The organism is Hymenobacter metallilatus (assembly GCF_003944705.1).
GTDB lineage: Bacteria > Bacteroidota > Bacteroidia > Cytophagales > Hymenobacteraceae > Hymenobacter > Hymenobacter metallilatus.
Genome location: NZ_RWIS01000016.1, coordinates 1 through 54,427 on the forward strand (window position 1 = coordinate 1; position 54,427 = coordinate 54,427).

Sequence of the window (54,427 nt, forward strand, 5' to 3'; positions counted from 1 at the left end):
GCAACGCGGGTCTGGAAGCGTGGCAAAGGAAGCAAGAAGTTGATTGAGCATGAAGAACTTAACGATGTCTAACGAGACAAAGGGCAGCCCTCACTACAGCGTCTTGATTTTGATGCGTAAGCCCTGAGGTATTCCTGACTACAGTACTGGATGCCGCGGTCACTGTGGTGAATCAAATTCCGTCCTACCCGTTTGCTGATCTGCCGTAGGGCCATCTGCAAGGCGCGACACGCATGTACCGTGGCCAGCGTCTCGGCCACAGCAAAGCCCATGATGCGGCGCGAATAGGCATCGGTCAGCAGCGAGATGTACAGGCAGCCGGCCTGGGTGAACCAATAGGTGATATCGGCTACCCAGACTTGATTAGGCCGCAGCGGGGTCAGCTCCCGGATCAGGTTTGGGTACTTGCGGAAGCGATGGCGGGAAAAGGTTGTCAACGCCTTACGGCGGCGCTTTCTAATCAGCAAGTTATGCGCTGCCAGCAGCGAGAACAGCGCATCCCGGCCCATTTTAATCCCTTGCTGGCGTAAGTTCTGCTCCAGCAGATGGTAGAGCTTACGGCCCCCCATACGGCCGTGCTCCTGGCGCAGCTGCGCGACCTGCTCCAACACATAGTGCTCGCGCTCTTCGCTGCTCCACTGCCGCGTGTGGTGCTGGTAATACGCCTGCCGGCTAAACCCAAGTACGCCACTGATCCGCCGCAGGCAAAAGTGCGGACAGCTTACTCGCAAGAGTTGGACTACTTGGTAACGGACTTTTTTTCGATGCTCAGGCCCAGCTCCTGCTCGGCCACCCGGATCACGTTTTTATAATAGAGTACCTGCAACTCGGCTTGCTCGAGCTGCTTCTGTAATTGCTTAACCTGCCCGGTGAGCGCATCGGCATGCTGCACGACGTGCTCGACGAGCGTGGTGGGTGGCTTTTTTCGGTTGTCTTCCATGGCGTGGATACGGGCCTGCTCTTCCTGGCGGACACGTTCCAGCCACTTGGTCACGGTCGAGCGGGTGAACACTTGGTACTTGCTCATCGCTGACTCAATCGTGTGGCGGCCGCAGGTGATTTCCTCGACCATCTGGCGCATTTTCAGCTCATGCGCCTGCTTGCGAAACAAAAACAAGTGTTCCATCTGACTGAGAGTAATGGTCAACCTATTTTAGGACGAGACAAAACCTTTAACCATTAATCCAAACCCCATGCACGCTCAAAACCAAAGCCTCCTCGACGCCCTCAACGCCTGCATCGCCTCCTGCGAGCATTGCGCCTCCGCTTGCCTACAAGAAGACGATGTAAAAATGATGGCCCGCTGTATCAGCTTAGACCGAGACTGCGCCGACATCTGTGCCCTGACCGCCCGCCTGCTGGCCCGCGGCTCCGAGCACGCCCAGCACCTGCTGCGCGAGTGCGCCGAAATCTGCAAGGCCTGCGGCGACGAATGCGCCAAGCACGGGGCCCATTCGCAGCACTGTCAGGAGTGTGCCGATGCCTGCCGCCGCTGCGAAGAAGCTTGCCGCGCCGGCCTCCAGGGCTAATTTACCCGCCGCCTGAACACAACTGCCGTCAGCAGGAGCCTCCCCTTGGGTCGGCGGCCCTACTGACGGCATTTATGTTTCCGGCTCAAACCGGACACCCCTAGCTAGCGGCCGGTGCCGGGCTCGCGGCTGCGCTTGAGCAACCAGTTCACCATGGTCATGCCGTGGCTGGCATCAAAAGCCGTCATGTCGGATTCCTGCTTGCACTGCGCGTCGAGCAGCTCCTGAAACTTTCGGTTGCCGGGGAAGGCATTTTTTACGTTCTGCAGGGTGAGCGGCAGAACGGGCGCTTCGGCGGAGGCGCTGAAATAGCGGCGCACGTAGCCGGGATTTTTGCCCACGGCCGCTTGCTCAACCTTGTAGAGCAGGATTTCCTCCTGCGGGTTCAGGATGGGGTAGTACTGCTTACCCGCGGTGAAGCGAAACTCGCGGCCGTCGCAGTCCCGAAAGCCGAACAGGGTGTCTTTGGCCACCCGGTACTCCTGCCCGTGGTGCACCACCGTAAGGTAAGGACGGGAAAGAAACTCGTGCAGGCGCAGCCGGTGACCATCGGTTTTGCAATTTCCAGGCAAGGTGAGGCGACGCTGGCGGAAGTCTGCGGCCGTTCGGTAGAGGCCGCTGTTGCCCTGTGAGGTTTGCGCGTGGGCAGCGCCAACCTGCAGCAGGCACCCGAGCAGGATGATTAAAAAGGTTTTCATGAGGTAGCGTAAGTCCTAGCAAGGTGTGTGAGCACTGCGCCAACACTGCGCCGGGCCTGATTCCGCCAGCATGTACTTATCTGCGGGGCCAGTGTTTTGCCTAATTTCCCTGCCGGGCTTACAAGATTCCGGGACTTAAATCAAGTCATCGAGGCTGCGGCGGCCGGCGCTGCCCGGACCTAAGCGCTGAAATTCTGTGGGGGACAGGCCCGTCACCTGCTTGAACTGGTTGGTCAGGTAGGCGGCGCTGCTGTAACCCAACTGCTGAGCCACGGCGGCCACCGTGGCGTCCTGGTAGCTGAGCAGTTCTTTGGCGCACTCTACTTTCTGGCGGATGATGTACTTCTCCAGCGTGAGCCCTTCGTGAGCAGAAAACAGCTGCGACAGGTAGTGATAGTCCCGCTGCAGGCGCTGGCTGAGGTAGTAGGAAAAGTTATGGGTCAGCTCTGTAGGGGCCGTGTAGCGCACCAGTTCCAGCACCAGGGTCTTGGTTTGCTCCACCAGCTGGCGGGCCGGGTCCTCCACCAAAGCAAAGCCCGCCTCCTCCAGCGCCGCGCGCACCGCTGCCAGCGGCAGTTCCCCACCCGGCGGCGTGAGGACATCGGCCGTGCCAAGGGTCACCAGCTGCACCTGCAGGCCAAGCTCTTCCAGCCGGCGCTGTACCACGCGGCTACACTGCGGGCACACCATGTTGCCAATGAAGAGGCGGGACGTGTCGGGAGCAGAAGGAGGGAGGCCGGCGGAGAGGGTCATGGCATAAAGAAATGATTACTTAATAACGAGGCGAGCGCGCAACACGTGCATGCCGCAGGTAAACTTAAACTGGCCGGCCTGCTGGGCCTGCAGCTCCATGGCCGTCGTGCGGAAAGCCAGCAAGTCGCGCCGAATCTGAAGGTCGGGCAGCAGCTCTTCCGAGCAGCTGCTGCCCGACCTTCACGGTGATGTCCACCAGCTGCACGACAGTGCTGGAAGAAACCGCGCTAGCCACCCGGCGGGGCGTAAAGAAAAACACCAGACGACCAGGCCAATCAGGCTCGCGACGACAATGGTAACCACGATTTGAATACTATCCATGAGCAGAGTTCAAAAAAAGGGTCGGCCTAGCGTGGGCCCGCCGTGAAGCCGTGCAGGCGCAGCGAGTTAGCGAGCTCCGGGTCGGTGCCCGACAAAGCGTGCATAATTCCCACGGCCCGCTTGTAAGATTTAGGCGGCAGTAGCTATGGGAGCGGCGAAGTTGACATGCCCGCAATAGACTTAACCAGCGTTAAAACAGGCTATTGGCAAACAAAAAGGAGAAAAAAAACAATATACCTCTGGTTTCAAGCCGGTTGTTTGGTCGCCTCACCATTCAACATCCAGGCTGGTAACCGCGTTGGGGAGGGCGTACAGTCCTGGCCTTCGCGCCCGGGCATTCTTCAACCAGCCGGCCAACGGGCGGACGTAGTGCCGGCATTCACCGCTTAGTGTTTCCCCTATGAAAAGCATTCTTTCTTTCGCAGCAGTCCTGGCTAGCGTATCAATTCTGGCTTCTGGCTGCTCCGACAACGCCAACAAAGGCGGCACGACGGACGCTACCACGACCACCACCGCTCCTGCTGCCAATTCAGACACAACGGCTGCTTCAGCGGCGGGGTCGGCTACCGAAGCAAAAGTCGGCCAGTACACCTGCCCGATGCACCCGGAGGTGGTATCCGACCAGCCGGGCAAGTGCCCCAAGTGCGGCATGACGCTGGTTAAAAAAAGTTAGCTGCTCATTCTCGTTGAGCCCGGATGCTGGCATGAAGCTGGTGTCCGGGTTCCCGGGCGGCAGGCTGGGGGCTGGGACCACCGCCTAATCTTACAAGGTTGGCGTGGGAATTTTATCACACCTTACCCGCCTGGTTCTCGTATTTTTGTGCGTCTAATTGTCCGGCCCCTGGGCCTCTGGTGTGAAACGACTCGTCAGTTTCTTTCTGCTCTTTGCGTACCTGCTCTCCAGCCCCGGGCTGGTGTACAGCATGCATTTCTGCGGCCAGAGTCTAACGGCGGTTTCCCTGCAGGCCGGCGGCAAGCGCAACTGCTGCTGCGAGACCATGCGCAGCCCCGGCTGCGGGTGCTGCCACGACCAGCTGCTAACCAGCTCGGTTAAGGATGTAAAGCTTACCACCACGCAAGTGCTGGTGGCCGCGCCCGCTACGGTGGCCACGCCCGCCCTGCTGCCGCTGGTATGGCATTTGAGCACCGCCGCTTTCCCGCTCGACGAGCCGGAATCGAAGCTCGCCGCGCACGCGGCACCCCCGCCCGAATGCCCCGCCTACGTGCGCGGGCATGCCTTTTTAATTTAGGGTAAAGTCCCCATTCCGACCCCGGCGCTGCACAGGCTCCGGGGCTTTCAGCAATGGGCTAGGTATGCGTATGCGCGTACCTGGACGCCTTTTAAGACGTCCGAATAAATGGCCCCAACGCCTCCGGTCGGTCTTTGTCCCTTTCAGGGCATCTGCTTGGCCGGGGCCGGCTCAAGCACTGCCACCGTTGGTGGCTCCCCCAATTCCTGTTCGTGTTTTTCAAGCCATCCCCTGCCGGGGTGGCCGCATGCGCCTGGCTACTGCCTCCGCTCTGGCCTCTCCAACTGGAGCGAGCCGGCCTGAGGCTACCAGGAATGCGGCGCGACAGGCTCCCTTACCTGAACTTATTTTCCGCCCTCCCGGGCAATCGGGCAAAGCCCTGGGCATGACCCTGGGGTATGCCCTCCTCTCCATCTCCCATTATGAATAAGACCCTTGCCCTGCTGGCCCTCCTCGCCGGCTTCCCACTCTTTTCCAACGCTCAGGTCCTTCAAGGTAACTCTCCGGCCCCCAAGTATCAGGCCGCCGGGGAAACCCATGCCCACCCCTCGCCCCACGGGGGCGTGGTGCACTCTGCCGGCGCCTATCACGTGGAGGCCGTGCAGCAAAACCGACTGCTGACCCTGTACCTGTATGACAATAAAATGCAGCCCCTGCCTACGAAGCAGGTGAGCGGCGCGGTGCTCGTGGAGCAGCAGGGCGGCCCGGCCTCTCTGACACTGACGCCGGCCGGCAACGACCGGCTGCAGGCGCAGCTGCCCACGGGCGGTGCCCCGGCCGGGGTAACGGTGCAGTTAAGCCGCAACGGCCAGCCCTTCGCGGCGCGCTTCGAGTCGCTCGCCCTCAGCCCGGCTCCGGCCGCTCCCGCTGCCTATGCCTGCCCCATGCACCCTTCGGAAACCAGTGCTGCTCCGGGCTCCTGCCCCAAGTGCCACATGGCCCTGAAAAAGCGCAGCTAAGCCCCGGCAGCCGGGCCCAACCGGGCCGGGGCTGCCGCTCTCTTTACTCTAATCTGGCTTTCCCATGGCGGAAACTGGTTCCACCGTCTTTTACGTCAAGCACATGGTATGCCCTCGTGGCCTGCTGCTGATGCGCGAACTCCTGCTCAGGCTGGGGCTGACGCCCCGGCGCGTGGAGCTTGGGGAGGTGGAAGTCATCGAAACGGGGCCGGCCATCAACTGGATGGCCCTGCGGACGGCTTTGGAGGCCGAAGGGTTCGAGCTGCTGGAACGGCAGCTGCCGCAGCAGCGGCTGGTGCAGGCCATCAAGCAGACCGTGGCTGAGGTGCTGGCCACCAGCCCGCAGGAGTTGCGCTGCGGCCGGAGTGCGCCCCTGCTCAGCCAGCGCCTGGGCCGCAAGTTTTCCTATCTGAGCAATGCCTTTTCCACGACGGAGGGACAGAGTCTGGAGCGCTACATCATCGGCCAGCGCATTGCCGCGGCCGAAAGGCTGTTGCGCAACTCGACCCTCGGAGTAGGGCGCATTGCGCTGTCGCTGGGCTACAGCAGCCTGGGACACTTATCCCGGCAATTCCGGCTCGTCAAGGGCATCTCCCCAACCGACTACCGCCGGCAGCTATCCGCTTCCCCGGCTCCGAATCTTACAGGCTTACCGCCGGAATTGTACGAACCCCACCAGTTGCCCAACGAGTAACCAGAGTGGGAAACTGTTTCCCTTAACTCATTCTCTTTTACCCTTTTCAATTTCCAACCATGAAAAATTTCGCATATCTCCTCGCCGTGCTGCTCGTCACCGGGCTCTCCACCACTGCCGCCACCGCTCAAACCGCGCCCAAAGCGAAGTCTGCCAAGTCCATGGGCAAGATGTCTAAGGACTGTTGCATGATGAAGGACGGCAAGATGATGGTGATGAAGGGCGGCAAAATGATGCCCATGACCGAAAACATGACCATGAGCGACGGCTCGATGTGCATGACGGACGGCACCTGCATGAAAAAGGACGGCAGCAAGATGACCATGAAGGAAGGTCAGTGCATGATGATGGATGGCAAGATGACCACCATGGGCGAGATGAAAAAAGGCAGCAAAATGAAGTCGGGCAGCATGGGCAACATGAAAATGTAAGCTCCCCGCTGGCCGTGTGCCGGCCGCAACTGCTTGCCCCTGGCAAAGCAGCGGCCTGTGCACCTGGCTTCCCCTAACCGATTGGCTTGCTTCAGCCCGGGCGTCTTGATGCTCAGAACCAATCATCTCACCTCTGTTTTTCCTAAACCATTTGCCTCATCCGTCATGAAAAAGCTTGCTTTCATTTTCCCTGTGCTCTTCGCCGGGCTGCTTCTCGCCTCCTGCGGCCATTGCAAAAGCGAAGACCCGCGTCCGACCCGGACGCTTACTACCAGCGAGGGACAAACGGCTACTGCGGCGGCCACCGCCTACACCTCCAGCAGTTGCCCGATGAAGAGCGGCATGTAGCGGTTTCACTTTCGAGCTCCTTACGACCCGTCTGCTATGCTGTTTTCCGCTGACTCAACCCCTGACCACGAGTTCGACGCTTTCCTGCTCCGGGCGCTCAGCCAGTGCCCGCAGCCGGCCGATGCCGCGCGGGGCTGGCAGCTCTTGCTGCCGCGCCTGGCGTTGCTAACCAAGCCGGAACCCCTGTCCCGGGCCCAAGCCGAGCACTGGCTGCTGGACCGGCCCGGGCCGCCCCTGGTGGCGGGCGCGTAGCTGCCCGGGCCCGCAAATCTTACAAGCCCGCGGCTGAATTGTGTGAGAAAGCCGGGTGTAGCGCCCGGTACCTTTGTTATCTAAAGTTCTGACGGTCTTGCACCAAGCAGACCCAACCCATTTCGTGAGACGCCCCCTTAGCTTTTTGCTGCTGCTTGTGTACCTGCTCTCCAGCCCCGGGCTGGGGTACAGCATGCACTTCTGTGGCCGCGTGCTAACGGGCGTTTCCGTGTTGGCGGAATCCCCCAAGACCTGCTGCCCGCCCCAGCGGGCGCCCTGCGGCAGCTGCCACGACAAGCACGTAAGCAGCCCGGCCGACGACGCCACCCTGCTGGCCGCGGCTTCGCTGGCCGCGCTCGTGCCCGCGCTGGTGCCGGCCCCCCTGGCTTGGGCTGCCGCCGCGCGGCCGAAGCCCTGGCCCACGGAGCCGGAGCGGAAGCGCCCGCCGGTCGAGGTGCGGGCGGCGGCTTCGCCGCCCTGGCCCGCCTATGTGCGCGGCCACGCGTTCCGCCTGTAAAGGCAAGGTGAGAGGCGCCCCGTCCCCGACCCCTAAGGCCGGGCGGCCCCATTTGGGCGCCTTTAAGGCCGGCCCTGCGTATGCACAAGCAACGCCGACCGCCCGGGAACCGCGGTTCCCCTTTCCTTTTCACTTCCTGCTAATTCAAGTGCTAATCACCTATGATTGAGCAACTCATTTCCTTTTCCCTTCGCAACCGCTACCTGGTGCTGATGGTGGCCTTCGGCTTGTTTGCCTGGGGCGCCTACTCGGTGCGGTCGAGCAAAGTCGACGCCATCCCCGACCTGTCCGAAAACCAGGTCATCGTGTTCACCGAGTGGATGGGCCGAAGCCCCCAAATCATGGAGGACCAGGTCACGTATCCGCTGGTGACCAACATGCAGGGCCTGCCCAAGGTCAAGTCCGTGCGCGGCGCCTCTATGTTCGGCATGAGCTTCGTGTTCATGATTTTTGAGGACGACGCCGACATCTACTGGGCCCGGGAGCGGGTGCTGGAGCGCCTCAACTACGCGCAGCGCCTGCTGCCCACCGGCGTCACCCCCACGCTGGGCCCCGACGGCACCGGCGTGGGCCACGTGCTCTGGTACACCTTAAAAGCGCCCGGTCTGGACCTGGGCGAGCAGCGCGCCCTGCAGGACTGGTATGTGAAGTTCGGGCTGCAAAACGTGCCTGGCGTGAGCGAGGTGGCCAGCTTTGGCGGCTTCCAGAAAGAGTACCAGGTGACGGTGGACCCCACCAAGATGACCTACTACGGCATCACGCTGCCGCAGGTGCTCGCCGCCGTGCGCAGCAACAACAACGAGGCCGGCGGGCGCAAGTTCGAGCAGACGGGCATCGGCTACATCATCAAAACGTCGGGTTACATCAAGGACATGGCCACGTTGGAGAACGTGCCGCTGCTGTCGAAAGGCTCGGTACCCATCCGCATCAAGGACATCGGCACGGTGCAGATGACGGGCGAAAGCCGCCTGGGCATCATGGACCTGAACGGCGAGGGCGAGGCTGTGGGCGGCATCGTGGTGATGCGCTACGGCGAGAATGCCGACGCCATGATTAAGCGGGTGAAGGCCAAGATGGAGCAAATTCGCACCGGCTTGCCCAAGGGCGTGTCGTTTCAGCTGGTCTACGACCGCAGCGGCCTGATTGAGGACGCCGTGGGCTCCATCAAGCACACGCTGATTGAGGAGATGATTACCGTGTCCCTCGTGGTGCTGCTGTTCCTGTTTCACTGGCGCAGCGCGCTGAGCATCCTGCTGCAGATTCCTATCACCATCGCCACGAGCTTCATTCTGCTCAACGCCTTCGGCATCTCTTCCAACATCATGTCGCTCACGGGCATTGCCCTGGCCATCGGCGTCATCGTCGACAACGGCATCGTGATGACCGAAAACGCCTACCGCAACCTGGCCCTGCACCAGGCCGAGGAAGAAGCGGGCGGCCCTCCGGGCGCTGGTTCGCCCCCGCCCGCGGGCACCACGGGCGCATCGGGCAGCACTCCCACCACTACCCTAACTCCCGCCTACCATGAATAATACGAAACGGCTCGAAATCATCGAGTCCTCCAGCAAGCAGGTGTCGCGGGGTATCTTCTTCTCGACCATCATCATCGTTACTTCCTTCTTTCCGGTGTTTCTGCTCACCGGTCAGGAAGGCAAGCTCTTCCACCCGCTGGCCTACACCAAGAGCTTCATCCTCATTATTGACGCCATCCTGGCCGTTACGCTGGCCCCCGTGCTGATATCCTTCTTCATGAAGGGCAAGTTCAAAACCGAGGAGCAAAACCCGCTGAATCGGTTTCTGGAGCGGGTGTACTCGCCCATGCTGCACTGGGTGATGCGCTGGCGCAAAACCACCATCGCCATCAACCTGGGCTTGCTGCTCATCAGCATCCCGCTGGTCATGAGTCTGGGCACTGAGTTCATGCCCCCGCTCAACGAGGGCTCCATCCTGTTTATGCCGGTGGCCCGGCCCGACGTGTCGAACACGGAGATGAAGCGCATCCTGCAGGTGCAGGACAAAATCATCAAGCAGGTGCCCGAGGTGCTCAGCGTGCTGGGCAAGGCCGGGCGGGCCAGCACGGCCACCGACAACTCGCCCATTAACATGATTGAGACCATCATCCTGCTCAAGCCCCGCGACCAGTGGCGCGACGGCATGACCAAGGCCAAGCTGATTGAGGAGATGAACGGCAAGCTGCAGATTCCCGGCGTGGTCAATGGCTGGACGCAGCCCATCATCAACCGCATCAACATGCTCTCGACGGGCATCCGCACCGACGTGGGCGTAAAGGTGTACGGGCAGAACCTGAACGTCATCAACGACATCGGCAACCAGGTGAACGCGGCCCTCAAAGGCGTGCCCGGCGTGGCCGACCTCTACGTGGAGCCCGTGACGGGCGGCAAGTACCTGGAGATTGACGTGAACCGCCCCGAACTGGCCCGCTACGGCCTGACGGTCGACCAAATCAACCAGGTGGTGGAATCGGCCATTGGCGGCGCGCCCGTGGCCAACACCGTGGAAGGCCGGCGCCGCTTTGCCATCAACGTGCGCTTAGCGCAGGACTACCGCAACAGCCTGGCCGACCTCAAGCGCATCCCCATTCAAACGGCCAGCTACGGCCCGGTGCCGCTCTCGGCCGTCACCACCATCCGCTACACCGAAGGCCCGCCGATGATAAACTCGGAAAACGCGCAGCTGCGCGGGGCCGTCCTTTTCAACGTGCGGGGCCGCGATTTGGGTAGCACCGTGGACGCGGCCATGCAGAAGCTGCAGAGCCTGGAAAAGAAGCTCCCGCAGGGCTACTACCTGGAGTGGAGCGGCCAGTACGAGAACCTGATTAGCTCACAGCGTACGCTCAAGCTCATCCTGCCCTTGGTGCTCCTCGTCATTTTCGGCGCCCTCTACTTCGCCTTCCACTCCATCCGGGAAGCGTTTATGAGCCTCATCACCATTCCGTTTGCGCTGATTGGCGGGGCCTACATGATTTACTTCTACGGCGTGAACCTCTCCGTAGCGGTGGCCGTGGGCTTCATCGCCCTGTTTGGGCTGGCCGTGGAAACGGGTGTCATCATGGTCATCTACCTCAACGACGCCATGCAGAAGCTGGTGGCCGAAAAGGGCAACTCGGCCGAGACCATTACCCGCGAGGATTTGCAGGAGGCCGTGTTTCACGGCGCGGCCAAGCGCTTGCGCCCCAAGCTGATGACCGTGTCGGTGTCACTCTTCGGCCTGGTGCCGGTGCTCTGGGCCACGGGCACGGGCTCGGACGTGATGCTGCCCATCGTGCTGCCCATGATTGGCGGGGTATTTACCTCGGCCACTCACATCCTACTCGTCACGCCGCTCATCTTCTTGTACACCAAGGAGTACGAGCTGCGCAAATTTGGAAAAATCGATGTCCTCGCCGTCAAACACTAATCGTCGGACGGGGCCAGCGCCCCGCTCCCCCCGGCCCATGAAAAGCTGGCTTGTCTTCCTGCAGCTGCTGGCAACGCTCTCCGCTGGTTCCTTCGCGGCCCGGGCCCAATCCATGTCCATGGCTCCGCGGGGCAGCAAGGCACCCCTGCTGCCGCTGGACTCGGTGCTGCAAATCGTGGAGCGCCGCAACCCGGCCTTGCCGCAGTACACCTACCGCGCGCAGGCCAAAGAGGCCGCCGTGGCCGGCTACAACAGCTGGGAAGCGCCCCGCGTGGCCGCCGGCCTGTGGATGACGCCCTATAACCAGGGCAAGGCCAAAGAGCTGGTGGGCCCCGGTGCCCGCGCGCAGGGTCAAGCCATCGTGTCGGTGCAGCAGGCCATTCCCAACCCCGCCAAGCAGCGGGCCAAGCGCCAGTACCTGAGCAGTCAGGGGGTCATCGTGCTGGCCGACCGCCAGGTGAGAGTAGTGCAGCTGCGCGCCCAAGCCAAAACCCTGTATTACGAGCAGGCCATCCTCACCAAAAAGCTGCGGGTGTTGGACGAAAACGAGGAGCTGCTGCGCTTTCTCATCAAGCTTTCGGAAGCGCGCTACCCCTACAATCAGAGTACCCTGCCAAGCATCTATGACGCCAAGGCCCGGCTGGAGATGCACCTGAACGAGCACCGGCAAGCCGTGGCGCAGGCCGACCAGAACACCATTGCCCTCAACACCCTGATGAACCGGCCCCGCAACGAAGCCTTTCAGGTGGACACCGCGGTGCTGTCGGCACCCTTTCAGGCCTTGGCCGTGGTGGACACGGCGTCGCTCGCTACCCGGCGCAGCGACGTGCGCAGCCTGGACCGCTCGCTGACGTCGGTGCGGCTGAGCCAGCGCCTGGAACAGAGCCGGCGCCTGCCCGACTTTGGGGTGCAGTTCGACCACATGCCGTTTCTGGGTACGGGTGCCGCGCAGTTCACCCTGATGGGTTCCATCGGCCTGCCGCTGGTGCCCTGGGCCTCGCGCGAATACAAAGCCAACGTGGCCGCCCTGAGCCTGGAAAGCCAGGCGCTGACCAAGCAGCGGGAAGAAGTGCTCAACGAAGCCGCTGGCCGCCTGGCAGGCCTGCGCCGGGACCTGGACCTGCGCCGCGAGCAGCTGCAGGCCTACAACCGCAGCCTGCTGCCGGCCCTGCGCCGCAGCTACCAGGCCACGCTGCTGGCTTACGAGCAGAATACTGGGCAGCTGTTTCAGGTGCTCGAAGCCTGGACCACCCTAAAAAAGACCCGGCTGGAATACCTGGACAGCCTCCAACAACAACTCACTCAGCAAATCGCATATGAAAAAGAGCTGGAACAATAGCCCCTGGCGGGCCCGGCTCGTGCTCGTGGCCCTGCCCTTGTTGCTACTCGTGGGCGCCTGCCAAAAGGCAGAAAAGACGGCGGATACTACCGGCTCGACCACTCCAGCCGCGGAAACTGCGGGGGACCTGTACACCTGCCCCATGCACCCGCAGATTATCCGCGACAAGCCCGGCAAGTGCCCCATCTGCGGCATGGACCTGGTGAAGAAGCCCAAAGCCAACACGGCGGCGCAGGCTCCGGCGGGCGAGCCGCTGCAAAACCTGCTGCAATCGCCCGACGCCACAGTGGTCGCCAATCAGGCCACGGTACAGCCGGAAGCCAACGCCCCGCAGCTGTCGCTGACCCTGCCGGGCCGGGTCGAGTACGACGTGCGCCGCAACGAATCCATCGCCGCCCGATTCGGCGGCCGGGTGGACAAGCTCTACATCCGCTACAACTACCAGCCCGTGACCAAGGGCCAGAAGCTGCTGGAGGTCTACAGCCCCGAGCTGGTCACGGCCCAACAGGAGCTGCTGTTCATCCTGACCAACGACGCCGAAAACCGCACCCTGCTGCAGGGAGCCCGGCAGAAGCTGCGCCTGCTGGGGTTGACCAACGGCCAAATCAGCCAGGTCATCCGTACCCACAAGCCGCAGTACCAGGTGGCCATCTACAGCCCTTACACCGGCTACGTAGTGGAGCAGCCGGCCCTGGCTGCGGCCGGCATGAGAGCCCTGACCCCACCTCCCGCGCCCGCCGATGGCGGCATGGGGGGAGGCAGTGAGATGGGAGGCGGAACCTCGGCCGCCGCGCCCGCTCAGAACGCTGCCGTGCCCGCCTCGGCGCTGGAGTTGAAGGAAGGCAGCTACGTCACGGCAGGCCAATCCCTGTTCCGGGTGGTGAACACCGACCAGGTGTGGGGCGTGTTCGAGCCCCGGCCGGACGAGCTGGCCGGGCTGCGCGTAGGCCAAGCCATTCGCGTGGTTCCCGAAGGAAGCGCGGGCAAACCCATTACTGCGCGCATCGACCTGGTGGAGCCCTTCTTTCGCGAAGGGCAGAGCACCGGGGCCATACGGGTGCACCTGCCCAACCCCGGCGGGCGCCTGCGGAGCGGCATTCTCCTGACCGGCTCTGTGCAGGTAGCACCGGCCGGGGGCCTGTGGCTGCCCCGCACCGCGGTGGTGGACCTGGGCAACCGGCAGGTGGCCTTCGTGCGCTCGGGCGGAGCCTTTCGCTCCGTGGTCGTGCAAACCGGCCTGCGCAGCGGTGACCGGGTGCAGGTGCTGCAGGGCGTAACGGCTCAGGACCAGGTGGCCGCCAATGCCCAATTCTTAGTGGACAGCGAAGGCTTCGTCCAAACGTCAAAAACCGACTATCATGATTAATTTTCTTTCCCTGCGCCGGGCGCGGGGTCGCCGGTATTTGCTGTTGATGCTCGTGGGGCTGCTTGGCCTCGTGGCGACGGCCTGCCAGAAAGCCAAGCCCGGTGCGAAAACCGGAGACAACGCCGCGGTCAGCAGCTACTACACCTGTCCCATGCACCCGCAGGTGCACGAAGACGGCCCTGGTAAATGTCCTATCTGCAGCATGGACCTGGTCAAAGCCACCAAGCACGCCGCGCCGGCGGTGGCGGCTAGCCAGCGTACCGGCGGGCCGGCCCCGGCCCCCGAAGTCATGCTCACCAACCAGCAGATTCAGCTGGCCAACATCCGGGTGGAAGCCCTGGGGACGGGTACGGAACAGTCGCGCACCGTGCTCACGGGTGCCCTGGCCGCCGACGCCACGCAGACCAGCACGGTCAGCAGCCGCGTGAGCGGGCGCGTCGAGCACTTGTTTGTGCGGCAAACGGGCGAGCCCATCCGCCGGGGGGCGCCGCTCGTGTCCATTTACAGCGAGCAGCTGCAAGCCTTGCAGCAGGAGTACCTCCTCAGCCTAGCGCAGCAGCGGGCAGTGGGGGAAAACGTGAACCAGTACGGGCGCTTGGTAGAGGCGGCGCGTCAGAAGCTGCGCCTGTTGGGTATGTCGGCCGGACAGCTGCGCGCGCTGGCGGCTACTGGCCGGCCCACGCCGGCGCTCACCTTCTACAGCCCACAGGCCGGCCTGGTCCAGGAAGTGGGGGTAACCGAAGGCCAGTACGTGGGCGAAGGCACCCTACTCGTTTCGCTCACCAACCTCTCGTCGCTGTGGGTGGAAGCCCAACTCTACCCCGAGGAGGTGGCCGGTATCCGGGTGGGGCAGTCCGTGCAGGTGCAGGTGGCGGGCTTTGCCAATTCCTACACCGGGAAGGTGATTTTCTTGAGTCCCGAACTGCAGGCCAACAGCAAGGTGACCCTGCTGCGGGTGCAGCTGTCCAATCCCGACGGGCGGCTACAGCCCGGCATGCAAGCCAACGTGAACCTGGCCGGGCCCCGCAGCACGGCCCTGGCCTTGCCCCAAGGCGCGGTCCTGCGCGACAGCCAGGGCAGCTACGTGTGGCAGCAGCTGAACGCGAACAATTTTCGCCGCCTCAAAGTCACCACCGGCCCCGAAACCGACCAGACCGTGGCCATCACCAGCGGCCTGGACGCCGGAGTGAAGGTGGTCGTGAGTGGCGCCTACCTGCTGGAAAGCGAATACGCGCTCTATCAGGGTGCCGACCCGATGGGCGGCATGGACCCCAACATGCCGGGCATGGACATAAAAAAGCCAGCAGCGGATAAGAAAGCCCCGGCCATGGACCCCAACATGAAGATGTAGTAATCCTCCGGCGTATTCCCTCACTCTCTCTTCTGCAACTTTCATGACTGCCTTATCCCTTCCTGCACCGGCGCCGCTGGCGCGCAAGCTGTACTCCAGCCGTACCAACCTTTACGATTTGATGATTCGGCTGCTGGGCTATCCGCAGGGACTTACCCGCTTTTTCGAGGAAGCCGATTTTTTACAACCGGGGATGAATGTGCTGGACGCGGGTTGTGGTAGCGGAGCGGCCACCCTCGCGCTGCACGCCGCTTTGAACAGGCGAAACCTGCTGCCGGCTCGCTTCAATGCCTTTGATTTGACGCCAATGATGCTGAGTCGTTTCTGGAAAGCGCTGGACAAGCACCCGGTGGCCGGCATACAACTCGTGGTCGCCGACGTGCTGATAACGCGGACTTTGCCGACGACCTGGCGCAACTACGACCTGATTGTGTCCTCGGCTATGCTGGAGTATGTGCCCAAGCCCGATTTACCCCTCGCGCTACGGGGCCTGTGGGTTCGTCTGCACTGGCAGGGCAGACTCGTCGTCTTCATTTCCCGTCAAAACCCGGTTATGGTTCCCTTCATCCAGAAATGGTGGAAGGCCAACCTTTACAGCAAAAGTGAGTTGCGCACGGCCTTTCAAGAAGCTGGTTTTGCGCACGTGGACTTTACTGCTTTCCCTGGCCCGTCGGGCTACCTCAACGCCTGGGGCCACATCGTGGTGGCCAGGCCCTAACGGTTTAGTTCTCCCGCTTCCAGCCATGATGCACGCGCAAGTACAATCCATCCGCCTGACCGACTTCAACTATAACCCGGACTACGTGCCCACCGAAGAGGTTCCTATTACTTACCAACTGCAGGCGCTCAACCGGGTGCCCGAGGATGGGGAAACGTTGGAAATCACCGTGGGCATTCGCTACCTGGAGCCGGACAGCGCCAACTTCTTGCTGAGCGCCACTTGCCGGACCGTGTACAAGATGATGGGCATGACCCGGCTGAAACATCCGGAAACCGGCCGGCCCGTGGTGGACGTGGCAGAAGTGTTGCTGCAGCAGCTGAGCGTGGAAGCCGTGGCCCACGCCCGGGCGCTGGTGGCCGCGCATACGGCCGGCACCTGGTTTGAGCAGTACCACGTGAGCCTTGGGGGAGCACTGGAAAGTTTAATTAAGGTCCCTCCGCTTGAGGCAGAGGCGCCAAACAAGCACCCGGAAACGGAGTAGCCGCCCAGTTGCAAGGCCCCCGACGCAACCTACAAAACAACCTACCTGACTATCCCATCCTGAAGTGGGGACTGGGCAGGTAAACCAACGCTTGACCTCGGGAACCCTAAAGCTGCTTCAGATTTGCGCTTGAGGGGTTACGCTACCTAAAATTTTACGGGCGGCGCTGGTTTTCACTCGTGTTGGGTTCTAAGGCAGTAAGGGTACCTTACGTTGTTCCACGCGTCCTGCTCCATGACCTTCAAACTTGCCGCCGCTTGAGTTCTTCCCCGTCCGATGCCGAATTGGTCGCGCAGTTGCAGGGCGGCCAGGCGGCAGCCTTTCGCACGCTGGTCGAGCGCTACCAGGGGCGGGTCTACCGCACGGCGCTGAGTTTGCTCCGTTCCCGCGAAGAAGCCGAAGACGTTACGCAGGAAGTATTTATGGCAGTACATCAGTCCATCGGTCGATTTCGGGGGGATGCCGCCCTCAGCACCTGGCTCTACCGCCTCGCCACGGAGCGGGCGTTAAAGCACCGCCGGCAGGCCCGTACCAAAAAACGGTTCGCTTTCCTGACCAGTCTGCTGAGCGACACCAACGAGGTGCTGCACCACCCACCCGACTACCGCCACCCGCTGGCCTTGCTGGAGGGCCAGCAGCAACTGCATGAACTACTCGCGGCCATTGCGCGCTTGCCCGATGCGCAGCAAGTGGCCTTTACCCTGCGCCACGAGCAGGAGCTGAGCTACGAGGAAATCGCGGCCGTGCTCGACACCAGCGTGCCGGCGGTCGAATCGCTGCTCTACCGGGCCCGGCAAACCCTGCGCACGTTTTTTCATCCCCGCCTTAACCGCTAGCCCATGGCACCTTTCGATAATTTACCTCCCCCCGACGACGCTTGGACCGACCTGCTGCGGCCCTTGCGCGAACCGGAGCTGCCGGAGCCCCGGCCGTATTTCTACGCCCGGCTGGAAGCCCGGATGGCGGCCGAACAGCCACCGCCGGTGGCCCTGCCCTGGTGGTTACGCCGACCGGCGTATGCGGCCACGCTCGGGACCCTGGTGCTGGCCCTAAACGCCGGGGCCGCGGTGTATTACGCCCGACACGAAAAGCCGCGCCCCCCTGCCCCGGACGGCTACGCCGCGTTTGCCGCCGATTACCAATTGGACCCTTTTCAACACCCCCATGACTAGCCCGGACCTCTTGCTTGCCAACCGTCCCAACCGCCTGCTGGGGCGGCTGGTGGGCGGGCTGCTGGTGCTCAACCTGGCCCTCGTGGGCTGGTTGTGGCTGGCGCCAGCCCTGGCCGCCCGGCCGCAGCCCGCTTCTCCAGCCAGCGGGGCCGCTTTTTTGGCCGATACGCTGCAATTCTCCGCGTCCCAGCGCGTGCGCTACGACTCCTTGCGCGTTCGCTACTTCCGGCAGGTAACGCCGTTGGCGCAGCAGTGCCGCCAGTCCTGCCAGCAGTACTTTTCCCTAGTCGACTCCACCCTCACCGATGCCCAGCTGGCCCAGCGCTCCCGCGCGGCCCTGGACAGCAAAGTGACCGTGGACGTGCTCACGGTGCGGCACTTGCAGCAGGTCGCGGCCCTGTGCACGCCGGCGCAGCGTATTTTGCTGCAGCGTTTGGTCAGCCAAGCGCCCGGCGACGGGTGCGCGGCCCCCGGTGCCAATGCCGAGTGCCTGATGCCGCTGAGCCAGTAGCCAAAAATTAAACAGCGAGGTCGCTGGTTTTTTCTCTGGTTGGGCTCTAACCCCTTGAACGTTCACTTCTGCTTTTTTTTAACCTCCTAACCTCACTCCCCATGACCAAGCTTCTGCTGGCTGGCCTGCTGACCATCTCGTCCCTGTCGTTCGCGACCGTGGGCACCCCCAAAGAGAAAAAGGCGACCAAAGCCAAAGCCAAAACGACGGCCACCTGCGCCCCGACGGCCACGTGCAAGCCCACCGCGACCTGCAAGCCCGGCTGCCCCCCAACCCCGAGCTGCCCGCAGCCCTGCAAGTAAGGGCAGTGTTTCGCCGCAATCAGTTTCAATGCCCGGTTCTCAGAGCCGGGCATTTTTGTTTAGAACTGTAGCCGTGACAACATGTAGCTAACGCGTGTCGATAACCAAGGCAGTAACCGGTACTCGACGGTCATAACCCTTCGGCGTAATCAGGAGGAAGGCCAAATCGTATTCTTTTTTCTTGACGGACACCCCCAACGCCTTTGTAATTGCTAAAAATAAGCTTTTATGCTCCCCAAAGACCTCACCCGCGACCTGAAAAGCCGCCTGAACATGCTCGCCGGTCAGCTGCAGGGCATCGGCAAGATGCTGGACGCGGAGAACATGGAGCCCGACCATGTGCTCGTGCAGTTCAAAGCCGTGACCAACGGGCTGAGCAGCGCCGAGCACCTGCTGCTGGACGAAGTGTTTCGCAAAGGCTTGGCCCTGCAAATCGTGGACGTGGTGGGGGCCTGCCCCGGCGACTGCCAAGACGCGGGGCGCATCGAGGAGCTGCGCCAGCAGTTTCCGAACCTAAGCGAAAGCGAGCTGACGCAAAAGATGCAGGAGCTGCGCGAGATTGGTGGGCGGCTGGAGCAGCACAATGCCGCTCAGGGGAAAAAAGATGAAAATAAGTCTTGACGGACACCCGGGGGGTGAGGGGAGCTTTGTCTTACTGTTTTCGCTAACCCCTTGCCCATGAAACGCATCATCGAAGTTTTCACCGCCGGCTGCCCCTTGTGTAACCCTGTGGTGGAACTGGTCAAAAGCACCGCCTGCAGCAGCTGCGACATCATCACCCACAACCTGGCCGGCACCGAAGCGGGCAACCCCGCCCTGCGCCGGGCCCGCCTGCTGGGCGTGCAAACCCTGCCCGCCGTGGCCGTGAACGGTGCCCTGCTGCCCTGTTGCCAGGGCGACGGCATCACCAAAGAAGCCCTGGAAGCCGCCGGCATCGGCAAGGCCATGCCCGCCACCGAGCCCGCTTAATCATTCCCCATTGCTGCCTACCCCCGGTCTGTCCGCGCGGTTTCCGCGTCGGCACCCGGTCCATCCCGGACGCCGGCCCCTGTACGGGGTGGGCGCCCCTAAGCTTTTGAATTATGGCCACTGAAATGGTGCAAATGAAAGTCTCGGGGCTCATGTGCTCGTTCTGCACGATGAGCGTCGAGTCGGCCCTGAAGCGCAACCCCGGCGTGAACAGCGTCATGGTGAACCTCGTGCACGGCATCGTGCTGGTCGAGGCTGACACGGCGCAGATGAGCCGGGAGGAACTGGCCGTGGCCGTGGAAAAGCTGGGCTACACCGTCTCGGCGACTGAAACGCAGCAGTACAAAAACGACGAGGACCTGTTCGAGGTCATCAAGCAGCGCGGCACCATCGGCATGGTGCTCTCCGCCATCGACCTGCTGGTGGACCCGCTCAACCTGTTCGGCCTGCCGGCGCAGACCCGGGGCTATTTCAGCCTGACCGTGGCCCTGGTGGTGCTGTTCTGGGTGGGCTACCCCATCCTGCGCAAAACCCTGATGGCCCTGAGCCAGCGGGTCATCAACGCCAACGTGCTGCTCTCGGCTGGGGCCTGGGGCTCGTTCATCATCGGCAGCCTCTCGCTGACGGATGCGCGCTGGCCCAACTTCCTGCCCGTGGCCGCCTGGCTGATGTCGCTGCACCTGTTCTTCGCCTATTTCAAGCTCGACACCCGCAAAAAGGCCTCCGAGGCCGTGCGCAAGCTGCTGAGCCTACAGCCGCCGCGGGCCCGGGTGCTGCGCGGCGACCAGGCCGTGGAAGTGCTCACCAGCGACGTGGCCGTGGGCGAAATCGTGGAGGTGCGCCCCGGCGAGCGGCTGCCGTTGGACGGCGAAGTCGTGTCGGGCCAGGCCAGCGTGGACGAGTCAAGCTTTACCGGTGAGTCGGTGCCGGCCACCAAGGAAGCGGGGTCCAAAGTCATCGGCGGCACCCTGAACCTGGATGGGGCGCTGCAGGTGCGCGTGACCAAGGTGGGGCTGGATTCCTTCCTCAACCAGGTCGTGCGGCTCATGAGCCAGATTGCCGAGCGCAAACCCCCGGTGGAGCTGCTGGCCGACAAGCTCATGAACTACTACGGTCCGGTGGTCTTTATCGTGGCGGGCCTGGCCTTCGCGGCCTGGGCGCTGCTAACCGGCGACTACAACAAGGCGACGCTGGCCCTGGTCACGACCATCATCATGGGCTACCCCTGCGCCCTGGGCATCACCACGCCCATGCTCGCGGCCATTGCCGGCGGCAAGGGCATTTCCATCGGCCTGCTGGTGAAAGCCAGCGAGGTGTTCTACGGCCTTTCCATTGTCGATACGCTGGTGTTCGACAAAACCGGCACGCTCACCTACGGCCGGCCCACGGTCACCGACGTGGAAGTGATTAAGGGCGAGCGCCTGGACGCGCTGGCGCTGCTAGCCGCCGTGGAACGGCAGAGCGAGCACCCGTTGGGGCAGGCCATCGGCTTCTTTGCCAAAAAGGAAGGGGCGCCGGAGCTGGCCACCGAGCAGTTCCGCGCCACGCCGGGCAAAGGCGTTTCGGCGCTGGTCAGCGGCACGGAAGTACTGGCCGGCAAGCCCGGCTTTATTCAGGAGCGCGGCGTAATGTTTAGCGCCGCCGTGCAAAGCCGCATCGCGGCGCTGGACGCGGCGGGCAAAACGGTGGTGGTGCTGGCCCGGGCCGGCGAAGTGCTGGCCCTGGTGGCGCTGCAGGACACGCCCCGCCGGGGCGCCGAGCACGTCATGGCCCGCCTGGCCCAGAAGAACATCCGCACCGTCATGCTCACCGGCGACGCCACCGGCGCGGCGCAGGCCATCGGCCGGGCGCTGGGCATCGACGAGATTCACGCCCAATTGCTGCCGGCTGATAAAGTGGCCATCATCGAAAAGCTGCAGGGGCAGGGCCGCAAAGTGGCCATGGTGGGCGACGGCATCAACGACGCCCCCGCCCTGGCGCAGGCCGAGGTGGGCATTGCCATCGGGGCGGGCACCGACGTGGCCATCGAGTCGGCCGGCGTCATCCTCATCGGCGACCGGCTGGACGACGTGGTCAACGCCCTCGTGCTGGGCAAGGCCAGTTACCGGACCATGACCGGCAACGTGCTCGTGGCCGTGCTCTTCAACGTGGTGGGCATGAGCCTGGCGGCGCTGGGCTACATTACCCCCGTGCTGGCCATTGCGGTGATGATAGTCAGCATCTTCACTATCCTGCTCAACACGCTGCGCATCCGCACCATTAAGCTGGACCGAGGCCAGGAAACTCCCCCCGAGGCCAGCACGCTGGCCCAAGTGGAATTCAGCGTGCCCAACATGGTCTGCGAGGGCTGCGCGGGGGCCATCAGTGCCAAGCTCACCAAGCTGCCCGGTGTGCAGGAAGTGAAACCGAAGGTGGCGCAGAAGCAGGTGTACGTGCAGTACCAGCCAGGGCAAGTCAAGCAGCAGCAGCTAGTGGAAGCGCTGGCCGAATCCGGCTTTACCGCCGTGGAAGTATGAAGCCCGTAGCAGCGACACCCCTTCCCACAACGGCCGCCGCGGTGGCTTCGTCGCCGCGGTTGCTGTGGGCCCTGGCAGCGGCCACGTTCGTGGTCTTTTTCCAGGCCTACATGGTGGCGCCTCTGATTCCGCGCCTGGCCACGCTCTTCGGGGTGGAGGCACAGGCGGTGGGGCTGGCGGTGCCCGCCTACCTAATTCCTTACGGCGTGGCTACGCTGTTTTACGGCCTGCTGGCCGACCGGCTGGGGCCGCCGCGCATCCTGCTCGGCAGTTTGCTGGCTTTCGTAGCACTGACGGCGTTGACGGCCACGGCGTCCTCGGCCAGCGCCCTAGTGGGCTGGCGGCTGGTCACCGGCCTGGGCGCAAGCGGCGTGGTGCCCATGGCGCTGGTGCTCGTGAGCAAGCGCTTTGCCTACGGCGAGCGCGGCCGGGCGCTGGGCTGGCTGTTCGGGGCCATGGCTGGCGGCAGCGCGTTTGGTTCTACGCTGGGCGTGCTGCTGGAACCCTACGTGGGCTGGCGGGCCCTGTTTCTGGGCGTGGCCGCCGCGGGCCTGCTCGTCTGGTTCGTTGTTCGGCGGAGCCTGGTGCCTCCGACCACCCCGGCTCCGCCGCCCGCCGCGCCGTCCCCCTGGCGGGCCGTGGTGGCGGGCTACGGGCAGCTGCTGGGCAGCGGGCGCGGGGCACGTACCTACGTCTACGTACTGTTGAACAGCATTTTCCACGGCGGCGTGTTTACCTGGTTAGCGCTGTATTTCCAGCAACGCTTTGGGCTGGGTGAAATCGGCATCGGGCTGGCGCTGGTGGGCTACGGCCTGCCGGGCTTTCTGCTGGGGCCGTTCATCGGGCGACTAGCCGACCGCTGGGGCCGGCGCTGGCTAATTCCGGCCGGCCTGGCCCTCAGTGCCCTGGCCACGTTGCTGCTGCGGGCTGACCTGCCACTGGCAGTTGCCGTGCTGGCCGTGACGGTGCTTTCCCTGGGCTACGATTTGACGCAGCCGCTGCTGGCCGCCATTGTTACCGACGTGGGCAAGGAGCGGCCCGGGCAAGCCATGGGCCTGAACGTGTTCGCCCTGTTTGTGGGCTTTGGGCTTGGCAGCTGGCTGTTCGGCGAAGCCTTGCGAGCTGGCTTGCCCGCCGCACTGCTCGCTTTCACCGTGTTTGAAGCGGGGCTGGCTCTGGCTGCTACCCACTTGTTTAAATCCGAAACCCGGGCTCCGGCTTAACCGGAGCGCCAACCAGTCTTCTCCGTTTCACTACTTCAACATTCCCTCCCCATGTTCGCATTCAATGCTTCCAAATCCGTCCTGCTGGGCGCCCTGTTTACCCTGAGCCTGGCCACGACGGCCTGCGGGCAGCAAACGCCTTCGCAGGCAGCGCCGGCGGCTAAAACACCCGCCCAGCTCGTGGGCTACACCACCGCCACGCTGCCCATCGAAGGCATGTCCTGCGGCTCGTGCGTATCCAACGTCAAGCAAACCCTCAAGGGCCTCGATGGCATCTCAACGGTCGCCGTGAGCCTGGAGCAGCGCACGGCCACGGTGGCCTACGACCCCCAAAAGGTGAAGCCGGAGCAGATTCAGGCCGCTGTCAACGCCAAGGGCTACAAGGCCGGCGCGCTGACCACCGTCACCGGCAAATGAGCTTAGAAGATTTCCTGCACCAATCGGCCGCTTCGTTGGCCGGGGGCCCGGGTGTCTCCGCGCTGCTGGCCGTAATGGCCGGCGTGGTGGCCTGCAGCGTGTGCCCGTGCTCGCTGCCCGTGGGCCTGGGGCTGGCGGGCCTGGTGAGCACGAACTCCGAAACGGCCAGCAAGCGCAGTGGGCTGCCCGTGGCGGTGGCTTTCTTCCTGGGCATCGTGATGAGTTTGACGGTGCTCGGGGCCGTGGCCGGCCGGCTGGGGGTCATCCTGACCGAGTCCTTCGGGCGGTACTGGGCCCTGGCCATGGCGGGCATTTCGCTGCTGGCCGCGGTCGTGGCGTTTTACGGGCCCTACCTGAAGCCCCACCAGCTGCAAACCCTGCGCAAGCCGGGGCTGAGCGGCACGTTCGTGTACGGCTTCATCTTCAGCCTGGGCACCTCGGCCGCGCCGCTGCTGCTGCTGCTGGCCGTGGCGGCGGGGCAGGCCAGCGTGGGGCGGGGGCTGCTGCTAGCCCTGGCCTTTGGCATCGGGCGGGGCCTGCCGTTCCTGCTGGCCGGCGTGTTTGCCAAGTCGCTGACGGCGCTGGCGCAGTCGACCCGCTGGCGGCGGGGCATTCAGCTGGTGAGCGGCATCGCCCTGCTGTTTGTGAGCGGCTACTACGTGCGGGTGTTCATCAATCTGCTCGACGGCTAAGACACTGCCCTACTATGCAGGGGCGGTGGGGAAGCGAAATCCTGCAACTCCATCGCTCAATTCTGCACTATTTGCGCGCACTCCCCCATCATGCGTGCTGTTATCTATTTGAAGCGGCCACTGCTGGCCCCACCTTCCTTTCTCCCATGAATACGCTTCGCTTTACCACCAACATCAACTGCGCCAACTGCGTCCGCGCGGTAACACCCACTCTGAACGGGGAGCCTGCCATTGCCTCCTGGCAAGTGGACACGGAGAACCCTAGCAAGGTGCTAACCGTGACCACCGACCTAAGCGAGGCGCAGGTCCTGGCGCTTGTGGCCGACGCCGGGTTCCAGGCCGAGAAAGCCTAACCGACGCAACGCTTTTACTTAACGGCGCCCGGTCCGTTCTCCCGCTAACATCATCCGCTGGGCCGGGCTGTTGCGTTTTAACCACCCAGCCAGGAAAGGCAAAGCGTTGATGTTCAGTGCTGCGGTGCTGCTCTCTGGCGGTGTCCTGTTCGGCTTTACCAGCCCGACCGCTGCCGACTGCCCCCTGAAAGGCACCCCCGAGTGCCCCTTGGTGAAAAACTGCCCGGACAAGGGCACGGCCTGCACGTTGGCAGGTGTGCCCGCTTGCTGCACCAAAAAATAGGTAGCTAGTCATTCGCTTGAAATAGGCTTGAGCCGTGTCGTCCATGCAGTTGCGCGGCGCCGGCTCAGGCTTTTTTTTGGCCTTGTGAAAAATATTTTCCTTATGTCGTAAACTTGCGACATACTATGTCGTATATTTACGACATAGTTACTGACCTCTTTATGACAACCGCGAAAACCACGGCCTTTACGACTGAGCAACAGCAGCTGGCCCGCGTGGCCAAAGCCCTGGCTCACCCCGCCCGGGTGGCCATCATTCAGTTGCTGGCCAGTAAGCAAACCTGCATTTCCGGGGACATTGCGGCGGAGTTGCCGCTCTCGCGCACCACCGTCTTTCAGCACCTGCAGGAGCTGAAAGCCCTGGACCTGATTCGCGGGGAAATTGATGGCCTCACCGTCTGTTACTGTTTGAATACCGAACTGCTGCGCCAGGTGCACCAGCAATTCACGGCCTTTTTCATCGAGGCCACGACGAGCGCGGCCTGCGGGCCGGCCGACGCCTGTGGCTGCTAACCATATCCTTCACCAAACCGCTCCAACCCATGAAAATCTCCGAAATGAAGCAGTCCCTGGCCGGACTCGACGCCGTTAACTTCCGCCTGCCCACCGGCGATTACCTGCCATCCCACTTCCACGTGACGGAAGTAGGCTTAGTGAGCAAGCATTTCATCGACTGCGGCGGCGTAGAACGTCGGGAAACCGTGGCCAACTTTCAGCTGTGGGAAGCCGGCGACTACGACCACCGACTGGCCCCACAGAAATTCCTGCACATTCTGAAGCTCTCGGAGAAGATTCTCGGCAGCGAGGACCTGGACATCGAGGTAGAATACCAGCAGGACACCATTGGCAAATTCGGCCTTGCGTTCGACGGCACGGACTTCGTGCTGACGCCCAAACAGACGGCCTGCCTGGCACAGGATGCCTGCGGCATTGCGGAACACCAGATTGCGCTCCCGCAACTGCAAACCGCCTGCTGCACCCCAGGCGGCGGGTGCTGCTAACCGCTCTTAACGGCGCTACCCTACAGGGCAGCGCCGTTTTGCTTAAATCCCCGCATTTCTTCTTCGTTTCTGATGACAATTGCCTTTTTCTCCGACGTGCACGGCAACCTGCCGGCGCTGGAAGCGGTGCTGGCCGATATGGAGCAGCGCCGCCCCGACATGATTTTTTGTTTGGGCGACTTGGTGGGCTACGCCCCCTGGCCCAACGAGGTGGTGAACGAGGTGAGGCGGCGCGGCATCCCGACGCTGGCCGGCAACTACGACCAGGGCATCGGGCTGGCCAGCGAGAACTGCGGCTGCGCCTACAAAACCGATGTGGAAAAGGGACTGGGTGCGCAGAGCATTGCGTACACGAATCACATCGTCGGCCCGGACGAGCGGCGCTACCTACGCTACCTGCCCAAGCACATGCGGCTGGACTTTCAGGAGGAGCCCTACACGCTGAGCCTGCTGATGGTGCACGGCTCCCCACGCAAAATTAACGAGTACCTGTTCGAGGACCGGCCCGAGGCCAGCTTCCTGCGGGTGCTGGCCGATGCCAACGCCGACATCCTGCTATTTGGGCACACCCACAAGCCCTATCACCGCACGTTTGCCTACGAGCACGAGGGTGAAACCCGCTACCGCCACGCGCTCAACATCGGCTCGGTGGGCAAGCCCAAGGATGGCGACCCGCGCGCAGCCTACCAGCTGGTACACTTGGACGAGAACACCCAACTGACGGACCCCAACAGCGTGCGCTCGGAGTTGATTCGCGTGGAGTACGATGTGGAGAAAGCAGCCCGGGCCGTGGAGGCCTCGCCGCTGCCCAACGAATACGCCGACATGCTGTGCAAGGCCTACTAACCCACTTGCTGCCATGACTATTGTTCCGCTCACCCAAGTCCACTGGCCGGCGGTGAAGGCCATTTACGAAGCCGGCATGGCCACCGGCAACGCTACGTTTGAAACGCAGGCCCCCGCCTGGGAAGCCTGGGATAAAGCCCACCTGGGCCATAGCCGGCTCGTGGCGGTGGACGAGGCCGGCACGGTGCTGGGCTGGGCCGCCCTCTCCCCGGTATCGGGGCGCTGCGTGTATGGCGGGGTGGCCGAAATCAGCATCTACATCGCGTCGGAAGCCCGCGGGCAAGGCGTGGGCCGGCAGCTGCTGCAGGCCCTGATTGCCGAGTCGGAAGCCCACGGCATCTGGACGCTGCAGGCCGGCACGTTTGAAGAGAACAAGGCCAGCATTGGTCTGCACACGCAGGCGGGATTCCGGGTGATTGGCTACCGCGAACGGATTGGCCAGCATCACGGCGTATGGCGCAACACGGTGCAGATGGAACGTCGTAGTCTGACTGTCGGCGTCGGGTAATTCAACCCCTATTGATGACCATCCTAAATCAACCCCCACCCGCCCCCCCGGCGCCGGCCGCGCTGGCGGAAAAGAAGCTCTCCGGTCTCGACCGGGGCCTGACCCTGTGGATATTCCTGGCCATGGCGCTGGGCGTGGCCCTGGGCTACCTCGTGCCCGGCGTCAACGATGCAGTCAACTACTTCTCGGTGGGCACGGTGAACGTACCGCTGGCCATCGGCCTGATTCTGATGATGTACCCGCCACTGGCCAAGGTGAAGTATGAGCAGCTGCCGACGGTGTTCAAGAACACGCGCATCATTGGCCTCTCGCTGTTCCTGAACTGGATACTCGGCCCGCTGCTGATGTTCTTTCTGGCTATCTGGCTGCTGCCCGACAAGCCCGAGTACATGATGGGCCTGATTCTCATTGGCATTGCCCGCTGCATTGCCATGGTGCTGGTATGGAACGACCTGGCCGACGGCTCACGTGAATACGCGGCCGGGCTGGTGGCGCTGAACTCCATTTTTCAGGTGCTGTTTTACTCGGTGCTGGCCTGGCTGTTTATCACGGTGTTGCCGCCCTACTTCGGGCTGAAAGGCTACGCGGTGAACATCGGTATTTGGGACATTGCGCAGAGCGTGCTGGTGTACCTGGGCATTCCGTTCGCGGCGGGTTTTCTCTCGCGCTTGGTTCTGCGCCGGCTGAAAGGCAACGAGTGGTACGAAACGGTTTTTATTCCCGCGATTAGCCCGATTACGCTGGTGGCACTGCTGCTGACCATCGTGGTCATGTTCAGCCTAAAGGGGGAGGCCATCGTGCAGGTGCCGCTGGACGTGCTGCGCATTGCGTTGCCGCTGGCCCTGTACTTCGGCATCATGTTCGTGCTCAGCTTCGCGGCGGGCAAGTACCTGGGGGCCGATTACGCCGAGAATGCCAGCATTGCCTTTACGGCGACGGGCAACAACTTTGAGTTGGCCATTGCGGTGGCCATTGGCGTGTTCGGGCTCAACTCGGGGCAGGCGTTTGCGGGCGTAATCGGGCCGCTGATTGAAGTGCCGGCACTAATTGCACTGGTCAACCTGGCCTTCTGGTTTCGGCGCCGCTGGTACGACGGGAACAGCGTGGCTGCGCAGGCGTAATGGGGGCAGACTATCCAAACAATAAAGCGCCTTACCTCACGAGTCAGGCGCTTTTTTGCGTCCATGCGGCCGCATGGTAACCGCTGCCTAAGAAGCCTACTTTTTAACGGCTTCCGCAGCAGCCGGGGTCACCACGGCGGCCGTGGTTGGCTTTTTGGCGCAGCAGCTGGCCCCGGGCTTCTCGTCCTTCGAGCACTGCATGGTGGCTTCTTTAACCGCTTTTTTGTTCTTTTTGCCGGGTTTGCCGTCATGGGCCGCGGCGCTGCTGATGGTGGCAAACAGGGTCAGGGCAAGCAGGAGATTTTTCATGAGATGGAAAGGTAAAGGAGTGAGTAGGCGAAGGAAAGGCATCTAGCAGCAGCCGCAGGCCCCTGTGCCCTGCTCCTGAATGGGCGGGCAAGGCACCGTGCCGTAGGAGCAGAACACGCAGCAGTCGCCGGCCAGGGGCTTGAGCACGGTGTGGCAGCTGGTGCATTCGTAAAACCACTGGCAGGCGTCGGTGGGCATCTGCTCAGCTTGGGCATGCTGGCAAACCGGACAGGTAAGCACCGACGTCAGCGTGACCAAGGGGGTAGGGGCAGAAGGCGTGAGGGAAATCATAGCCGGGAGCATTTAGCGGGAAGGATTCAGCACCGAATAGCCGGTGCCGTTGATGGCCTTTTCAATCTGGGCCACGGGCGTCACGGCGGCATTATAGCGCACCTGGGCCGTGCCCTGGTCATAGGACACGCGCACGCTCTGCACGCCCGGCAGCTGCTGCACGTCGTGCTCCACGTGGCGGGCGCAGGCCTCGCAGGTCATTCCCCCGATGCGGTAGGAGCTCGTTTGCCACACCGGCGCCGTATTGGTGGCTGTCACCGGTTTGAGTGCCGCCGACGGGTAGAACCGCGCACTGTAGTAGGGAAAGGTCAACAGCAGGCCGGCCAGCACCGTCACGCTGGCCAGAAAGCCGCGTGACTGCATCAAGGAAGGTTTAGCCGGCACGGGGCAGCCACAGTCATCGTCTGCCACGGGCGCGGGCTTGAGTTGTTGGTACCAAGCAAAACTGAGCACGCCCACCGTCAGGGCCACCAGGTAAGGACGCAGGGGCTCCAGCCACGAGAAAGTGGAGGCGACGCCGCCCAGCCCACCAAGGATGGCCAGAAGCGGGGTGATGCAGCACAGCGAGGCGGCCAGCGCCGCCAGCACGCCCGTGCTGGCCAGGGACTTGGAGGAAGTGAAAGCGGGCTGGTTCATACGGCAGCGGCAGTCAAGGCGGGTGAAACGGATGATAGCAGCGACTGCACCAATGGCTGATGCGCGGGGGTCAGCGAGTAAAACACGGTCTGGCCCACTTTGCGGGCCTGAATCACCCCGCCGTCCTTGAGCTTGCGCAGGTGCTGGGAGATGGCCGACACATTCATCTGCAGCACATCGGCCAGGTCGCACACGCACAGCTGCTGGTCGAGCAGCAGAAACAGCATCTTCAACCGCACCTCGTTGCCGGCCAGCGCGAGCACGGCCGCCATGGCTTCGATGCCCGGCGCAGCTGCAGCCAGACGCTGCTTGCTGTGTTCAATGTGGGCGGCGTCAGCAAAGACGCGGATGCAGGAAGCAGCCATAACTTTGAGTTTATACAAAGTTATTGTTTTCTTATTTAAGCAAACGCTTAAATAATTAGCGTAAGACAAAGATGAGGTATAGTGAGTAGTTGACTGTCCGTTATTGAATAGCTGCTTCAGCGTGCAAGGAAGACTCAAGACTACTTCCACAACCGGCCGCATTGAAAAACCGGACTACCCTTACGGGTCAGAATTCTTCCTTGGTTTATCCAACAAGGGACCGGCTCCCAACTACTTTACTTGCCGGTGCGCACTGGCAATTGCGGCAGTACGGTCCTCGCTCATGCCGGCCGTGGCGGCAAACTCTGGCCACCGTGCCACCTGTTGCAGCACGTCGTCTATCAGCTCGTCGGCCCCGCGGATGTTCATCTCCCGGGCCACGGCCCGCAGGTCGGCGCGGGTGAAGCCGTCCCGCTTGCCGTTCAGGGCCATCTGGTGCTGGCTGGTCCAGCGGTTACCGGGCTGGTAGGCATAGGCCACGTCGTAGGCCGGGGCTAGCTGCCACTGCCCGGCGGCGTCCATCAAAAACGAGATGTTCTTGGTGTGGTCGTCCTGGTTGCGGGCCACCACGTTGAACACCATCCGCCGGTAGAACTGCTCGGCCGCCGTGTAGGGCAGGCGCAGGTCGCGCATGACCTGAAAGGCCTGCTCGTAGGAGTAGGCGGCGGGCTGGTTGTAGTCGTAGTGGGCCAGCGCGCACAAGGTCTGCGCGTGGAGTTTTTCGCCCGCGGCCGTGCGGTCGAAGCGCCGGGTCATGAAGTGGGCCCGCGGCCCTTCCTCGTAGAGGCGGCACTCGCTCATCTGCAGGCCGCTGGCAGTGGCCATGAGGTAGTAGGCGTACTCCAGCCGCCCGAAATCCTGGGGGTCGGCCAGGGCCTGGTCGCGCACGCCGTCCAGCTTGAGCAGCCAGTAGCCAAAGCCGGGCGGGGCCTTTACCTGGCCCGAGCGCACCTCGCCACTGTCTTCGTTGAAGGCAATGATGGCCTTGGGCCGGGCGCCACCGGCCGAGGTGCCCACGGCCAGCAGGGCCGCCAGTCCGTCAGCCGCCTCGTCGCGCAGGTTGACGTGGAAGGCCTCGCGCTGGCCCACGACCTGCTGCGCCAGCTCGACCAGGGCGGCCACTTCCACAGGCTCGGCCCCCGCCCCGGCCACGTTGCCCACCTGGGGCTCGAATTCCAGGGCACCCATGCCGCGGTTGGCGATGTAGCACAAGCGCTCCACCGGCGAGAAGTCCGCGGCGGCGCGGCCCTGCGTGGCCAGCCAGGCGTCGATGAGCTGGTTGCCGAACCGGTCCGGCAGCGCATCGGCCAGTAGCCCGGGCAGGCCGTGGTAGGTGTCGGGGTTGAGGCGGGGAAAGGAATACACCTGGCCGGCGCGGGCCGTCAGCGGCATCTGCAGCGGCGCCACGTTCAGACCGGACTTCACAAAGCCGGGGTCATAGGCAAACGTGGCCAGCGACCGGGCCGCATCCCAGCGCACGGCGCCGACCAGCTGGCCCCACAAGCGAACAAAAGCGAGCTCTACCATTCAGCGGGTGGGGGCGGGGGCGGCGTGGATGAAGCCGGCGAGGCGTTGCGGCGCTGCTTTTTGGCGAGGCGGGCCAGCGCCAGGGGGTTGATTTCCGCTTTGGTCACCAGCGTATCCAGCAAGTCTAACTGCTCCAGCGTGCGTAGCAGCTGCACAAAGGTGAGCAGCGAGGTGGGCCGGCCGTGCTCAATCTGGCTCAGGGTGGCCCGGTCGATGCCCGCGGCCTCGGCCACCGCTTGTTGGGACTGGTTGCGGTTAAGCCGAATCTGGCGCAGGCTGCTGCCCAGTTCGCGCAGGATGGCCAAGTCGGAAAGAGAGTACCAATTCATGTTGTACAGACGCAACAAACAGGGCCAAATATACCATGTTTGTTGCGTTTGTACAACATATAAGAATCGCCTGCGGCACGGAATTATCCGTAGTTTATTTACCGGCCCTTCCCAATTGCTTAGTACCGCGGCCACTACAAAATCACATAGGTTCCTTGACTGCCACTGGTTTTATACCTGGCGTGTTTGGCTTCGGCCCTACGGAAACGGAGAACTAGGCCCCGGTTCGCTACAGGAGGCGGGCATTGACGGCGAATAGCTTTGCCAAGGCCGGTGTTACATTCCGGATGAGGGCGTGGGCAGGATTTCCTGCTACCGGGTCGTGGACGCAAGGACACTGATTGTCAAGCGGAACCTTTGCCGCCAGCAAGGCACCCGTGTGCGTACTACGGGTGGCAATGGCTTGTTCCAATGTGGTCAGGGCCATGATATCGACAGATAGGCCGTCTTCTCCGCTGCGCATCTTGAAAGCGGCGCTGGTAGGCCGGCGGACACCGTCCGGCATTACTTTAAAAAACTGGGGCTGTAAGATGATTCTTCGGAGTAATTCATCCTCGGAGGTTATCTGATGCACACTCATGTATTGCTTGCTGGGCGCGGAGGATCAATAAAATGCCGCAAGGCAGCAAAGAGGCTAGTGTAAGTGCCAATGAGAGCGCCTTGCGCCGTGAAAAGCAGGTAGTCCTCGGTTCCATCGGGGTGTACCTCGATTTCCATCGAGGCATTGTCTCGGTCCAGTTCCACCTGTATGCCACCATCGCGCATAGGAAATACATGCACGCTTACGGCCGGCGCGTAGACCAACTGCAGCGAGAGGGAATTTAAGAGCTGGCGGGCACGGGCCAGGGCGCGCTCCTCGGTGGGCAAGGCCCCGTACGAATCCCAATTAGGCGACAGGTTGCGGAACGTCTCCAGCTGCGCCAAGAGCTTCGGGATAACCAGGCCCAAGCCGGTTACTGGGTTTCGCTTGGTCTTGATGGCCAGTAACTCAAGGGTCTCGAACAGGGAGAATTTGTTGCTGATACCCCGTGCATTTTTTCGGCTGGCCTGCTCGTTGCGAACAAATTCGTCCGCGTCCATCGACCACATGTCAATGCCTTTCACCGACCGGCGGTCAGAGCGGGCAATTGACTTGCGAATCGTCATTACTTGTGGTTCCATGGCGCTTCTTATACTACTACTGCACGAAATTCGTACGAGGCTAATTTCAATATCATCGTTAGGACGAGAAAGACGTTTTCTACGCCGTACTCGTCGTCGTCCATCAAGCCATGGGCCACGCGGTTACGCAAGTTATAGCCGGCTTTCTCACTGAGGAAAAACTTGATAAAGAACCGATCCTCTTCTTCAAGCTTCCCTTTCAAGTCGGCCAGCAATTCGTCCAACAGCTTTTCCATGGTCACCTCCGAGCCCTCGCGCATCTTAAAAGTCGGCATATTCAACCGTACGCAGATGTAGCGCAGCAGGTACTCGACTTTCAACGTCAGTGAATCCGTGCTGGCAATGAAGTCGGGTTCATAGTCAGGGTCCTGCCGCCACGCTTCCAGTTCTTGGAAGAGCAGGCGAATGCCCGACATGATCAGGCGCAAAGGGGAAGTCTGGGTTTGCTGCCCACTCGATTCCACCATACGGGGCTCACCCAGCCAACTGCGCTGCAAGAACGCTTCAATGGCGGCATCCGTCAGCTTTCCAGCTTTAAACGCTTCCAGCATCAGTTTAACCAACGTCTGGGTAGAGAGCTGGGCCAGCAGGCTGTAGGTATTCAAAAACTGAAACTGCTCCTTCTCTTCTTCCGTGTAAAACGTCTGAACCGTGTTGCCGTGCTTGTCTTCTAAGCTCTTGGGCAGCATGTCCATGAAAGAGTCACGCTGGGCCTGGGCGGCCTCACTCACCTTATCCAAACTATGGAACATGGGCGTCAGGCACAATTCCGTCAGAATGCCCTCGGCATCCTTGGTACGCACAACTTCATCGATGTACTCCATTAACGCCCGGGTGGCCTCGTCCGGCATTTGGGTGCGGGTCTGCGTCAAGGCAAAGCGCGTACGCAGGCGCTGATATTCCTGCTCCAGGCGCTGGCTATTAGGCTGGTCTTTCACTTGCCGGTAGATGCGCAGGGCTCGTTCCGTAAAGGTGACGGCTGTCATGTTGTGCTGTGCCTCCGCTTCCTGGGCCAGCGCTTCCAGCTGCTGCGCCTGAAACGTCAACCACCGCTCCCGTTCGCGGCGGGCTTTGACGGCCAGTTCCGCCGCCTCGGCCGCCAGCTCAATGGCGCCATGCCGGTAAGTTTGCGCCAGTTGATGCACCCCATGCCAATCTTGTTCGAGCAAGGCATCGGCCTGCGCCGGACTGTTCAGCGAGCGGTAATACTCGGTAAACAACCGGGTGATGGAGGCCAAGACCAGCAAGGTAGAACGGCTTTCTAACGGCCAGGAAGTGTGCAGGCCCACCAAGTAGTCGACGATTGCGCGCAGCAGCTCTGCAACGCCCGCGTCGTTTTTTCGCGTGTTGGCCAGTTGAAAGGCTTTCCGCAACACCTCAATCGCATGCAGGGCATAATGGGCCCGCTCCCCGGCCACGCGGTGTTTGTCGATATAACTGCTTCCTAATCGAAAGAGCGTAGCCGCCAAGTCCCGAACTTCCTCATTGGTGCGGAGTTGCTTGCGCAAATACAGAAACAAACCGTATTCGCTCTTCAGATAAAGGTTGGGGGAAGCCCGATACCGCTGCTGCACATACGCATACTCGGCCGCGCCATACCCACTCGTATCCGGCCAGCCGAACTCGTGCTCCACGCCCTGCTCGTCTTTTCGGGTACCACTGATTTGGTAACCTACCCCTTTGTCAAGTTGTTTACTGGCGGCTACTACTTCCTGCTCTATTCGGGCCAACCGGGCGTTTTCATGGTCCCCAGCCTCCGTAAGCTGCACAGCCATTTCGCCCAGTCGCGAGGTAATCGCGTGATGGTCCTTGACATCTTCGCTGGCAGTATCGAGGTAATTCAGGTAATTCTGAAGGTCTTGCATGTAGTGGCTTTACCGGTGCTTCCTAAACAAGGCGGCGGGAAGATTGGCTCCCATTACAGGACGTTGCGCGCAATCTTGCGCATGGCCGACGGCGTGTCGCCAAACTTGCACAGGGCCTCACAGTGCTGGCTGAGTTCGGAGAACAGAATGTAGTGGATGGTTGCGCCAGCGGCCCGAATAGCCGGGCGCGAGAGTTGGGCCTGTACCTCCTTCTCGCGGGCGTCGGGCACCACTAAATACAAGGCTGTTTCGTGTTCGGGCATGGAAAACGCCAAATCCGTCAGCCGCAGAATGCCGCTGTAGATGCTGGTGCTTTTCTCGACCTCAAAGGCGGCTACCACCCGATTGGTACCGGGTGCAAACCACACCACATCAATGAGGCGAATAGTGGTGGCCACGTCGGCCGGTACCGGCAGCTCGGGGTGCTGGTCGAGGCAGAGAAATGACAGCTTCTGGCCGTGACACAAGCGGTTACGGTCGTTGATGGCCGTGGTCACGTCGCAGCCCAGGGCCTTGCCGATGCGCAGCAGGTGGTGCTGCATCTGGGTGTGCTGGTTTTGCTCCTGGGCCTCGGTCTGCACCTCCTGGTGGCGCTTGCGGGCTTGCTGCTGGTACTTATCGCGGTCCTCGTCGCTGGCAAACTGCTGGTCGCCGGCAATCATCTTCTTCACGCCCACGTCGAAGAGCAAGCCCGCCAGCGCCCCGTAGTCCAGGCTCAGGTGCTGACGGTGCTCCTGGTTCAGGTCGCGTAGCCGCTCGCGCATGCGCAGGTACTCCGCCCAGGAGCCCAGCTTGATTTTCTCCCCGAACAGGGCGTTGAAGCCGTTGACGATGGCCGTGTTGCAGGGCGGCATCAAGGTGGGGTGCAGGAAATACAGGATGCTGGCTACGGCCGGGCCCAGCCCCTTGATTTTGCGGCGGTCCAGCAAGTCTATTTCGCGCAGCAGCTGCTGCTCGGTGGTGGCGGCCAGACAGCTTTCCAGAAATTGCCCGAAGGCACGCTTATTGTCCTCGTGCTCGTAGATGTCGGGAATGCGCAGCTTGGGCTTCCAGTAGAAGGGGTGGGCCGCGCCCTGAAACACCTGCTTTTGCTCGCTGATGACGCTGAGCACAAATTCAAGCGACGTGCCCTTGAAATCGTTGCCGAAGCTACCGGCCTTGATGTCCTTGACCACCTGCTGTACCCCGCGCCGGATGGAGCGAAAAGCCTTTAACCGTTCCTCGTTGTTGATAAACCAGGTGTTGTAAACGGATTCAGAATCGGCTTTGTACGATTGGATAAGGGGCGGTAGGGCGGCAGACATAAAAAGGGAGTAGGACCAATACAGTAGCTAAGTTGCACAGAAGTCCGGGCCCAATCATCATGCTTCCGGCGCGGGTCCCGGCATTTCGCGAAATGGCGGCTACATCTGGTGGCCGGGCATGTCCATCCCGGGCATTGCATCCATTGGCATACCCGGCCGCATCGATAGGTCCCCGTACTGCGCTGCCAGGTAATATCCCACGGCCAGCAGAAGCAGGGAGAGCAAGGCTACCGCAGCCTTGCGGGATGCCGATATATGCTGACCGCCCATGTTGTGGTGGCCAGTAGCGTGCTGACCGCCCGGCGCTGAAGCATCAGCGGCTACGCGCATGTGCGCGGCAGAGGCTGCGGTGTAAGCTGTGATGGCGGGGTCGGTGGCGCGCTCGGGTGGCGGGCCACCTTTGCCAAGAGCACGCTCGGTGCCCATGCCGTGCTTAAGCTGTTTTTTCACGAGCCACCAGTTAATGGGGTAAGCCGTGAGGGCTCCTACCAGGGTGGCCAGTGACATAATCCCCCAGAAGCGTACGGAGGCAGGCTCCATAGCCGTCATGTCGCGGGTCATCAGGATAACCATAGTTGGAATCATGCCAGCCATGACCGCATTCATGGACACCCATTCGGGGTAAAAAGAGGCCTGTATGGCCTTACTATAGCTCCCCCCCAGCATGTCTTTCATAAACAAGGCCTGGAAAATAAGTAAGCCAAACAAGAAGCCGGCGGCGTACTCCACCCAGATGTCAATGCCCATGGGCAAGCGCAGCCAGCTGGTAATGATGGCTGCCGCAATGATGCCGGTGGCGTCGCCGGCTAAGCAGTGGATAGTGGAGCCGACGGTTTGCTTCCACAGCGGGGCTACAAACTGCTCGTGGGTGCCGGGGGCCGGCTCGCGGCAGGAAAACCAGTAGATGAGCAGGCCCACCGGCCCGGTGTAGAGCGTCACCAGCACCCAGCCCCATTTCATCACCTTCATTTCCGGGGTGCGGGTAAACATGTCCAAGGCCACGTAGGCTACGGAAAGGGCGGTTAAAGTAAACCAAATCCACAGCAGGTACTGCGGAAACAGTGGCTCCGACATTGGGTGCATCAGGGGAGGGGAGTAAGTAAAACGGAAAGGAAGTAAAAGACCAAAAAGAAGAATCTTCAGCGGAGCGGCTGGCGCAGCCTAGCCTCCATGGCGGCTGTCAGTGGGTCAGCATACACGCCGTAGGCATTTACCAGCACGCCCCGCAGGTCCAGTCCGATGGCCCTGATGGCGTAAAGGATGGATTGGTCAGCTGGGTCGGAGGGCCCTTCAAAGCGAAACACCGCGTCGACCTGAAACTGCTCGGGCCGGAGCTGCAGGTCGTGGGCCGCGCAGTACAGGCAGTCGGGCCGCAGGTTAAAGTCTTCGGTGTAGCCGCGGCTGCGCAGCTGCTGCAGGGCGGAAGAGAGCGTGTCGGAAGGTTCCATAAGGGTAAGGAAGGAAAACGTACGTCCAGCAGGAGCACGTGGCTTACTGTGGCCAGCGGATACCCAGCTGCCAGCATTCGGCATAATCCAGCGCCATATGCAATAAAAAGCCCACGGCCCACGGGCGGGTTATTGGAGGAAGCAGCACGAACCCATAGATGCCCATCGCCCAGTACGTATGTAGGGGGTGGTAATTGATGCTGCACCGGGTAGGGTCAAACATAGGCGTGGCCAGCACATGGTCTATGTCCAGCAACAGGGCTGTGGCCAGGATAAGCCAGGCCCGGCGCCAGCGCGGCCGGTAGAACAGCAGGGCCACAATACCAGGCACCAGCAGGTGGAGAAGTGCGTGCACCATACGCAGCCAACGGCAAGGAAAAAGAGCGACCCCGTAGGAGCCGCTCTGAGAATGGCAGCTACGCTACCAGTTAGTAGGATTTGTTGGCCAGCAGCCAATCCTGCAACTCCTTAATTTCCATTTGCTGGTCCGTGATGATCTTCCGGGCCATAGCCTTAGGGGTGGCTTCCCGACCCAGCTCAATCTCATCCTCGCTCATTTCCAGCGCGCTGGTGTGGTGGTCAATCATGAGCTGGGCAAAGTCCTGGTCCGCGTCGCCGGTGAGCACGCGCAGGTCATTGTTTTTATCCATCATCTCCATGACCATCATGGCGCGGTCCATGAATTCCATCACCATGGGAGCATGGGCCGGATGGCCGGCCAGGAAGGCATTGAACTGCGTGATTTCGGCCTGCTGGGCGGTAATTACGCGCTGAGCAATGGCTTTCATGGCTGCGTTGTCCCCGTCACTGAGTTCCTTCTGGGCCATTTTGATGGCGCCCGTGTGGTGCATGACCATCATCTTGGCGTAGTCATTGTCGGGGTCCATGGTGGCCGTCATCATATCCATCTCCTTGCTCATATCGTGCATGATGGACATGAAGGCGTTTTTGTCATGAGCCTGCACCTTCAGGCCATCGGCTTCATCTTTGTTACACGAAGTCAGGGCACCGAAGGCAAGTACTGAAGCAAACAGGGTAAAGCGGAGCGAACGTGGCATACTACAGGGTTGAATGGTAGGCAAAGGCAACAGAGGTTGTTACCCTAGCTAAACGATGCAACAGCCTCCCTGTTTGCCCACAATTCGGCCGAAAACCTTGTAAAGTTTCCAGTTCTGCGCCTCTAAGAGAGAGTTTCCAGGCCGAGACGACCCGCGCTGCCGGGCCCGAGGGCCTGAAAATCGGAGGGGGACATACCCGTGACCTGGCGGAACTGGTTGGTCAGGTGGGCCGCGCTGCTATAACCCAATTGTTTCGCGACGCTGCTCACGTTCGCGTCCTGGTAGCTGAGCAGTTCCTTGGCGCGCTCCACCTTCTGGCGGATGATGTACTTCTCCAGCGTCAGGCCCTCGCGCACCGAGAACTGGTGTGACAAGTACGCGTAGGCCCGGCCGACCCGCTCGCTGATGAAGTGAGAATAGGTGTGAAATGGCTGCAGCTCAACCGGGGTGTAGTGAATCAGCTCTACCACCAGGGCCTTCACCTGCTCCACCAGCTGATCGCGTGGGTCCTCCACCAGGGCAAAGCCGTAGGCCTGCAGGGCTTGCTGCACCACGGGCTCCTGTAGGGGACTGCCATCCGCCATGCGCACATTAGCTGCCCCCAGGGCCACGTCGTCCACCACCAGCCCGGCCTTCTCCAGCTCGCGCTGCACCACCCGCAGGCAGCGGGGGCACACCATGTTGCGGATGGAAAGGCGAACCGCCCCGGCCGCGGGGGGCGGTAGGGTGGAAGTGGCGGACTGCGTCATGATGTTCATTTTACGACCAGGCTTCCCCGCAGCATGTGCATGCCGCAGGTGAAAGCAAAGGTACCGGCTTGCTGGGGCAAAAACTCAATGGCCGTAGTTTTAAACGGAGCCAGGTCGCGCCGGATGTTGAAGTCGGGCAGCAGCAGCTCCTCGGAGCAGCTGTTTTCCTCATCGCGGTAAAAGTTAAGCTGCACGGGCTTGCCGCGCTCCACCTCAATGACGTCGGGCGAGTAGCCGCCCTTCACCATGATGTCGACCTGCTGGATGCCCGCCGACGAGGAAACGGCCGCCGCCACCCGGTGCGGGGCCAGAAAGAAAAACCAGCCGACAAAGGCCAGCAGGCCCACGCCTGCCAGGGTGACGATTAGCTGAGTAGTATCCATAGGGGAACGTACAAAAAGGAAAGAAAAGGCCGCCTTATGCGGTCCGCTTATAAGCGCGCAGGCGCAGCGAGTTGGTCAGCACCGATACCGAGCTCAGGGCCATGGCCCCGGCGGCCAGCATGGGCGAGAGCAGCCAGCCGGTGAGCGGGAAGAGCAGGCCGGCCGCAATAGGAATGCCCAGCGTGTTGTAAATGAAGGCGAAAAAGAGGTTCTGCTTAATTGTGCGCATGGTTTGGCGCGAGAGGTCAATGGCCGTGACCACGCCCTGCAAATCCGAGCGCATGAGCGTGATGCCGGCCGCTTCCATGGCCACGTCGGTGCCGCCGCCCATGGCCAGGCCGATGTCGGCCTGGGCCAGGGCGGGCGCGTCGTTGATACCGTCCCCGACCATGGCCACCACGCGGCCTTCGGCTTGCAACTCTTTCACCTTACCGGCCTTATCGGCGGGCAGCACCTCGGCAAAGTAGCGCTTGATGCCTACCTGTTCGGCTACCTTGGCGGCGGTTTGCGGGTTGTCGCCGGTCATCATCACCACCTCAATGCCTTTTTGCTGCAAATGGCGAATCGCGGCCACCGACGTGTCGCGTACGGTATCGGCTACCCCAATCAGGGCCACCACCTGCCCGCCCATCGCGGCGTAGAGCACGGTCTTGGCTTGATCCAGCAGCTGCGCGGCGGCCTGCTCGGCCGCGGCCGTCATCGGCACCTGGTGCTCGACGAGCAAGCGGCGGTTGCCCAGCAAAATAGCCTGCCCGTCCACCGTGGCACTGGCCCCACGGCCTTCCAAAGCCTGAAACGCGGTGGCCGACAGCGCTGCGGCGCCCTGGGCATCGGCGTAGCGCACTACGGCCTCGGCCAGGGGATGCTCGCTCTGCCGCTCCACGGCGGCCAGCAGGGGCAGCAGGCGGTCAGTAGCTTCCCCGGTGACGGGCACGAAGTCCGTCACGCTGGGCTCCCCGCGGGTGATAGTACCGGTTTTGTCGAGCAGCACGGTGGTTACCTTCTCCGCTTTCTCCAGGGCCTCGGCATTGCGAATCAGCACGCCGTGCTCGGCCCCCTTGCCGGTGCCGACCATAATGGCCGTAGGCGTGGCCAGGCCCAGGGCGCAGGGACAGGCGATGATGAGCACGGCCACAAAGTTGACCAGCGCCAGCGGCAGGCGCGTGGCTTCGGGGGCAAAGTCAAACCAGAGCACAAAGGTGACGATGGCAATCATAACCACCACCGGCACGAACACCGCGCTGACTTTGTCGGCCAGCTGCTGGATGGGGGCGCGGCTGCCCTGGGCTTGCTCCACCAGCTTCACAATCTGGGCCAGCATGGTTTCGGCGCCCACTTTGCTGACGCGAAAGCGGAACGAGCCGGTCTTGTTGAGGGTGGCCCCGAACACGTTGTCGCCCTGCTTCTTTTCCACCGGCAGGCTCTCGCCGGTGAGCATGCTCTCATCGACGGCTGAGTGGCCGCTGAGCAGCACGCCGTCGGTAGCTACTTTCTCCCCGGGGCGCACCACTACTTCGTCGCCGGGCACGACCTGCTCGATGGGCACGTCTACTTCCTGCCCGCCCCGCACTACGCGGGCGGTTTTGGCCTGCAGCCCCATCAGGGCCTTGATGGCGGCCGAGGTCTTGGACTTGGCCCGGCTTTCGAGCACCTTGCCCAGCAGAATCAAGGCAATAATGGTGGCCGTGGTGTCGTAGTACACCTCGGGCATGATGCCGCGCTGCATAAACCAGTGGGGAATCACCGTGGCGGCCAAGCTGTAGAGAAAGGCCGCGCCGGTGCCCACGGCGATGAGCGTGTCCATGCTGGCGGTGCGGTGCCGGAAGCCGTTCCAGGCCGAGACGTAAAACTCGCGGCCACTGTAAAGCAGCACGGGCAATGTCAGGGCCAGCAGCACGTAGTTGAGTACCGGCGTCGGGATCAGGTTCATCATCCGGGGCCAGAGCATGAGCATACTCAACGGCATGATGACCACGGCCAGCCCCACCGCTACCTGGAAGCGGCGTTTGAGCTTCTGGTAAGCCTCGGCCTTGCGCTGGTCCAGCTCCTGGTCGGAAGCCAGCACGTTGGGCGAAGCCGGCGCGACCGGCTCGTGCACACCGTAGCCGGCCTGCTCCACGGCCGCCTTCAGGCCGGCGCGGTCAATCTGGCCCGGCAGGTACTCGATGGTGGCCTTTTCGCTGGCCAGGTTTACGGTGGCGCGCTGCACGCCGGGCGTGCGGCTGAGCGCCTTCTCCACAAAGTTGGAGCAGGACGCGCAGGTCATGCCCTCAATGTTAAGCGTGACGGTCTCGGTGCCGCCAGCGGGCGCCGCCGGCTGGGCGGGTGCCGCCGGGGTGGGGTGATGATGGGGTATGGTTTCCACGAGTAGTAGCGTTGGTGGGGAGCGGTAAGTTGCTCGTTGTGGTCAACACGAAGTAAACTGGCTTCGGTACCCAATAGATGTGCAGAATTGAGCTTTGCGCTTACAACATTTGCATACCCCGTCGTCCAGTGTGCCGGCACGTACACAATTCAGTCGCTGAGCTTATAAGATTTCCAGCATAGCCCGGGTGTACTCCCAGCGGGTCAAAACCAGAACGGGGCCTGAGCGGGCCCGCAGACGCTGAAAAGGCCATTTCTGGAGCGGTAGGGGAGGAAAGGGGCTTAGCCGCCGAGCTAGGGAGGCCAGAGTCGCAGTAGAATACTATGTAAACCTTTCCCATAATTTTGCAGTTGACCTGTACCAATGTTCCGACTCCAGACCCATTCCCGACGCGCGATGGCGACCTCCTTCCTGGTGGTCTTCCTCAACGTGTTTTTTGGGCAAGTCTTCTGTGCGTTGGTAATGCCTGCGGCCCCGGCTCAAGCCATGGCGTCGCACAAGCACCCGGCCGGCACGTCGGCGCATGAGCACCCGCAGCCAGCGTCGTCCAAGCACCAAGCGCCCCATTCCCATGGGGCTGGCCTCAACGCGACAGAGGCTCACCACCACGACGAGCGCAAAGCCCCCGCTTCCGGGACCTCGCACCAGCACGGCCCTAAGGGTGCCTGCTGCCAGGATGATGCCGCAACCGTGTGGGCCTCGCTGGCGCATCCGCCCAAGGCGGGAATTGAGAAAATGGCGTTCATGCCGGTGGCTCTTCCGCCAGCACCCCTGACCGTCGTGTTCCGCTTTCAGCAGTGGGACCGTTCGCGTCCCGTGCTGCTGGTGGCGCGGCGGCAATTAAAGCCCAAAATACCCGATATCCGCATTTTCATCCAGTCGCTGACTGTCTGATTTTTCCGACGCGCTAAGGCTCGCGCCGGCATAGCTGTGCTATGTCCGGGGCGGGCCTTTTCGTTTGCCCGTCGCGCGTGGTCCGGCCGCGCCCCTTCCCCTTTTTCTTCCTGGTTTTTTCCTCCCGGCAATGAAGAGTTGTTGCGAAGAAGCTGGTACGCCGCCCCGCCGAGGGCCGGGCCGTCGCCTGCTCTCCTACTTGCTCTACGCCGTGCTGGCCGCCACGCTGGGCTTTGTGCTCTGGCAGCAGTGGCAGGCCTAAGCACTGGCTGGAGCCCTGGGCCGCCCTGAGAAGCGCCCCCCATTTTCATCACTCATTTCCTCCCCCATGCATCGCGTACCCCTTTCGCTGCTGGCCCTGGCCAGCGTCCTGACCGTGGCCGGCTGCTCTTCCGAAACCGAGTCGAGTAGCGCCACTAACACCGTAACCACACCCACGGATGCGCCAGCCGGCGCCGGGGCGGATCACGGCGCCGGCCACACCTATGCCTGCCCCATGCACCCCGAGGTGACCAGCACCAAGGCCGGGGAGACCTGCCCCAAGTGCGGCATGAAGCTCGAACACAACGATCAGGCGGCCGGCAACGGCAAAGCCTACGCCATGAAGTTTGAGCCGCAGCCCATGCAACTCACGGCCGGGCAGCCCTCGCAGCTCGTCTTCACCCCCCAGGAAGTCGGCAACGAGGCCGCGCCCGTGCCCCTGGCCCTGGTGCACGAAAAGAAAATTCACCTGATCATCGTCAGCAAGGACCTGGGCCAGTTCTACCACGAACACCCCGACTATACTGCCCAGGGCAACTATAAGGTCACCTACACTTTCCCCAAGGGCGGCGACTACGTGCTGTTTCAGGACTACACGCCCACGGGAGCCGGCCACCAGCTGGGCCGCCAGCCCATCACGGTGCAGGGCCCGAAGTACGCCCCGGTAACGTTCAAAAATGATGACATGCAGTGGGAGCAGGACGGCTACCAGGCCACGCTCTCCTTTGACAAGCCGCTCACCACGGGTCAGCTGCTGGGCATGAGCATCACCATCCAAAAGGACGGCCAGCCGGTCACTGACCTGGACAACTACCTCGGTGCCCTGGGCCACGTGGTGGTCATTAGCCAGGACACGGAGCGCTACCTGCACGTGCATCCCAATGACCAAGCCGACAAAGGCCCGCGGATCGGCTTCAACACCAACTTCGAAGCCCCCGGCCTCTACCGCGTCTTCCTACAGTTCAACCACGGCGGTAAGATCCATACCGGCGACTTCACTATCAACGTGAAGGGCACGGCCGCTAGCTGAGGCATCCCTGTTTAGTTCCCTTTTTACAAACCATCCAACCCCATGAAAAAAACCACTTTTTTTCTCGCCACCCTCTGTTCCGCGTTGCTGTTGAGCAGCTGCAACAATGAGAAAGCTGATGCCACCACTGCCACGGAAAGCACCATGGAAACCGCCACCACTGATGCCGCGGCGGGTTCCGGTTCGATGGCAGGCATGGATCATTCCAAGATGCGCAGTGAGACCTCCACCAGTGAATCTCCCATGCTGATGGCCATGAACGATATGATGGCCAAAATGGACGCCATGAAGATGAAGGGCAACACCGACCACGATTTTGCCCACATGATGCTGGAGCACCACAAAGGTGCCCTAGCCATGGCCGACCTCGAGCTGCGCGACGGCAAGGACGCCACCATGCGGCAAATGGCCGAGAAGATCAAGGCCGATCAGCAAAAGGAAATCAGTGAGCTGGAGCCCATTGCTGAGCGGCTAGACTCCGCCCCCAATAACTATAAGCCAATGGATCCGATCGACCCCTTCACCAGCAAGATGAAGGCCTCCATGGACGGCATGATGCAGAACCTGCCCAGCATGGTGGCCGACCCGGACATGAACTTCAACATGATGATGACGGTGCACCACCAAAGCGCCGTGGACATGGCCAAAGCCGAACTGGCTCACGGCAAGGACACCAAGCTCAAGGAGATGGCCCAGATGATGATTGACGCCCAACAGAAGGAAATCGCCGAATTCAAGGCCTGGCACGGCAAAAACGCCGACAAAATGTAATCCGGGTGGCCGGCGGCACTGGCGAAAGAAGCCTATTGCCGACCACCTCACTCCTCCCCACTGCCCATTCGATATTCTTCTCCTCCATGAAGCTTTTCAGCATTTCCCTGACGACCGCCGCTCTGTTTGCCCTGGCTCCCCTGGCCTCGCAGGCCCAGCACTCGCACGCCGGTGGCAAGCCGGATGCCCACACCGCACCTGGCGAAACCCACGCCCACGTAGCCCCGCACGGCGGCGTAGTACGCTCGGCCAACCCCTACCACATGGAGCTGGTGCAGCACACTGGTGAGTTGCACATCTACCTGTTGGCCGATAAAAATGCCTCCGTGCCCAGTAAGTCGCTCTCGGGCACGGTGATGGTGCAAACCACCGACAACAAAACTATGACCGTGACGCTGGTAGCTGGTGGTACCGACCACCTGGTGGCCAAACTGCCCGCCGGGACGAAAGTGCGCACGGCCATCGTCAGCCTGAAAGCCGATGGCAAAGCCATTAACACCCGCTTCGACAAGCTCGACGCGGGGGCTCAGGGTAGCAAGGCGGTTGGCGCCGCTTACGAGTGCCCCATGAAGTGCGAAGGCAGCGCCAGCTCGAAGCCTGGCACCTGCCCAAAGTGCGGCATGGCCCTCGTGAAAAAGGCCTAGGCGGAGCCTGCTTCTCGGACGCCCGGCGTCCGAACCCTCTCCGTCTCGGGCCGCTCGCCGCTGCAACGGTGGGCGGCCCCATGACGGGCTCTAACCTGACAATATGAAGTTTCTAAACCTGAAATGGGCAGCGCAAGGGCTGCTGGTGCTGGCGCTGATTGGGTTGCTCCTAGAAGACGCGCGGGCCCAAACCGCCATCAGCCTCGACAGCGCCGAAGCCCTCACGTTGCGGCGGCACCCACGGCTGCGGCAGTCTGATCGCGAAATCGAGGAGCAGCGCGCGCTCAAACGGGGCTCCTTCGCACCCGCCAACCCGGACTTTCTGTTCTCGGCGCCCACGGGGGAAATGTGGGCCCCCGGCGTAGTACAAACCATCGACTTGCCTAACGTCTACCGGCGCCAGCGCCAGGTGGCCCAGGCAGGTGTTACCCTGGCCGAACGCAACCGCGAGGTGAGCCGGGCCAGCGTGCTGCGCGATACCCGCCTGGCCTACCTCAGCCTGCAGTTTGCCGAGGCGCAGGTGCGACAGCTTACCTATCAGGACAGCCTGTTTCGCGCCCTGCGCGTGGCCACCGAGCGCCTGTTCGCCGCCGGCGAAGTCACCTCCCTGCAGCGCATCAGCACCGACGCCGAGGCGCGGCAGGTGACCGTGCAGCTGCAGCAGGCGACTGCCGACCAGCGCGCCGCCCAGCGCCGCCTGGGCTTGCTGTTGGGCCAACCCACTGCGGCCCTGACCACCACCACCGACCTGCGCCGCACCGGCCCCGAACTGGGGCAGGTGGGTGGGGCGCTGCTCAGCAGTCTGCCCACCGAAGACAGCACCGCCCTGGTACGCAGCCCTACGCTGGCGGCTGCCACCCAGAACGTGGCCTTGAGCCAGTCGGGCATCAGCTTAGTTCGAGCCCGGCGCACACCGGCTCTGACGGTGGGCTATCAGAATCAGGGGTACGATTATTCGCCTACTCGCTACCGCTTCCAGTTTGGGGTATCGGTTCCCATCTGGTTCTGGACCTACCGCTCGCAGCTGCAGGCGGCTACGGCTCGCTCCCAGGCCGCCAACTATCAGCTCCAGGCCCAGCGGCTGGAGTTGAGTGGACAGTACCAGCAGGCCCTAGCTGACTCGCGCAAGTTTGCGGCCTCGCTGGGCTACTACGAACAAACCGGTCTGCCCCAGTCACAGGCCATTATCAGCCAATCCCAGCGCCTGTTCCGCGCCGGGGAAGTCAGCTACCTACAGCTGATTTTGAGCCTGAACCAGGCGTTCGCCATTCAGAATACCTACCTGACCACCATCCGCGACTACCGCCAGGCTTTGGTCGAGCTTAACTACCTGCGGGGCGAATAACCGTCAATCCTCATGAAACAACTCCTGATTCTGCTGCTGGGCCTGCTGCTAAGCGCCTCTGCCTCCGCTCACGGGGGCGAAGACCACGGCGACGGCGCCAAAGCATCGACGCCAGCCGGGGCCACGTCGTTTTCCGTCGCCGCGCTCTCGGAACAGTTTGAGGCGCTGCTGCGCTACGAGCCGCTGGAAGGGGGTAAGCCGGCCGATCTGCGCCTGTTCCTCTCCGACTACGCCACCAACGTCCCTCTCCAAGGCGCCAAGCTCACGCTTACCAACCCGGAAGATGCCAACCTGAAGTGGGCGGTGACCGAACAGGAGCCGGGGGTGTACCTGGTGGAAGGCCAGTTCCCCGCCAACAAGACCTACAGCTTTGCGGCCAACATTGTGGTTGGCGACAAAGCGGACTTACTGCTGCTGGAAGGTATCAAGGTAGGGGAGAAGCTGCCGGTGGCGGCTGCCACTCCCACTGCGACCCCATCGCTTTTTTCCTCCTGGAAAACCATCCTGGCCGTGGTGGGCGCCTTCGTGCTCGGCATCGCCCTGACAGCGTTGCTGCTGCGCCGCCGGCGCCAATCCCCGGATTCAGTGCTGCACACTTCGGAGCCGGCTTTGACTGCCCGCCACCGCACGCCCATTTCTTAATCATTCAGGATATGAAGACCCACTATAAATTCCTGGCGGCCACAGCCGCAGCTGGCTTCGGATTGACCGTGCTGTTGCCTCCGCCGGGTACGGTACAGGCGCACGGGGGTGAAGACCACGGTGGCGAAGCCAAAGCCAGCACCGGCGTGGCCTTGACCGATGAGGTATTGCTGCCCAAAGAAAGTCAGTTTCTGTTTCAGGTACGGACCAACCTGGCCGAGTACTCCACCACCTATAGCCGGGCCACGCTCTACGGCACGGTATCGGCGGCAGCCGGGGGCGAAGGGCGAGTCGTCGTGCCCCAGGGGGGGCGCATCGTGAGCCTCTCGGCGCAAGTGGGCCAATCCGTGCGGGCCGGGCAGACGCTGGCCGTTATCGAGCAAACCCTGGATGCTACCCAGCAGATTGGACTCAGCACCGAGCGGGCTAATGCCCAGGCCGAATTGCGCGCCGCCCAACAAGACTATGCCCGGCTGCAGAGCATCGCCGACATCGCGGCCCGCAAGGACGTGGTGGCGGCCGAGCTTCGCCTGCGCCAGGCCCGGCAGAACGCCAGCATTTACAACGGGCAGGGTCAGCAGCGCCGAATATCCATTACCTCGCCGGTGAGCGGCACGGTGGATGTATTCAACCTGGCCGTGGGCCAGCAGGTAAACCAGGGCGACGAGCTGCTGCGGGTATTGAACCCGGGTAAGCTGCGGGTGGAAGCTCAGGTGTTTGCCCAGGACCTGGCTAAGATCACGCCCGGCGCGCAGTTCCGCGTGGAAGGCCTGCAGGGGCAGGCCGGTGTACCGGCCCGGCTCGTGGTGTTCTCCAACGTGGTGAACCCCGTGAACCAGGCCCGCCAATTGGTGCTGGAGCTGGACGCTACCGAGAGTAGTGCCTACCGCGCGGGCCAGGCGGTGAACGTGCAGGTCGTAGGTCAGACGGGTGGGGGCCGGTCCCAGCTGGTAGTACCCACTTCCGCTATCACCGACCTCAATGGCAAACCCGTCGTGTTCGTGCACACCGAGCCCGAGCACTTTAAGATTCGCTTTGTGCAGCCGGGAGCGGTCAACGGGCAGCAAACGGTACTGCTGCAAGGCCAGGTCAACGAAAATGACCGGGTAGTGACCGCCGGCACTTACCAGCTCAAGTCCATTTACCTCAACCAATAGTGCCCCCTGCCCGGTGGCCTCACGCTCCGTCCGCTTGCCATGAAAAATCGCTTTGCCTTTGCCGCTTTGCTTGCCCTGCTGACCCTTACCGCCGCCACGGCACAGGCCCAGACGGCCCCCGCCGCCGGCTCCGCTGCCGATGAGGCCGCCGTGAAAATGGTGCTGACCAAGTACCAGCAGGCCGTGCAAAAACTCGATACGACGGGTACCCACCGCCTGTTCGCACCTAACTCCCAGGTGTTTGAGTCGGGCGGGGTGGAAGGCACTTACCGCCACTATGCCGAGCACCATCTGGGGCCGGAGTTGAAAGAGTTCAGCGCCTTCACCTTTAGCGACTACAAGGCCGCCGTGCAGGTCGACGGTCCCTACGCCTTCGCGACGGAGACTTACACCTACACGATCAATCTCAAGAACGGCCCCCAGGATAAGCAGGCCAAGGCGCCTGTTGTCCGCCGCGGGGTGGCCACGTCGGTGCTGCGCAAAAACGCCGCCGGCCAGTGGCAGATTATGAGCACCCACTCCTCGGCTCGCACCCCACGTCCTAAAAAATAAGCAGTCCGGTGGGCCTGGGCTACTTGTCCGGGACGCTGCCGATTCCGGGAGGGGAGGGGCCTTCCGGCCCCCTCGCTTCTTCCTTTTTTGCGCTAACAACCGATGCTCGATCAGATAATTCGCTTTGCCCTGCAGAACCGCCTGCTGATGCTGGCCTTCGCCCTGGGCCTGCTCATTGCCGGCACCTACACCGCGGGCCAGCTGCCCGTGGACGTGCTGCCCGACCTGGACCGTCCTCGCGTGACGGTATTCTTAGAAGCCCCGGGCATGGCGCCCGAGGAAGTGGAGGCCCTGGTGACGCTACCCGTGGAAACGGCCCTGAACGGAGCCACCGGCGTGTCGGCGGTGCGCTCCAACTCGGCCATCGGCCTGGGCATGGTGTTCGTGGAGTTCGACTACGGCACCGATATTTTCACGGCCCGCCAGATCGTGAGTGAAAAGCTCCAGACCACCGGCGAGCAGCTGCCCCAGGGCGTAACGCCCGTGCTGGGGCCCATTTCCTCGGTTATGGGCCAGATTATGCTCGTGGGCCTGACAGGAGGCAAGCAGACCAATGCGGCTGATTTGCGCACGCTGGCCAACTACACCGTGCGCCAACGCCTGCTCTCCATACCCGGCGTGGCCCAGGTCATTCCCATCGGCGGCGACAACCTGCAGTACCAGGTGCTGCTGGACATGCCCCGGCTAAATGCCACCGGCCTGACGGTAAACCAGGTGGAGGAAGCCTTGCGCCAGTCCAACCTGAACACCACGGGCAACTTCTTCGACCGTAATGGCTCGGAGGTGCTCATCCGCAACCTGGGCCGGCTGCGCTCGGTCAAGGACATCGAAAACATTATCGTCGGCTACCGCGACCAGTCCCCGGTCCGCGTGGCGGACGTGGCTAACGTGGAATTCGGGGCCCGCTTCAAGCGCGGCGACGGCAGCGTGAACGGTAAGCCCGCCGTCATCCTGAGCATTGAGAAGCAGCCGGGGGCCGCCACCGTGGGTCTCACGCAGGCCGTGGAGAAGGCCCTGGTCGAGCTCAAGCCCTCTTTGCCCAAGGATGTGCAGGTAAATACGCGCCTGTTCAAGCAGTCGGAGTTCATTGATTCCTCCATTACCAACGTGGAGGAGGCCTTGCGCGATGGGGCCATTCTCGTGGTCATCGTCTTGTTTGCCTTTCTGCTGAATGTGCGCACCACCTTTATTTCGTTGGTGGCTATTCCGTTATCGCTGCTCGTGACGGCGCTGGTGTTTCGCCTGGCGGGCATCTCCATCAACACCATGACGTTGGGCGGGCTGGCCATCGCCATCGGCGAGCTCGTGGACGATGCCATCGTGGACGTGGAGAACGTATACCGCCGCCTGCGCGAAAACCGGCAACGGGCCACTCCCCAGCCGGTACTCAAGGTTATCTATGCGGCCTCATCGGAGGTACGCAACTCCATCGTGTACGCCACCATCATCGTGGTGCTGGTGTTCCTGCCGCTGTTTGCGCTGGAAGGCATGGAAGGACGAATCTTTGCGCCCTTGGGCATTGCCTACATCACCAGCATCGTGGCTTCGCTGTTCGTGTCGCTCACCGTCACGCCGGTGCTATGTTACTACCTACTGCCGAAGATGAAGCAGATGGACCACCCCGAAACGGATGGTCCACTGGTGCGCTGGCTGAAGAAGAAGGATACTCGCCTGCTTACTTGGGGCCTGACCCACCCTAAACTCATCCTGACCTCCACGGCCTTGCTCTTTGTCATGGCCGCGGCCATGGTGCCTTTCTTCGGCACGGAGTTTCTGCCGCCTTTCAACGAAGGCTCGCTGACGGTCAACTTCTCGGCCCCCGCCGGCACGTCGCTAACGGAAAGCAACCGGTTGGGCACGCTGGGTGAGGAGCAAATGCTCAAGATTCCGGAAGTGGCCTACACGGCCCGCCGCACCGGCCGCGCCGAGCTCGACGAGCACGCCGAGTCGGTGAATAACTCGGAAATTGAGGTGGCCTTCAAAACGGAGGAAGAACTGGAAAAGGAGGGCAAAACCATGCGCAGCCGGGACGAGATTCTGGCCGATATGCGCCAGAAGCTCAGCCTGATCACGGGCGTGAACGTGAACATCGGCCAGCCCATCTCCCACCGCCTCGACCACCTCTTGTCGGGCGTGCGTGCCCAGGTGGCCATCAAGGTGTTCGGCAATGATTTGCTGGAGCTGCGCCGCTACGCCAATGAAATCCGCACGGCGGCCGGCACGGTGCCGGGCGTGGTGGACCTACAGGTCGAGAAGCAGGTGCAGATACCGCAGCTGCTCATCCGGCCCAAGGACGACGCCCTACGAGCCTACGGCATGGCCCGGGGCGAAGTGGTGCGTGACCTGGAAACCCTGTTTCAGGGCGCCGTGGTCTCGCAGATGCTCGACGGGCAGAAGCGCTTCGACCTGGTGGTGAAGCTGCCCGAAGCGCAGCGCAACGACATCGCGGCCATTGGCCAGACCCGCATTGAGACGCCCACGGGCGCCATGATTCCCGTGAGCCAGGTGGCGGATGTCATCTACGAGCCGGGGCCCAACACCGTCAACCACGAAAATACCCAGCGCCGCATTACCATCTCGCTTAACGTAGCCGAGCGCGACCTGGGCTCCACGGTGAAGGAGATTCAAGCCAAAGTCAGCCAGCAGGTGAAGCTGCCGGCGGGCTACTACCTCACCTACGGCGGGCAGTTCGAGAGCCAGCAGTCGGCCTCGCAAAAGATTCTGTGGCTGAGCTTGTTTTCGCTGGCCGGCATCTTCCTGGTGCTCTACTCGCACTTCAAGTCCACCTACATGGTGGGCCAGATTATGCTTAACATCCCCCTGGCCCTGATTGGCTCGGTGGTGGCGGTGCTGCTCACGGGCAGCACGTTCAGCATTGCCTCGCTCGTGGGCTTTATCACGCTCACCGGCATTGCCTCGCGCAACGGCATCATGATGATTTCCCACTACATCCACCTCGTGGAGCATGAGGGCGAGACCTTCGGCAAAAAGATGATCGTCCGCGGCTCGCTGGAGCGCCTGGTGCCCGTGCTGATGACGGCGCTGGTAGCGGCCCTGGCCCTGGTGCCGCTCACGCTGGCCAAGGACGCCCCGGGCAAGGAAATCCTCTACCCGGTGGCCACCGTCATCCTCGGAGGGCTGCTCTCGTCCACCTTTCTCGACATCATCGTCACGCCCGTGGTGTTCTGGCTGGTAGGGGAGAAGGCCTTGACCCAGTATTTCGCCGCCCATCGGGAAGTAGGCCTGGATGAGCACCCGCAGGAACTGGATGCGCAGCCGCTCACGCCCCCGGGCGATCAGACCGATTTGTCCCCGGCCCTGTAGCCCTTGTCCCATGGCCTCCACGCTCCTGTATGTCCGGCATATGGTCTGCTCAAAGTGCATCCTGGTAGTGCGCGAACTCCTCGTGGAGTTGGGCCTGGTGCCGTTACGCGTGGAACTGGGGGAAGTGGAACTGCTGGGCACCCAGCAGGTCATTGACTGGGCCCGACTGCAGCAGCGTCTGGAAGCGGAAGGCTTTGCCTTGCTCGACCGGCTCTCCCCCCAGCAGCGCCTCGTAGTGCAAATCAAGGAAGTAATTGCCGAGCTGCTGCGTAAGGAGCCCGCCGCGCTACGTAGCGGACACTTCTCCCGACTGCTGAGCGAGCGCCTGCAGCGACGCTTTGCTTACCTGAGCGACGTGTTTTCGGCCACCGAAGGACTGAGCCTGGAACAGTACGTCATCCGGCAGCGCGTGGAAGAGGCCCGGTGCCTGCTGCGGGATGGTACGCTGCCCGTGGGGCGCATTGCTACAGTACTGGGATTTAGCAATCTGGGCCACCTCTCCAGGCAGTTTCAGCGCGCAACGGGGCTTTCTCCCAGCGAGTACCGCCGCCAGTGCCTTCTGCAGGCTTCCGTCGCTACACTTTCTGATTCGGGTGCAAGCGGCTAAGGCCTTGTAGGGTTCGGGTTCTTGCTAAAATAGCACCTTGACGGGGTAAGCCGAGAAAGCGGCTTGCAAAAGTGGAGCCGAGTAAATTATGCAGGTAATCGGCTTTAATCGTGCACAACTACTGGCTGCACGGCAAGTATATACTGGAAATTATTCATCCTTAACCTTCCAGTATCATGCACACTCAAAACCAGAACCTGCTCGACGCCCTCAATGCCTGCATCGCCTCGTGCGAACACTGCGCTACCGCCTGCCTGCAAGAGCAGGATGTGCGCATGATGGTCCGCTGTATTAGCCTGGACCGGGACTGTGCCGACATCTGCGCCCTCACCGCTCGTCTGCTGGCCCGCGGCTCTGAGCACGCCCAGCACCTGCTGCGCGAGTGCGCCGAAATCTGCAAGGCCTGTGGTGACGAATGCGAAAAGCACGGCGCGCATATGCAGCACTGCCGGGAGTGCGCGGAAGCCTGCCGCCGCTGCGAGCAGGCCTGCCGTCAAGGTTTGAACGCCTAGACTACCTGACACCAAAAAAGCCAGCTCATGTGAATTGAGCTGGCTTTTTGCATTTGTATGAGTGTAATGTTGCAAGCAATAAACCCGATAGTACATTTCTTACTATTTGACGGGATTTTACCTTTGAACTAATCACGCGGTGCCCTAATACCTGTAGCGGCTCACCCCCTTCCCAGACTTGCCCGATACTGCGCAGCCCCGCTGTTAGCTCTTTACGGAGACCAGTGCGGTGACTTGAATGGGACGATCTCCCAAGAATCAGCAACTGGCTCAGCTTCTTATCTGCTCGCTTTTCATCTGCTCGCTTTTCATCTGCTCGCTTTTCATCTGCTCGCTTTTCATCTGCTCGCTTTTCATCTGCTCGCTTTTCATCTGCTCGCTTTGCCACTTAGAGCATGGTCTACAGATGTAAACGCCACTTCTCCCATGGTTTGTGCTCATAATTCGGAGTTTGGGTGTGGCATGCCTGGCAGTAGTGACCCGTGCATTATCCTTCTCTTACCTGCCACTGCCCGATAGGTGGTAATGTCGGGGCGCGCACGCTTGGCTGAAAGCTTA

66 protein-coding genes are annotated in these 54,427 nt (G+C 62.1%); 45 read left to right on the forward strand and 21 right to left on the reverse strand.

Annotation, left to right across the window (positions count from 1 at the left end):
• Positions 1-68 precede the first annotated feature (68 nt).
• The gene (locus EI290_RS19270; RefSeq protein WP_125433301.1) at positions 69-731 is read right to left on the reverse strand and encodes an IS3 family transposase; all 663 of its coding nucleotides are present in this window, start codon (positions 729-731) and stop codon (positions 69-71) included.
• 8 nt (positions 732-739) lie between these two features.
• Positions 740-1,126 carry a hypothetical protein gene (locus tag EI290_RS19275; RefSeq protein WP_246009008.1) on the reverse strand — a complete coding sequence of 129 codons (387 nt, stop codon included), beginning with the start codon at positions 1,124-1,126 and terminating at the stop codon, positions 740-742.
• Between the two features lie 67 nt (positions 1,127-1,193).
• Here EI290_RS19275 and EI290_RS19280 point away from each other — a divergent pair, with 67 nt between their 5' ends.
• On the forward strand, positions 1,194-1,529 hold the full coding sequence (locus EI290_RS19280; protein WP_125433302.1) for a four-helix bundle copper-binding protein: 336 nt from the start codon (positions 1,194-1,196) through the stop codon (positions 1,527-1,529).
• A 104-nt stretch (positions 1,530-1,633) separates the two neighbouring features.
• On the opposite strand, the gene EI290_RS19285 is transcribed toward EI290_RS19280, so the two are convergent.
• Together EI290_RS19285 and EI290_RS19290 are read right to left on the reverse strand one after the other, a co-directional pair.
• Positions 1,634-2,227 carry a hypothetical protein gene (locus tag EI290_RS19285; RefSeq protein WP_125433303.1) on the reverse strand — a complete coding sequence of 198 codons (594 nt, stop codon included), beginning with the start codon at positions 2,225-2,227 and terminating at the stop codon, positions 1,634-1,636.
• A gap of 135 nt (positions 2,228-2,362) precedes the next feature.
• Positions 2,363-2,980, reverse strand: a complete 618-nt coding sequence (locus EI290_RS19290) for an AraC family transcriptional regulator (RefSeq protein ID WP_125433304.1) — start codon at positions 2,978-2,980, stop codon at positions 2,363-2,365.
• A gap of 721 nt (positions 2,981-3,701) precedes the next feature.
• Between EI290_RS19290 and EI290_RS22795 the strand changes: the two genes are divergently transcribed.
• The 31 genes from EI290_RS22795 to arsB all read left to right on the forward strand — a co-directional run bounded on the left by EI290_RS22795 (position 3,702) and on the right by arsB (position 28,340).
• Positions 3,702-3,974, forward strand: a complete 273-nt coding sequence (locus tag EI290_RS22795) for a heavy metal-binding domain-containing protein (protein WP_125433305.1) — start codon at positions 3,702-3,704, stop codon at positions 3,972-3,974.
• A gap of 181 nt (positions 3,975-4,155) precedes the next feature.
• Positions 4,156-4,551: an HYC_CC_PP family protein gene (locus EI290_RS19305; protein ID WP_125433306.1), complete on the forward strand. Its 396-nt coding sequence runs from the start codon at positions 4,156-4,158 to the stop codon at positions 4,549-4,551.
• Between the two features lie 422 nt (positions 4,552-4,973).
• The gene (locus tag EI290_RS19310; RefSeq protein WP_125433307.1) at positions 4,974-5,510 is read left to right on the forward strand and encodes a heavy metal-binding domain-containing protein; all 537 of its coding nucleotides are present in this window, start codon (positions 4,974-4,976) and stop codon (positions 5,508-5,510) included.
• A gap of 103 nt (positions 5,511-5,613) precedes the next feature.
• Entirely contained in the window at positions 5,614-6,204 is a 591-nt protein-coding gene (locus tag EI290_RS19315) for a helix-turn-helix domain-containing protein (protein WP_185817080.1), read from the forward strand.
• A gap of 59 nt (positions 6,205-6,263) precedes the next feature.
• Entirely contained in the window at positions 6,264-6,635 is a 372-nt protein-coding gene (locus tag EI290_RS19320) for a DUF6799 domain-containing protein (RefSeq protein WP_125433309.1), read from the forward strand.
• Positions 6,636-6,800: 165 nt separating this feature from the next.
• A complete protein-coding gene (locus EI290_RS19325; RefSeq protein WP_125433310.1) occupies positions 6,801-6,983 on the forward strand; it encodes a hypothetical protein in 183 nt (60 codons plus the stop codon).
• A 36-nt stretch (positions 6,984-7,019) separates the two neighbouring features.
• On the forward strand, positions 7,020-7,235 hold the full coding sequence (locus EI290_RS19330) for a hypothetical protein (protein WP_125433311.1): 216 nt from the start codon (positions 7,020-7,022) through the stop codon (positions 7,233-7,235).
• Between the two features lie 124 nt (positions 7,236-7,359).
• Positions 7,360-7,752: a hypothetical protein gene (locus EI290_RS19335; RefSeq protein ID WP_125433312.1), complete on the forward strand. Its 393-nt coding sequence runs from the start codon at positions 7,360-7,362 to the stop codon at positions 7,750-7,752.
• 161 nt (positions 7,753-7,913) lie between these two features.
• The gene (locus EI290_RS22900) at positions 7,914-9,284 is read left to right on the forward strand and encodes an efflux RND transporter permease subunit (RefSeq protein WP_125433313.1); all 1,371 of its coding nucleotides are present in this window, start codon (positions 7,914-7,916) and stop codon (positions 9,282-9,284) included.
• Positions 9,277-11,169, forward strand: coding sequence for an efflux RND transporter permease subunit (locus tag EI290_RS22905; protein WP_125433314.1), 1,893 nt, complete (start codon positions 9,277-9,279; stop codon positions 11,167-11,169). The genes EI290_RS22900 and EI290_RS22905 overlap by 8 nt, the downstream gene beginning before the upstream one ends.
• A 37-nt stretch (positions 11,170-11,206) precedes the next feature.
• Complete coding sequence (locus EI290_RS19350; RefSeq protein ID WP_185817081.1) at positions 11,207-12,508, forward strand: TolC family protein; 1,302 nt, start codon at positions 11,207-11,209, stop codon at positions 12,506-12,508.
• Positions 12,486-13,874: an efflux RND transporter periplasmic adaptor subunit gene (locus EI290_RS19355; RefSeq protein ID WP_125433316.1), complete on the forward strand. Its 1,389-nt coding sequence runs from the start codon at positions 12,486-12,488 to the stop codon at positions 13,872-13,874. The genes EI290_RS19350 and EI290_RS19355 overlap by 23 nt, the downstream gene beginning before the upstream one ends.
• The gene (locus EI290_RS19360) at positions 13,867-15,225 is read left to right on the forward strand and encodes an efflux RND transporter periplasmic adaptor subunit (RefSeq protein WP_125433317.1); all 1,359 of its coding nucleotides are present in this window, start codon (positions 13,867-13,869) and stop codon (positions 15,223-15,225) included. Before EI290_RS19355 ends, EI290_RS19360 begins: the two co-directional genes overlap by 8 nt.
• Before the next feature lie 43 nt (positions 15,226-15,268).
• On the forward strand, positions 15,269-15,943 hold the full coding sequence (locus EI290_RS19365; RefSeq protein ID WP_125433318.1) for a class I SAM-dependent methyltransferase: 675 nt from the start codon (positions 15,269-15,271) through the stop codon (positions 15,941-15,943).
• Positions 15,944-15,968: 25 nt separating this feature from the next.
• The gene (locus tag EI290_RS19370) at positions 15,969-16,427 is read left to right on the forward strand and encodes a hypothetical protein (protein WP_125433319.1); all 459 of its coding nucleotides are present in this window, start codon (positions 15,969-15,971) and stop codon (positions 16,425-16,427) included.
• Between the two features lie 257 nt (positions 16,428-16,684).
• Positions 16,685-17,263 (forward strand): RNA polymerase sigma factor, encoded by a 579-nt coding sequence (locus tag EI290_RS19375; RefSeq protein WP_246009009.1) that lies wholly within the window; start codon positions 16,685-16,687, stop codon positions 17,261-17,263.
• A gap of 3 nt (positions 17,264-17,266) precedes the next feature.
• A complete protein-coding gene (locus tag EI290_RS19380; protein WP_125433320.1) occupies positions 17,267-17,599 on the forward strand; it encodes a hypothetical protein in 333 nt (110 codons plus the stop codon).
• 10 nt (positions 17,600-17,609) lie between these two features.
• Entirely contained in the window at positions 17,610-18,110 is a 501-nt protein-coding gene (locus EI290_RS19385) for a hypothetical protein (RefSeq protein WP_221766288.1), read from the forward strand.
• Positions 18,111-18,211: 101 nt separating this feature from the next.
• Positions 18,212-18,412, forward strand: coding sequence for a hypothetical protein (locus EI290_RS19390; RefSeq protein WP_125433322.1), 201 nt, complete (start codon positions 18,212-18,214; stop codon positions 18,410-18,412).
• Positions 18,413-18,640: 228 nt separating this feature from the next.
• A complete protein-coding gene (locus tag EI290_RS19395; protein WP_125433323.1) occupies positions 18,641-19,033 on the forward strand; it encodes a metal-sensing transcriptional repressor in 393 nt (130 codons plus the stop codon).
• A gap of 57 nt (positions 19,034-19,090) precedes the next feature.
• Positions 19,091-19,381: a glutaredoxin gene (locus EI290_RS19400; RefSeq protein WP_125433324.1), complete on the forward strand. Its 291-nt coding sequence runs from the start codon at positions 19,091-19,093 to the stop codon at positions 19,379-19,381.
• Positions 19,382-19,494: 113 nt separating this feature from the next.
• Entirely contained in the window at positions 19,495-21,897 is a 2,403-nt protein-coding gene (locus tag EI290_RS19405) for a heavy metal translocating P-type ATPase (protein WP_125433325.1), read from the forward strand.
• Entirely contained in the window at positions 21,894-23,120 is a 1,227-nt protein-coding gene (locus EI290_RS19410; RefSeq protein WP_125433326.1) for an MFS transporter, read from the forward strand. Before EI290_RS19405 ends, EI290_RS19410 begins: the two co-directional genes overlap by 4 nt.
• Before the next feature lie 51 nt (positions 23,121-23,171).
• Positions 23,172-23,537, forward strand: coding sequence for a heavy-metal-associated domain-containing protein (locus EI290_RS19415; protein ID WP_125433327.1), 366 nt, complete (start codon positions 23,172-23,174; stop codon positions 23,535-23,537).
• Complete coding sequence (locus EI290_RS19420; protein ID WP_125433328.1) at positions 23,534-24,229, forward strand: cytochrome c biogenesis CcdA family protein; 696 nt, start codon at positions 23,534-23,536, stop codon at positions 24,227-24,229. Before EI290_RS19415 ends, EI290_RS19420 begins: the two co-directional genes overlap by 4 nt.
• A 146-nt stretch (positions 24,230-24,375) precedes the next feature.
• Positions 24,376-24,582 carry a heavy-metal-associated domain-containing protein gene (locus EI290_RS19425; RefSeq protein WP_125433329.1) on the forward strand — a complete coding sequence of 69 codons (207 nt, stop codon included), beginning with the start codon at positions 24,376-24,378 and terminating at the stop codon, positions 24,580-24,582.
• A 444-nt stretch (positions 24,583-25,026) separates the two neighbouring features.
• Positions 25,027-25,377 (forward strand): ArsR/SmtB family transcription factor, encoded by a 351-nt coding sequence (locus EI290_RS19430; RefSeq protein WP_044019299.1) that lies wholly within the window; start codon positions 25,027-25,029, stop codon positions 25,375-25,377.
• Positions 25,378-25,406: 29 nt separating this feature from the next.
• Complete coding sequence (locus EI290_RS19435) at positions 25,407-25,865, forward strand: DUF6428 family protein (RefSeq protein ID WP_044019216.1); 459 nt, start codon at positions 25,407-25,409, stop codon at positions 25,863-25,865.
• Positions 25,866-25,937: 72 nt separating this feature from the next.
• Entirely contained in the window at positions 25,938-26,711 is a 774-nt protein-coding gene (locus EI290_RS19440; protein ID WP_125433330.1) for a metallophosphoesterase family protein, read from the forward strand.
• 13 nt (positions 26,712-26,724) lie between these two features.
• Positions 26,725-27,219, forward strand: a complete 495-nt coding sequence (locus tag EI290_RS19445; RefSeq protein ID WP_125433331.1) for a GNAT family N-acetyltransferase — start codon at positions 26,725-26,727, stop codon at positions 27,217-27,219.
• A 14-nt stretch (positions 27,220-27,233) separates the two neighbouring features.
• Entirely contained in the window at positions 27,234-28,340 is a 1,107-nt protein-coding gene (gene arsB, locus EI290_RS19450) for an ACR3 family arsenite efflux transporter (protein WP_125433332.1), read from the forward strand.
• Positions 28,341-28,436: 96 nt separating this feature from the next.
• Here the strand turns inward: arsB and EI290_RS19455 are convergent, their stop codons facing one another.
• The 17 genes from EI290_RS19455 to EI290_RS19535 all read right to left on the reverse strand — a co-directional run bounded on the left by EI290_RS19455 (position 28,437) and on the right by EI290_RS19535 (position 42,130).
• Positions 28,437-28,649: a hypothetical protein gene (locus EI290_RS19455; RefSeq protein ID WP_044019220.1), complete on the reverse strand. Its 213-nt coding sequence runs from the start codon at positions 28,647-28,649 to the stop codon at positions 28,437-28,439.
• Between the two features lie 42 nt (positions 28,650-28,691).
• On the reverse strand, positions 28,692-28,940 hold the full coding sequence (locus EI290_RS19460) for a GDCCVxC domain-containing (seleno)protein (protein ID WP_052381937.1): 249 nt from the start codon (positions 28,938-28,940) through the stop codon (positions 28,692-28,694).
• A gap of 12 nt (positions 28,941-28,952) precedes the next feature.
• Entirely contained in the window at positions 28,953-29,576 is a 624-nt protein-coding gene (merTP, locus tag EI290_RS19465) for a mercuric transport protein MerTP (RefSeq protein WP_125433333.1), read from the reverse strand.
• Entirely contained in the window at positions 29,573-29,941 is a 369-nt protein-coding gene (locus EI290_RS19470) for an ArsR/SmtB family transcription factor (protein WP_044019301.1), read from the reverse strand. Before EI290_RS19470 ends, merTP begins: the two co-directional genes overlap by 4 nt.
• Positions 29,942-30,172: 231 nt before the next feature.
• Positions 30,173-31,468 (reverse strand): type II toxin-antitoxin system HipA family toxin, encoded by a 1,296-nt coding sequence (locus tag EI290_RS19475; RefSeq protein ID WP_125433334.1) that lies wholly within the window; start codon positions 31,466-31,468, stop codon positions 30,173-30,175.
• Positions 31,462-31,797, reverse strand: coding sequence for a helix-turn-helix transcriptional regulator (locus tag EI290_RS19480; RefSeq protein ID WP_125433335.1), 336 nt, complete (start codon positions 31,795-31,797; stop codon positions 31,462-31,464). Before EI290_RS19480 ends, EI290_RS19475 begins: the two co-directional genes overlap by 7 nt.
• A gap of 229 nt (positions 31,798-32,026) precedes the next feature.
• Complete coding sequence (locus tag EI290_RS19485) at positions 32,027-32,302, reverse strand: hypothetical protein (protein ID WP_125433336.1); 276 nt, start codon at positions 32,300-32,302, stop codon at positions 32,027-32,029.
• A 71-nt stretch (positions 32,303-32,373) separates the two neighbouring features.
• Positions 32,374-32,958, reverse strand: a complete 585-nt coding sequence (locus EI290_RS19490; RefSeq protein WP_044019229.1) for a hypothetical protein — start codon at positions 32,956-32,958, stop codon at positions 32,374-32,376.
• An 8-nt stretch (positions 32,959-32,966) separates the two neighbouring features.
• The gene (locus EI290_RS19495) at positions 32,967-34,823 is read right to left on the reverse strand and encodes a DUF4209 domain-containing protein (RefSeq protein WP_125433337.1); all 1,857 of its coding nucleotides are present in this window, start codon (positions 34,821-34,823) and stop codon (positions 32,967-32,969) included.
• A 53-nt stretch (positions 34,824-34,876) separates the two neighbouring features.
• Positions 34,877-36,127: a hypothetical protein gene (locus EI290_RS19500; protein ID WP_044019232.1), complete on the reverse strand. Its 1,251-nt coding sequence runs from the start codon at positions 36,125-36,127 to the stop codon at positions 34,877-34,879.
• A gap of 99 nt (positions 36,128-36,226) precedes the next feature.
• A complete protein-coding gene (locus tag EI290_RS19505; RefSeq protein WP_125433338.1) occupies positions 36,227-37,210 on the reverse strand; it encodes a DUF4396 domain-containing protein in 984 nt (327 codons plus the stop codon).
• Between the two features lie 56 nt (positions 37,211-37,266).
• Complete coding sequence (locus EI290_RS19510; protein WP_125433339.1) at positions 37,267-37,575, reverse strand: phosphoribosylpyrophosphate synthetase; 309 nt, start codon at positions 37,573-37,575, stop codon at positions 37,267-37,269.
• Positions 37,576-37,618: 43 nt separating this feature from the next.
• Positions 37,619-37,933 (reverse strand): DUF6122 family protein, encoded by a 315-nt coding sequence (locus EI290_RS19515; protein ID WP_125433340.1) that lies wholly within the window; start codon positions 37,931-37,933, stop codon positions 37,619-37,621.
• A gap of 70 nt (positions 37,934-38,003) precedes the next feature.
• On the reverse strand, positions 38,004-38,633 hold the full coding sequence (locus EI290_RS19520; RefSeq protein WP_125433341.1) for a DUF305 domain-containing protein: 630 nt from the start codon (positions 38,631-38,633) through the stop codon (positions 38,004-38,006).
• A 122-nt stretch (positions 38,634-38,755) separates the two neighbouring features.
• Positions 38,756-39,382 (reverse strand): helix-turn-helix domain-containing protein, encoded by a 627-nt coding sequence (locus EI290_RS19525; protein WP_052381938.1) that lies wholly within the window; start codon positions 39,380-39,382, stop codon positions 38,756-38,758.
• Positions 39,383-39,387: 5 nt separating this feature from the next.
• Entirely contained in the window at positions 39,388-39,765 is a 378-nt protein-coding gene (locus tag EI290_RS19530) for a cupredoxin domain-containing protein (protein ID WP_044019239.1), read from the reverse strand.
• Between the two features lie 34 nt (positions 39,766-39,799).
• Complete coding sequence (locus EI290_RS19535; RefSeq protein ID WP_317127481.1) at positions 39,800-42,130, reverse strand: heavy metal translocating P-type ATPase; 2,331 nt, start codon at positions 42,128-42,130, stop codon at positions 39,800-39,802.
• Between the two features lie 456 nt (positions 42,131-42,586).
• On the opposite strand from EI290_RS19535, the gene EI290_RS19540 reads away from it, so the two are divergent.
• The 13 genes from EI290_RS19540 (at position 42,587) to EI290_RS23070 (ending at position 54,261) form a co-directional block, all read left to right on the forward strand.
• On the forward strand, positions 42,587-43,024 hold the full coding sequence (locus tag EI290_RS19540; RefSeq protein WP_148103652.1) for a hypothetical protein: 438 nt from the start codon (positions 42,587-42,589) through the stop codon (positions 43,022-43,024).
• A 130-nt stretch (positions 43,025-43,154) separates the two neighbouring features.
• Positions 43,155-43,286, forward strand: a complete 132-nt coding sequence (locus tag EI290_RS22910; protein ID WP_257883438.1) for a hypothetical protein — start codon at positions 43,155-43,157, stop codon at positions 43,284-43,286.
• Between the two features lie 66 nt (positions 43,287-43,352).
• Positions 43,353-44,315, forward strand: a complete 963-nt coding sequence (locus tag EI290_RS19545) for a heavy metal-binding domain-containing protein (RefSeq protein WP_052381918.1) — start codon at positions 43,353-43,355, stop codon at positions 44,313-44,315.
• 42 nt (positions 44,316-44,357) lie between these two features.
• Positions 44,358-45,086, forward strand: a complete 729-nt coding sequence (locus tag EI290_RS19550; protein ID WP_125433343.1) for a DUF305 domain-containing protein — start codon at positions 44,358-44,360, stop codon at positions 45,084-45,086.
• A gap of 86 nt (positions 45,087-45,172) precedes the next feature.
• Positions 45,173-45,730, forward strand: a complete 558-nt coding sequence (locus EI290_RS19555; RefSeq protein WP_052381920.1) for a heavy metal-binding domain-containing protein — start codon at positions 45,173-45,175, stop codon at positions 45,728-45,730.
• 103 nt (positions 45,731-45,833) lie between these two features.
• On the forward strand, positions 45,834-47,075 hold the full coding sequence (locus tag EI290_RS19560) for a TolC family protein (protein ID WP_044019241.1): 1,242 nt from the start codon (positions 45,834-45,836) through the stop codon (positions 47,073-47,075).
• 12 nt (positions 47,076-47,087) lie between these two features.
• Positions 47,088-47,717 carry a hypothetical protein gene (locus EI290_RS19565; RefSeq protein WP_044019242.1) on the forward strand — a complete coding sequence of 210 codons (630 nt, stop codon included), beginning with the start codon at positions 47,088-47,090 and terminating at the stop codon, positions 47,715-47,717.
• An 11-nt stretch (positions 47,718-47,728) separates the two neighbouring features.
• Positions 47,729-48,874, forward strand: coding sequence for an efflux RND transporter periplasmic adaptor subunit (locus tag EI290_RS19570; protein WP_125433344.1), 1,146 nt, complete (start codon positions 47,729-47,731; stop codon positions 48,872-48,874).
• Between the two features lie 39 nt (positions 48,875-48,913).
• Positions 48,914-49,426: a YybH family protein gene (locus tag EI290_RS19575; protein WP_044019244.1), complete on the forward strand. Its 513-nt coding sequence runs from the start codon at positions 48,914-48,916 to the stop codon at positions 49,424-49,426.
• 102 nt (positions 49,427-49,528) lie between these two features.
• Positions 49,529-52,750: an efflux RND transporter permease subunit gene (locus EI290_RS19580; RefSeq protein ID WP_044019245.1), complete on the forward strand. Its 3,222-nt coding sequence runs from the start codon at positions 49,529-49,531 to the stop codon at positions 52,748-52,750.
• Positions 52,751-52,760: 10 nt separating this feature from the next.
• Positions 52,761-53,357, forward strand: coding sequence for an AraC family transcriptional regulator (locus EI290_RS19585; protein ID WP_071884652.1), 597 nt, complete (start codon positions 52,761-52,763; stop codon positions 53,355-53,357).
• Positions 53,358-53,533: 176 nt separating this feature from the next.
• Positions 53,534-53,869, forward strand: coding sequence for a four-helix bundle copper-binding protein (locus EI290_RS19590; protein WP_071884653.1), 336 nt, complete (start codon positions 53,534-53,536; stop codon positions 53,867-53,869).
• A gap of 257 nt (positions 53,870-54,126) precedes the next feature.
• Positions 54,127-54,261 (forward strand): pentapeptide repeat-containing protein, encoded by a 135-nt coding sequence (locus EI290_RS23070; RefSeq protein WP_125433400.1) that lies wholly within the window; start codon positions 54,127-54,129, stop codon positions 54,259-54,261.
• The last annotated feature ends 166 nt before the right edge of the window (positions 54,262-54,427 follow it).

Bases quoted from the DNA above. Each gene is read 5' to 3' on its own strand.
- EI290_RS19460 (WP_052381937.1), bottom strand. From the start codon at position 28,940: ATGATTTCCCTCACGCCTTCTGCCCCTACCCCCTTGGTCACGCTGACG.
- merTP (WP_125433333.1), bottom strand. From the start codon at position 29,576: ATGAACCAGCCCGCTTTCACTTCCTCCAAGTCCCTGGCCAGCACGGGC.
- EI290_RS19480 (WP_125433335.1), bottom strand. From the start codon at position 31,797: ATGAATTGGTACTCTCTTTCCGACTTGGCCATCCTGCGCGAACTGGGC.
- EI290_RS19475 (WP_125433334.1), bottom strand. From the start codon at position 31,468: ATGGTAGAGCTCGCTTTTGTTCGCTTGTGGGGCCAGCTGGTCGGCGCC.
- EI290_RS19425 (WP_125433329.1), top strand. From the start codon at position 24,376: ATGAATACGCTTCGCTTTACCACCAACATCAACTGCGCCAACTGCGTC.
- EI290_RS19525 (WP_052381938.1), bottom strand. From the start codon at position 39,382: ATGACGCAGTCCGCCACTTCCACCCTACCGCCCCCCGCGGCCGGGGCG.
- EI290_RS19370 (WP_125433319.1), top strand. From the start codon at position 15,969: ATGATGCACGCGCAAGTACAATCCATCCGCCTGACCGACTTCAACTAT.
- EI290_RS19500 (WP_044019232.1), bottom strand. From the start codon at position 36,127: ATGTCTGCCGCCCTACCGCCCCTTATCCAATCGTACAAAGCCGATTCT.
- EI290_RS19365 (WP_125433318.1), top strand. From the start codon at position 15,269: ATGACTGCCTTATCCCTTCCTGCACCGGCGCCGCTGGCGCGCAAGCTG.
- EI290_RS19405 (WP_125433325.1), top strand. From the start codon at position 19,495: ATGGCCACTGAAATGGTGCAAATGAAAGTCTCGGGGCTCATGTGCTCG.
- EI290_RS19585 (WP_071884652.1), top strand. From the start codon at position 52,761: ATGGCCTCCACGCTCCTGTATGTCCGGCATATGGTCTGCTCAAAGTGC.
- EI290_RS19420 (WP_125433328.1), top strand. From the start codon at position 23,534: ATGAGCTTAGAAGATTTCCTGCACCAATCGGCCGCTTCGTTGGCCGGG.
- EI290_RS19315 (WP_185817080.1), top strand. From the start codon at position 5,614: ATGGTATGCCCTCGTGGCCTGCTGCTGATGCGCGAACTCCTGCTCAGG.
- EI290_RS19395 (WP_125433323.1), top strand. From the start codon at position 18,641: ATGCTCCCCAAAGACCTCACCCGCGACCTGAAAAGCCGCCTGAACATG.
- EI290_RS19570 (WP_125433344.1), top strand. From the start codon at position 47,729: ATGAAGACCCACTATAAATTCCTGGCGGCCACAGCCGCAGCTGGCTTC.
- EI290_RS19520 (WP_125433341.1), bottom strand. From the start codon at position 38,633: ATGCCACGTTCGCTCCGCTTTACCCTGTTTGCTTCAGTACTTGCCTTC.
- EI290_RS19515 (WP_125433340.1), bottom strand. From the start codon at position 37,933: ATGGTGCACGCACTTCTCCACCTGCTGGTGCCTGGTATTGTGGCCCTG.
- EI290_RS19390 (WP_125433322.1), top strand. From the start codon at position 18,212: ATGACCAAGCTTCTGCTGGCTGGCCTGCTGACCATCTCGTCCCTGTCG.
- EI290_RS19310 (WP_125433307.1), top strand. From the start codon at position 4,974: ATGAATAAGACCCTTGCCCTGCTGGCCCTCCTCGCCGGCTTCCCACTC.
- EI290_RS19485 (WP_125433336.1), bottom strand. From the start codon at position 32,302: ATGCCGGACGGTGTCCGCCGGCCTACCAGCGCCGCTTTCAAGATGCGC.
- EI290_RS19280 (WP_125433302.1), top strand. From the start codon at position 1,194: ATGCACGCTCAAAACCAAAGCCTCCTCGACGCCCTCAACGCCTGCATC.
- EI290_RS19530 (WP_044019239.1), bottom strand. From the start codon at position 39,765: ATGGATACTACTCAGCTAATCGTCACCCTGGCAGGCGTGGGCCTGCTG.
- EI290_RS19415 (WP_125433327.1), top strand. From the start codon at position 23,172: ATGTTCGCATTCAATGCTTCCAAATCCGTCCTGCTGGGCGCCCTGTTT.
- EI290_RS19550 (WP_125433343.1), top strand. From the start codon at position 44,358: ATGAAAAAAACCACTTTTTTTCTCGCCACCCTCTGTTCCGCGTTGCTG.
- EI290_RS19470 (WP_044019301.1), bottom strand. From the start codon at position 29,941: ATGGCTGCTTCCTGCATCCGCGTCTTTGCTGACGCCGCCCACATTGAA.
- EI290_RS19330 (WP_125433311.1), top strand. From the start codon at position 7,020: ATGCTGTTTTCCGCTGACTCAACCCCTGACCACGAGTTCGACGCTTTC.
- EI290_RS22900 (WP_125433313.1), top strand. From the start codon at position 7,914: ATGATTGAGCAACTCATTTCCTTTTCCCTTCGCAACCGCTACCTGGTG.
- EI290_RS19510 (WP_125433339.1), bottom strand. From the start codon at position 37,575: ATGGAACCTTCCGACACGCTCTCTTCCGCCCTGCAGCAGCTGCGCAGC.
- EI290_RS19355 (WP_125433316.1), top strand. From the start codon at position 12,486: ATGAAAAAGAGCTGGAACAATAGCCCCTGGCGGGCCCGGCTCGTGCTC.
- EI290_RS19590 (WP_071884653.1), top strand. From the start codon at position 53,534: ATGCACACTCAAAACCAGAACCTGCTCGACGCCCTCAATGCCTGCATC.
- EI290_RS19565 (WP_044019242.1), top strand. From the start codon at position 47,088: ATGAAACAACTCCTGATTCTGCTGCTGGGCCTGCTGCTAAGCGCCTCT.
- EI290_RS22905 (WP_125433314.1), top strand. From the start codon at position 9,277: ATGAATAATACGAAACGGCTCGAAATCATCGAGTCCTCCAGCAAGCAG.
- arsB (WP_125433332.1), top strand. From the start codon at position 27,234: ATGACCATCCTAAATCAACCCCCACCCGCCCCCCCGGCGCCGGCCGCG.
- EI290_RS19430 (WP_044019299.1), top strand. From the start codon at position 25,027: ATGACAACCGCGAAAACCACGGCCTTTACGACTGAGCAACAGCAGCTG.
- EI290_RS19360 (WP_125433317.1), top strand. From the start codon at position 13,867: ATGATTAATTTTCTTTCCCTGCGCCGGGCGCGGGGTCGCCGGTATTTG.
- EI290_RS19290 (WP_125433304.1), bottom strand. From the start codon at position 2,980: ATGACCCTCTCCGCCGGCCTCCCTCCTTCTGCTCCCGACACGTCCCGC.
- EI290_RS19445 (WP_125433331.1), top strand. From the start codon at position 26,725: ATGACTATTGTTCCGCTCACCCAAGTCCACTGGCCGGCGGTGAAGGCC.
- EI290_RS19505 (WP_125433338.1), bottom strand. From the start codon at position 37,210: ATGCACCCAATGTCGGAGCCACTGTTTCCGCAGTACCTGCTGTGGATT.
- EI290_RS19580 (WP_044019245.1), top strand. From the start codon at position 49,529: ATGCTCGATCAGATAATTCGCTTTGCCCTGCAGAACCGCCTGCTGATG.
- EI290_RS19575 (WP_044019244.1), top strand. From the start codon at position 48,914: ATGAAAAATCGCTTTGCCTTTGCCGCTTTGCTTGCCCTGCTGACCCTT.
- EI290_RS19380 (WP_125433320.1), top strand. From the start codon at position 17,267: ATGGCACCTTTCGATAATTTACCTCCCCCCGACGACGCTTGGACCGAC.
- EI290_RS19400 (WP_125433324.1), top strand. From the start codon at position 19,091: ATGAAACGCATCATCGAAGTTTTCACCGCCGGCTGCCCCTTGTGTAAC.
- EI290_RS19275 (WP_246009008.1), bottom strand. From the start codon at position 1,126: ATGGAACACTTGTTTTTGTTTCGCAAGCAGGCGCATGAGCTGAAAATG.
- EI290_RS19320 (WP_125433309.1), top strand. From the start codon at position 6,264: ATGAAAAATTTCGCATATCTCCTCGCCGTGCTGCTCGTCACCGGGCTC.
- EI290_RS19350 (WP_185817081.1), top strand. From the start codon at position 11,207: ATGAAAAGCTGGCTTGTCTTCCTGCAGCTGCTGGCAACGCTCTCCGCT.
- EI290_RS19325 (WP_125433310.1), top strand. From the start codon at position 6,801: ATGAAAAAGCTTGCTTTCATTTTCCCTGTGCTCTTCGCCGGGCTGCTT.
- EI290_RS19555 (WP_052381920.1), top strand. From the start codon at position 45,173: ATGAAGCTTTTCAGCATTTCCCTGACGACCGCCGCTCTGTTTGCCCTG.
- EI290_RS19410 (WP_125433326.1), top strand. From the start codon at position 21,894: ATGAAGCCCGTAGCAGCGACACCCCTTCCCACAACGGCCGCCGCGGTG.
- EI290_RS22910 (WP_257883438.1), top strand. From the start codon at position 43,155: ATGAAGAGTTGTTGCGAAGAAGCTGGTACGCCGCCCCGCCGAGGGCCG.
- EI290_RS19495 (WP_125433337.1), bottom strand. From the start codon at position 34,823: ATGCAAGACCTTCAGAATTACCTGAATTACCTCGATACTGCCAGCGAA.
- EI290_RS22795 (WP_125433305.1), top strand. From the start codon at position 3,702: ATGAAAAGCATTCTTTCTTTCGCAGCAGTCCTGGCTAGCGTATCAATT.
- EI290_RS19560 (WP_044019241.1), top strand. From the start codon at position 45,834: ATGAAGTTTCTAAACCTGAAATGGGCAGCGCAAGGGCTGCTGGTGCTG.
- EI290_RS19440 (WP_125433330.1), top strand. From the start codon at position 25,938: ATGACAATTGCCTTTTTCTCCGACGTGCACGGCAACCTGCCGGCGCTG.
- EI290_RS19490 (WP_044019229.1), bottom strand. From the start codon at position 32,958: ATGGAACCACAAGTAATGACGATTCGCAAGTCAATTGCCCGCTCTGAC.
- EI290_RS19435 (WP_044019216.1), top strand. From the start codon at position 25,407: ATGAAAATCTCCGAAATGAAGCAGTCCCTGGCCGGACTCGACGCCGTT.
- EI290_RS19455 (WP_044019220.1), bottom strand. From the start codon at position 28,649: ATGAAAAATCTCCTGCTTGCCCTGACCCTGTTTGCCACCATCAGCAGC.
- EI290_RS19545 (WP_052381918.1), top strand. From the start codon at position 43,353: ATGCATCGCGTACCCCTTTCGCTGCTGGCCCTGGCCAGCGTCCTGACC.
- EI290_RS19285 (WP_125433303.1), bottom strand. From the start codon at position 2,227: ATGAAAACCTTTTTAATCATCCTGCTCGGGTGCCTGCTGCAGGTTGGC.